This is a genomic window from Lysinibacillus xylanilyticus, assembly GCF_001183605.1.
Classification (GTDB): domain Bacteria; phylum Bacillota; class Bacilli; order Bacillales_A; family Planococcaceae; genus Lysinibacillus; species Lysinibacillus xylanilyticus.
The window spans coordinates 1-57,671 of the sequence record NZ_LFXJ01000013.1; the positions used below are offsets into that span (position 1 = coordinate 1).

53 protein-coding genes, 8 tRNA genes and 1 pseudogene (1 of these 62 running past the window's edge) are annotated in these 57,671 nt (G+C 37.4%); 43 read left to right on the forward strand and 19 right to left on the reverse strand.

Annotated elements, in window-relative coordinates; all coding sequences use genetic code 11:
- Positions 1-48: 48 nt before the first annotated feature.
- The 8 genes from ACZ11_RS22985 (at position 49) to ACZ11_RS23020 (ending at position 902) form a co-directional block, all read left to right on the forward strand.
- Positions 49-132: transfer RNA gene (locus ACZ11_RS22985), tRNA-Tyr, on the forward strand.
- Between the two features lie 13 nt (positions 133-145).
- Positions 146-219, forward strand: a tRNA-Trp gene (locus tag ACZ11_RS22990).
- Positions 220-333: 114 nt separating this feature from the next.
- Positions 334-409: transfer RNA gene (locus ACZ11_RS22995), tRNA-His, on the forward strand.
- A gap of 34 nt (positions 410-443) precedes the next feature.
- Positions 444-519, forward strand: a tRNA-His gene (locus ACZ11_RS23000).
- Between the two features lie 17 nt (positions 520-536).
- Positions 537-611, forward strand: a tRNA-Gln gene (locus ACZ11_RS23005).
- A 6-nt stretch (positions 612-617) separates the two neighbouring features.
- Positions 618-692: transfer RNA gene (locus tag ACZ11_RS23010), tRNA-Gly, on the forward strand.
- Between the two features lie 8 nt (positions 693-700).
- Positions 701-774 (forward strand) — tRNA-Cys (locus ACZ11_RS23015).
- Between the two features lie 47 nt (positions 775-821).
- Positions 822-902 (forward strand) — tRNA-Leu (locus ACZ11_RS23020).
- A 385-nt stretch (positions 903-1,287) separates the two neighbouring features.
- On the opposite strand, the gene ACZ11_RS23025 is transcribed toward ACZ11_RS23020, so the two are convergent.
- Positions 1,288-1,608, reverse strand: a complete 321-nt coding sequence (locus ACZ11_RS23025) for a hypothetical protein (RefSeq protein ID WP_049668877.1) — start codon at positions 1,606-1,608, stop codon at positions 1,288-1,290.
- A gap of 231 nt (positions 1,609-1,839) precedes the next feature.
- Here ACZ11_RS23025 and thpR point away from each other — a divergent pair, with 231 nt between their 5' ends.
- From thpR to ACZ11_RS23045, 4 genes are all read left to right on the forward strand, one after another.
- Positions 1,840-2,400, forward strand: coding sequence for an RNA 2',3'-cyclic phosphodiesterase (gene thpR / locus ACZ11_RS23030; RefSeq protein ID WP_049668878.1), 561 nt, complete (start codon positions 1,840-1,842; stop codon positions 2,398-2,400).
- 217 nt (positions 2,401-2,617) lie between these two features.
- A complete protein-coding gene (locus ACZ11_RS23035) occupies positions 2,618-3,652 on the forward strand; it encodes an ABC transporter permease (protein ID WP_049668879.1) in 1,035 nt (344 codons plus the stop codon).
- A 1-nt stretch (position 3,653) separates the two neighbouring features.
- Complete coding sequence (locus tag ACZ11_RS23040; protein WP_049668881.1) at positions 3,654-4,349, forward strand: ABC transporter ATP-binding protein; 696 nt, start codon at positions 3,654-3,656, stop codon at positions 4,347-4,349.
- Between the two features lie 240 nt (positions 4,350-4,589).
- Positions 4,590-4,874 carry a hypothetical protein gene (locus ACZ11_RS23045; RefSeq protein WP_049668882.1) on the forward strand — a complete coding sequence of 95 codons (285 nt, stop codon included), beginning with the start codon at positions 4,590-4,592 and terminating at the stop codon, positions 4,872-4,874.
- A 251-nt stretch (positions 4,875-5,125) separates the two neighbouring features.
- Here the strand turns inward: ACZ11_RS23045 and ACZ11_RS23050 are convergent.
- The 3 genes and pseudogenes from ACZ11_RS23050 to ACZ11_RS23060 all read right to left on the reverse strand — a co-directional run bounded on the left by ACZ11_RS23050 (position 5,126) and on the right by ACZ11_RS23060 (position 7,252).
- A pseudogene (locus tag ACZ11_RS23050) lies at positions 5,126-5,941 on the reverse strand (SDR family NAD(P)-dependent oxidoreductase).
- 18 nt (positions 5,942-5,959) lie between these two features.
- Positions 5,960-6,655, reverse strand: a complete 696-nt coding sequence (locus tag ACZ11_RS23055; RefSeq protein ID WP_049668883.1) for an SGNH/GDSL hydrolase family protein — start codon at positions 6,653-6,655, stop codon at positions 5,960-5,962.
- Positions 6,656-7,252 (reverse strand): TetR/AcrR family transcriptional regulator, encoded by a 597-nt coding sequence (locus tag ACZ11_RS23060; RefSeq protein ID WP_049668884.1) that lies wholly within the window; start codon positions 7,250-7,252, stop codon positions 6,656-6,658.
- 261 nt (positions 7,253-7,513) lie between these two features.
- On the opposite strand from ACZ11_RS23060, the gene ACZ11_RS23065 reads away from it, so the two are divergent.
- Entirely contained in the window at positions 7,514-7,864 is a 351-nt protein-coding gene (locus ACZ11_RS23065) for a VOC family protein (RefSeq protein ID WP_049668885.1), read from the forward strand.
- Between the two features lie 87 nt (positions 7,865-7,951).
- Here ACZ11_RS23065 and ACZ11_RS23070 read toward each other — a convergent pair whose 3' ends face one another.
- Positions 7,952-8,695, reverse strand: coding sequence for an arylamine N-acetyltransferase family protein (locus tag ACZ11_RS23070; protein WP_049668886.1), 744 nt, complete (start codon positions 8,693-8,695; stop codon positions 7,952-7,954).
- 195 nt (positions 8,696-8,890) lie between these two features.
- Here ACZ11_RS23070 and nagB point away from each other — a divergent pair, with 195 nt between their 5' ends.
- The 3 genes from nagB to ACZ11_RS23085 all read left to right on the forward strand — a co-directional run bounded on the left by nagB (position 8,891) and on the right by ACZ11_RS23085 (position 10,925).
- Complete coding sequence (gene nagB, locus ACZ11_RS23075) at positions 8,891-9,604, forward strand: glucosamine-6-phosphate deaminase (protein ID WP_049669172.1); 714 nt, start codon at positions 8,891-8,893, stop codon at positions 9,602-9,604.
- 185 nt (positions 9,605-9,789) lie between these two features.
- On the forward strand, positions 9,790-9,999 hold the full coding sequence (locus ACZ11_RS26745; RefSeq protein ID WP_049668887.1) for a hypothetical protein: 210 nt from the start codon (positions 9,790-9,792) through the stop codon (positions 9,997-9,999).
- A 23-nt stretch (positions 10,000-10,022) separates the two neighbouring features.
- Positions 10,023-10,925: a S66 peptidase family protein gene (locus ACZ11_RS23085; RefSeq protein ID WP_082172874.1), complete on the forward strand. Its 903-nt coding sequence runs from the start codon at positions 10,023-10,025 to the stop codon at positions 10,923-10,925.
- Between the two features lie 61 nt (positions 10,926-10,986).
- Here ACZ11_RS23085 and ACZ11_RS23090 read toward each other — a convergent pair whose 3' ends face one another.
- Positions 10,987-12,573 (reverse strand): catalase, encoded by a 1,587-nt coding sequence (locus ACZ11_RS23090; protein ID WP_049668889.1) that lies wholly within the window; start codon positions 12,571-12,573, stop codon positions 10,987-10,989.
- Positions 12,574-13,299: 726 nt separating this feature from the next.
- Here ACZ11_RS23090 and ACZ11_RS23095 point away from each other — a divergent pair.
- From ACZ11_RS23095 to ACZ11_RS23110, 4 genes are all read left to right on the forward strand, one after another.
- The gene (locus ACZ11_RS23095; protein WP_049668890.1) at positions 13,300-14,307 is read left to right on the forward strand and encodes a medium chain dehydrogenase/reductase family protein; all 1,008 of its coding nucleotides are present in this window, start codon (positions 13,300-13,302) and stop codon (positions 14,305-14,307) included.
- Positions 14,308-14,324: 17 nt separating this feature from the next.
- Complete coding sequence (locus tag ACZ11_RS23100) at positions 14,325-14,753, forward strand: MerR family transcriptional regulator (protein ID WP_049668891.1); 429 nt, start codon at positions 14,325-14,327, stop codon at positions 14,751-14,753.
- Positions 14,754-15,097: 344 nt separating this feature from the next.
- Positions 15,098-15,694 carry a hypothetical protein gene (locus ACZ11_RS23105; protein WP_134008471.1) on the forward strand — a complete coding sequence of 199 codons (597 nt, stop codon included), beginning with the start codon at positions 15,098-15,100 and terminating at the stop codon, positions 15,692-15,694.
- Positions 15,695-16,251: 557 nt separating this feature from the next.
- Complete coding sequence (locus ACZ11_RS23110; RefSeq protein ID WP_049668893.1) at positions 16,252-16,893, forward strand: hypothetical protein; 642 nt, start codon at positions 16,252-16,254, stop codon at positions 16,891-16,893.
- Positions 16,894-16,998: 105 nt separating this feature from the next.
- Here the strand turns inward: ACZ11_RS23110 and ACZ11_RS23115 are convergent, their stop codons facing one another.
- The gene (locus ACZ11_RS23115; RefSeq protein ID WP_049668894.1) at positions 16,999-17,508 is read right to left on the reverse strand and encodes a hypothetical protein; all 510 of its coding nucleotides are present in this window, start codon (positions 17,506-17,508) and stop codon (positions 16,999-17,001) included.
- A gap of 14 nt (positions 17,509-17,522) precedes the next feature.
- On the reverse strand, positions 17,523-18,212 hold the full coding sequence (locus ACZ11_RS23120; RefSeq protein ID WP_049668895.1) for a B3/B4 domain-containing protein: 690 nt from the start codon (positions 18,210-18,212) through the stop codon (positions 17,523-17,525).
- Between the two features lie 59 nt (positions 18,213-18,271).
- Between ACZ11_RS23120 and queG the strand changes: the two genes are divergently transcribed.
- Entirely contained in the window at positions 18,272-19,402 is a 1,131-nt protein-coding gene (gene queG, locus ACZ11_RS23125; RefSeq protein ID WP_049668896.1) for a tRNA epoxyqueuosine(34) reductase QueG, read from the forward strand.
- 14 nt (positions 19,403-19,416) lie between these two features.
- Positions 19,417-19,890 carry a tRNA (uridine(34)/cytosine(34)/5-carboxymethylaminomethyluridine(34)-2'-O)-methyltransferase TrmL gene (gene trmL, locus ACZ11_RS23130; protein ID WP_049668897.1) on the forward strand — a complete coding sequence of 158 codons (474 nt, stop codon included), beginning with the start codon at positions 19,417-19,419 and terminating at the stop codon, positions 19,888-19,890.
- Between the two features lie 169 nt (positions 19,891-20,059).
- Here trmL and ACZ11_RS23135 read toward each other — a convergent pair whose 3' ends face one another.
- Entirely contained in the window at positions 20,060-20,905 is an 846-nt protein-coding gene (locus tag ACZ11_RS23135; protein WP_049668898.1) for a VOC family protein, read from the reverse strand.
- Positions 20,906-21,585: 680 nt separating this feature from the next.
- Between ACZ11_RS23135 and ACZ11_RS26750 the strand changes: the two genes are divergently transcribed.
- Together ACZ11_RS26750 and ACZ11_RS23140 are read left to right on the forward strand one after the other, a co-directional pair.
- A complete protein-coding gene (locus ACZ11_RS26750; RefSeq protein WP_169776096.1) occupies positions 21,586-21,759 on the forward strand; it encodes a hypothetical protein in 174 nt (57 codons plus the stop codon).
- Between the two features lie 86 nt (positions 21,760-21,845).
- Positions 21,846-22,676, forward strand: a complete 831-nt coding sequence (locus ACZ11_RS23140) for an aldo/keto reductase (RefSeq protein WP_049668899.1) — start codon at positions 21,846-21,848, stop codon at positions 22,674-22,676.
- A gap of 51 nt (positions 22,677-22,727) precedes the next feature.
- Here ACZ11_RS23140 and ACZ11_RS23145 read toward each other — a convergent pair whose 3' ends face one another.
- The 3 genes from ACZ11_RS23145 to ACZ11_RS23155 all read right to left on the reverse strand — a co-directional run bounded on the left by ACZ11_RS23145 (position 22,728) and on the right by ACZ11_RS23155 (position 26,807).
- On the reverse strand, positions 22,728-24,911 hold the full coding sequence (locus ACZ11_RS23145) for a 5'-nucleotidase C-terminal domain-containing protein (RefSeq protein ID WP_236690934.1): 2,184 nt from the start codon (positions 24,909-24,911) through the stop codon (positions 22,728-22,730).
- Positions 24,912-25,487: 576 nt separating this feature from the next.
- The gene (locus ACZ11_RS23150; RefSeq protein ID WP_049668901.1) at positions 25,488-26,327 is read right to left on the reverse strand and encodes an RluA family pseudouridine synthase; all 840 of its coding nucleotides are present in this window, start codon (positions 26,325-26,327) and stop codon (positions 25,488-25,490) included.
- 54 nt (positions 26,328-26,381) lie between these two features.
- Entirely contained in the window at positions 26,382-26,807 is a 426-nt protein-coding gene (locus ACZ11_RS23155) for a disulfide oxidoreductase (RefSeq protein WP_049668902.1), read from the reverse strand.
- Positions 26,808-27,157: 350 nt separating this feature from the next.
- Between ACZ11_RS23155 and ACZ11_RS23160 the strand changes: the two genes are divergently transcribed.
- From ACZ11_RS23160 to ACZ11_RS23180, 5 genes are all read left to right on the forward strand, one after another.
- Positions 27,158-28,273 (forward strand): GAF domain-containing sensor histidine kinase, encoded by a 1,116-nt coding sequence (locus ACZ11_RS23160; RefSeq protein ID WP_049668903.1) that lies wholly within the window; start codon positions 27,158-27,160, stop codon positions 28,271-28,273.
- Positions 28,274-28,284: 11 nt separating this feature from the next.
- Positions 28,285-28,932, forward strand: coding sequence for a response regulator (locus tag ACZ11_RS23165; protein WP_049668904.1), 648 nt, complete (start codon positions 28,285-28,287; stop codon positions 28,930-28,932).
- A gap of 402 nt (positions 28,933-29,334) precedes the next feature.
- Positions 29,335-30,255 (forward strand): helix-turn-helix transcriptional regulator, encoded by a 921-nt coding sequence (locus tag ACZ11_RS23170; RefSeq protein WP_049668905.1) that lies wholly within the window; start codon positions 29,335-29,337, stop codon positions 30,253-30,255.
- 81 nt (positions 30,256-30,336) lie between these two features.
- The gene (locus tag ACZ11_RS23175) at positions 30,337-31,077 is read left to right on the forward strand and encodes an effector binding domain-containing protein (RefSeq protein ID WP_049668906.1); all 741 of its coding nucleotides are present in this window, start codon (positions 30,337-30,339) and stop codon (positions 31,075-31,077) included.
- Positions 31,078-31,293: 216 nt separating this feature from the next.
- A complete protein-coding gene (locus tag ACZ11_RS23180; RefSeq protein ID WP_049668907.1) occupies positions 31,294-31,572 on the forward strand; it encodes a hypothetical protein in 279 nt (92 codons plus the stop codon).
- Positions 31,573-32,105: 533 nt separating this feature from the next.
- Here ACZ11_RS23180 and ACZ11_RS23185 read toward each other — a convergent pair.
- A complete protein-coding gene (locus tag ACZ11_RS23185; RefSeq protein ID WP_049668908.1) occupies positions 32,106-33,014 on the reverse strand; it encodes a cation diffusion facilitator family transporter in 909 nt (302 codons plus the stop codon).
- A gap of 257 nt (positions 33,015-33,271) precedes the next feature.
- The gene (locus tag ACZ11_RS23190; RefSeq protein ID WP_082172875.1) at positions 33,272-34,597 is read right to left on the reverse strand and encodes a hemolysin family protein; all 1,326 of its coding nucleotides are present in this window, start codon (positions 34,595-34,597) and stop codon (positions 33,272-33,274) included.
- 978 nt (positions 34,598-35,575) lie between these two features.
- Between ACZ11_RS23190 and ACZ11_RS26470 the strand changes: the two genes are divergently transcribed.
- Positions 35,576-35,725, forward strand: a complete 150-nt coding sequence (locus ACZ11_RS26470; protein ID WP_161804489.1) for a hypothetical protein — start codon at positions 35,576-35,578, stop codon at positions 35,723-35,725.
- A gap of 94 nt (positions 35,726-35,819) precedes the next feature.
- Here the strand turns inward: ACZ11_RS26470 and ACZ11_RS23195 are convergent, their stop codons facing one another.
- Together ACZ11_RS23195 and ACZ11_RS23200 are read right to left on the reverse strand one after the other, a co-directional pair.
- Complete coding sequence (locus ACZ11_RS23195) at positions 35,820-36,236, reverse strand: hypothetical protein (RefSeq protein ID WP_049668910.1); 417 nt, start codon at positions 36,234-36,236, stop codon at positions 35,820-35,822.
- Between the two features lie 231 nt (positions 36,237-36,467).
- Positions 36,468-36,671 carry a YheE family protein gene (locus ACZ11_RS23200; RefSeq protein ID WP_049668911.1) on the reverse strand — a complete coding sequence of 68 codons (204 nt, stop codon included), beginning with the start codon at positions 36,669-36,671 and terminating at the stop codon, positions 36,468-36,470.
- A 387-nt stretch (positions 36,672-37,058) separates the two neighbouring features.
- On the opposite strand from ACZ11_RS23200, the gene ACZ11_RS23205 reads away from it, so the two are divergent.
- The 9 genes from ACZ11_RS23205 to ACZ11_RS23245 all read left to right on the forward strand — a co-directional run bounded on the left by ACZ11_RS23205 (position 37,059) and on the right by ACZ11_RS23245 (position 46,369).
- On the forward strand, positions 37,059-38,201 hold the full coding sequence (locus ACZ11_RS23205; RefSeq protein ID WP_049668912.1) for a DUF445 domain-containing protein: 1,143 nt from the start codon (positions 37,059-37,061) through the stop codon (positions 38,199-38,201).
- 17 nt (positions 38,202-38,218) lie between these two features.
- Positions 38,219-38,563, forward strand: a complete 345-nt coding sequence (locus tag ACZ11_RS23210; RefSeq protein ID WP_049668913.1) for a YlbF family regulator — start codon at positions 38,219-38,221, stop codon at positions 38,561-38,563.
- Between the two features lie 217 nt (positions 38,564-38,780).
- Positions 38,781-39,443: a ribonuclease H family protein gene (locus ACZ11_RS23215; protein WP_049668914.1), complete on the forward strand. Its 663-nt coding sequence runs from the start codon at positions 38,781-38,783 to the stop codon at positions 39,441-39,443.
- Positions 39,444-39,769: 326 nt separating this feature from the next.
- Positions 39,770-40,690, forward strand: a complete 921-nt coding sequence (locus ACZ11_RS23220; RefSeq protein ID WP_049668915.1) for a copper amine oxidase N-terminal domain-containing protein — start codon at positions 39,770-39,772, stop codon at positions 40,688-40,690.
- A gap of 294 nt (positions 40,691-40,984) precedes the next feature.
- Positions 40,985-42,490, forward strand: a complete 1,506-nt coding sequence (locus ACZ11_RS23225; protein WP_049668916.1) for a coproporphyrinogen III oxidase — start codon at positions 40,985-40,987, stop codon at positions 42,488-42,490.
- Between the two features lie 189 nt (positions 42,491-42,679).
- Positions 42,680-43,819 carry a glycerate kinase gene (locus ACZ11_RS23230; RefSeq protein ID WP_049668917.1) on the forward strand — a complete coding sequence of 380 codons (1,140 nt, stop codon included), beginning with the start codon at positions 42,680-42,682 and terminating at the stop codon, positions 43,817-43,819.
- 87 nt (positions 43,820-43,906) lie between these two features.
- Positions 43,907-45,085: an MBL fold metallo-hydrolase gene (locus tag ACZ11_RS23235; protein ID WP_049668918.1), complete on the forward strand. Its 1,179-nt coding sequence runs from the start codon at positions 43,907-43,909 to the stop codon at positions 45,083-45,085.
- The gene (locus tag ACZ11_RS23240; RefSeq protein WP_049668919.1) at positions 45,072-45,326 is read left to right on the forward strand and encodes a DUF3006 domain-containing protein; all 255 of its coding nucleotides are present in this window, start codon (positions 45,072-45,074) and stop codon (positions 45,324-45,326) included. The genes ACZ11_RS23235 and ACZ11_RS23240 overlap by 14 nt, the downstream gene beginning before the upstream one ends.
- 254 nt (positions 45,327-45,580) lie before the next feature.
- Positions 45,581-46,369, forward strand: coding sequence for an HAD family hydrolase (locus tag ACZ11_RS23245; RefSeq protein WP_049668920.1), 789 nt, complete (start codon positions 45,581-45,583; stop codon positions 46,367-46,369).
- 318 nt (positions 46,370-46,687) lie between these two features.
- Here the strand turns inward: ACZ11_RS23245 and serA are convergent, their stop codons facing one another.
- Entirely contained in the window at positions 46,688-48,295 is a 1,608-nt protein-coding gene (serA, locus tag ACZ11_RS23250; protein ID WP_049669173.1) for a phosphoglycerate dehydrogenase, read from the reverse strand.
- A 958-nt stretch (positions 48,296-49,253) separates the two neighbouring features.
- Between serA and ACZ11_RS23255 the strand changes: the two genes are divergently transcribed.
- On the forward strand, positions 49,254-51,002 hold the full coding sequence (locus ACZ11_RS23255) for an FAD-binding dehydrogenase (RefSeq protein ID WP_082172876.1): 1,749 nt from the start codon (positions 49,254-49,256) through the stop codon (positions 51,000-51,002).
- 513 nt (positions 51,003-51,515) lie between these two features.
- Here the strand turns inward: ACZ11_RS23255 and trhO are convergent.
- Complete coding sequence (gene trhO / locus ACZ11_RS23260) at positions 51,516-52,487, reverse strand: oxygen-dependent tRNA uridine(34) hydroxylase TrhO (protein ID WP_049668921.1); 972 nt, start codon at positions 52,485-52,487, stop codon at positions 51,516-51,518.
- 138 nt (positions 52,488-52,625) lie between these two features.
- On the opposite strand from trhO, the gene ACZ11_RS23265 reads away from it, so the two are divergent.
- The gene (locus ACZ11_RS23265) at positions 52,626-53,408 is read left to right on the forward strand and encodes an enoyl-CoA hydratase (RefSeq protein ID WP_049668922.1); all 783 of its coding nucleotides are present in this window, start codon (positions 52,626-52,628) and stop codon (positions 53,406-53,408) included.
- A gap of 60 nt (positions 53,409-53,468) precedes the next feature.
- Here ACZ11_RS23265 and ACZ11_RS23270 read toward each other — a convergent pair whose 3' ends face one another.
- Positions 53,469-53,654 (reverse strand): YhzD family protein, encoded by a 186-nt coding sequence (locus tag ACZ11_RS23270; RefSeq protein ID WP_049668923.1) that lies wholly within the window; start codon positions 53,652-53,654, stop codon positions 53,469-53,471.
- Positions 53,655-53,999: 345 nt separating this feature from the next.
- Between ACZ11_RS23270 and ACZ11_RS23275 the strand changes: the two genes are divergently transcribed.
- The gene (locus ACZ11_RS23275) at positions 54,000-55,214 is read left to right on the forward strand and encodes a metallophosphoesterase family protein (protein ID WP_049668924.1); all 1,215 of its coding nucleotides are present in this window, start codon (positions 54,000-54,002) and stop codon (positions 55,212-55,214) included.
- A 4-nt stretch (positions 55,215-55,218) separates the two neighbouring features.
- Positions 55,219-57,671, forward strand: partial view of an ATP-binding protein gene (locus ACZ11_RS23280; RefSeq protein ID WP_049668925.1) — the 5' portion only. It continues 439 nt past the right edge of the window; only the first 2,453 of its 2,892 coding nucleotides appear in the window; its start codon is at positions 55,219-55,221; its stop codon lies beyond the right edge, outside the window.

A 57,671-nucleotide genomic window follows, 5' to 3' on the forward strand; every position in this document is an offset into this window, starting at 1 on the left:
TCAGTAGGTCGTGGGTTCGACTCCTATCGCCGGCACCATGGCTTTTCCGGAGGGGTAGCGAAGTGGCTAAACGCGGCGGACTGTAAATCCGCTCCTTAGGGTTCGGCGGTTCGAATCCGTCCCCCTCCACCAGTTTTTTATTCATAGGGGCATAGTTTAACGGTAGAATAGAGGTCTCCAAAACCTTTGATGTGGGTTCGATTCCTACTGCCCCTGCCAATTTTCGAGGTACTCGTTATCAAACACTGCTATGATTACATATAGTGGCGATTGTGGCGAAGTGGTTAACGCACCGGATTGTGGTTCCGGCATTCGTNATTAATTAATTTCATGGCGGTTGTGGCGAAGTGGTTAACGCACCTGATTGTGGTTCAGGCATTCGTGGGTTCGATTCCCATCAGTCGCCCCATTTAATTTAAAACAATAAAATATATAGTAATATGGCGGTTGTGGCGAAGTGGTTAACGCACCTGATTGTGGGTCAGGCATTCGTGGGTTCGATTCCCATCAGCCGCCCCATTTATATATTTAACTTATGGGGTATAGCCAAGCGGTAAGGCAACGGATTTTGATTCCGTCACGCCCTGGTTCTAATCCAGGTACCCGAGCCATTTATTGCGGAAGTAGTTCAGTGGTAGAACACCACCTTGCCAAGGTGGGGGTCGCGAGTTCGAACCTCGTCTTCCGCTCCAATTATTATGGCGGCATAGCCAAGTGGTAAGGCACAGGTCTGCAACACCTTTATCACCGGTTCAAATCCGGTTGCCGCCTCCATAATTTATTTCTTAATCGGATTTTCCGATTTTTTTTATCTCCATTATGCCGGTGTGGCGGAATTGGCAGACGCGCACGACTCAAAATCGTGTTCCTTTGGAGTGTCGGTTCGACCCCGACCACCGGTATCATATTTAGTAAAGAATCCTTGATTACAAGGGTTCTTTTTTTGTTTGTAGAAAACATTTAAGATCCTCTCAAAATGTATTTTTTGAGAGGATTTTTTTATACGAACCATAGATTGCTTATACATAGTACAGAATTTTAAATAATATTAGTCTAAAACTCTTTTATATCATATGTGAATTTAAAATTTCAAAAAAAGCATTTCTCAAAATATGATCGAAAGCCAACAAAGATTGATTTGTATGCTTTTTTAATGAGTGATATGGTAGAAATCAATAATAACAAGGGGGTGACGAGATGAAAAAGTAATGGCGAGTTTGTTGCGTTCAATTTTATTTGTTGCTGGTCCATTTAGGATTATTAATAAAAGGTAGCATTAAGCTACCCTTAATTTATTTCACCACTTTCTAATTTTTTGTTTAAAGCTATATAATCCTTTTTGGAAAAGGTTACTGTTACTCTATCCAATCTATTTCCACCCGGATATAAAAGTAATTGCTGATTAAATTTTATACCTAAAGGTCCAACCGTTTGATAAATAAGATTTAGAATTTTAAAACATTCCAAATCTACTCCTTCTTTCAAATGATTTTTAATATTAATAGTAACCACATCTTCAACTTCAATAAATCTAGGTTTTCGAGGAGAAATATTGTGTGCTTTACAAAGTCTTTTTAGAAAATTTTGATAATAATCTTGTTGTTCCATTTAGACCACCTCTCTTTACATGTTATCATTATAAAGTGAGAAAGAATATAGAAATGAAGGTTATGGCTAACTCAGCTAAAAAGCAAAGTGGGTTATTTAAATGGAAAGAATGTTTTCCTTTTACCTGGGTAGTCTTCGCGGCTTTAGCATGAGTAGTAATGGTTAAATTATTGTAGGAAAAGACATAATGCCTGATAAGTAGCATTTACGATGAATAGAGAGGATATGATTATGAACAGACACTTTTTTATTGCAGTTCCACTTCCTTCATACATTAAAGCAGCTCTTAAAGTGAGATGTGAAGGAATGAAGACAGATTTTCATTTTAAACGATGGGTTCATCAGGAAGATTATCATATCACATTGGCTTTTTTAGGTCATGCGGATGAAGAGCAATTACAGGATGTGATGGTTGAAATGGAAAAAAATCTTCAGAATGTTCCTCCATTCGAATTAATAATTCAAGGATTCAATACTTTTGGAAGAAGAGAATATCCAAGAATTTTATGGGTGGATCTGCTCGAATCTGAGCAATTAAATTTTGTGAGAGACATAGTATACCGTGATTGTATTAAAGCTGGATTTGAATTAGATATGAAGCCTTTTACACCACATATAACTGTTGCGAGAAAATGGGATGAGGCATTCGGTAAATTTCTATTCGAAGAATTGCTAAAAGAAGAGTTTCAGCTTCCTGAATTTCCAGTGAAAGAAGTGATTTTGTACGAATCAAGGGTAGAGGAAAACCCGAAATATTATAAAAAGGCAGTTATTCACTTAGATGACCAATAAATCTGTAAATGTATGAAGTGGTTGGTTGCATAATGTACAGACAAAGGGAAAAAGCCTACTACTATAATAATGATGAATATTAGATCAGCTCGTAAACCAAAAAGAAAAGGTTTACGAGCTTTTTTGTTAAAAACATCTCACTTTTAATAATTAGTTCATCTTCCGTTCATTTAAGGATTTTATGATAAGGATGTAAAAAGGAATGGAGGAGTTAACTATGAATCTTGCATGGAAAGAAATTAAGAAGAATAAAGTAAGATTTTTAATATTAGGTTCGATTGTTTTTCTAGTTAGTTTTTTAACTTTTATTATTTCTGGTTTGGCGAATGGATTGTCACAAGATAATGCCGCTCTAATCAAGGATTTACCACAAGGTCAATTTTATATGAATAAGGATGCAGATCAAACTTATAATCTGTCAAAAATAGATAGCAGTACACAAAATGAAATATTGAGCAAAGAAAAAGATGCAGTAGCTTTTTCATTACAAATGGGCTTTTTAAATGATAAGGACAATAAGCAACAAAGCGTTGCCTTTGTTACATCTACCGAGTCAGATTTATTTGAAAATGTGAAACATAATGAAGTCGTATTAGATAGTTCAATGAAAGATAAAGGAATTAAAGTAGGAGATACATTAACGAATAATCAATTTAGTGGCAAGTTTGTAGTAAAAGGATTTGTCGACCAAAAGAAATATAGTCATGCACCTGTTGCCTATATTAATGAACAAGATTATAAAGAAATTTACCGTGTTGATGAAATGCAGATGATTTTCGCGCCAGACGGAGATTCTTCAAAAGAATTTGCTGGATTAGAATCATTTTCGAATAAAGAGTTTCTTAATACAATTCCAAGTTATAATGCAGAACAAATGTCTTTAAATATGATTGTTTGGTTTTTAATAGTCATTAGTGGGATGCTGTTTGCTATCTTCTTCTATATGATGAACGTTCAAAAAATTGGTTTATACGGAATTTTGAAAGCCATTGGTGTGAAAACGAGTAAATTATTCAAAATGATATGGACACAGATGGCTATCATTACAGTTATTTCACTTATTTTGTCGGTAGCCTTTAGCCAAGCATTTAATCTGATAGCGCCAAAAGGAATGCCTTTCACTTTAACAATTGCGACAACAACGCAATTATCGATTGTATTCTTAATTATTGGATTTATTGGTGCTACAATTTCAGGTATCCAAATTAAAAAAATTCAACCATTACAAGCGATACAGCAAGGAGAGGCTTAATATGACTTTATTTAAAATCGATGAAGTTAGAAAAACGTTTAAGAATGGCGAGATAGAGGAAGAAATACTTAAAGGCATAGATCTTTCTCTAAATGAAGGGGAAATAACTGCATTGGTCGGTGCATCTGGATCTGGTAAGAGTACACTTCTGACAATAGCTGCTGGACTTCAGCCTGCATCAGATGGGCACGTAATATTTGAAGGGAAAAATATGTCTATCATGAACTCTGAAGAGGTTCGAAAAGTACGAGCAAGTGAGTTTGGGTTTGTCTTTCAGTTTGCACACCTTGTACCTTTTCTTACAGTTGAGGAGCAACTACTGCTAATGCTAGATGTTTCGGAATCAAAATTAAAAAAGCAGGAACAAAAAAATGAAGTTAATCGAATCCTAAAATTAGTAGGGATGGATCATCGAAAAGTGGCTTATCCTTCGTCATTGTCAGGTGGCGAGAAGCAACGTATTGCCATTGCCCGAGCAATCATTCATAAACCGAAAGTTCTTTTCGCAGATGAACCAACAGCAAGCTTAGATTCACAAAGATCAAAAGAGGTTATGTTGCTAATTAGAGATTTGACTAAAACGTTAAACATTACTACTTTAATGGTGACACACGATGAAGAAATGCTTGCTTATACGGATCGTATTATAAAAATGAGCGACGGTGTCATTTTGCAAGATGCCATTTATTTAGATTGAATCGTAAAAAACACAACCACAGTTATTGATGGTTGTGTTTTTTTTGAATCAATTATGCCACGGTATAATTGCGTGACACCCGCTGAAAGAAGTTAAACAGGCTCATCACAATAATGTTAAGCTGATTTTCCGTTTCGTCTGGGCGCAATTTATAGATATTTTTAATAAGCCTAGTGTTATGTTACCAAACCACTAAACTAATGGAGCATATTATAGAAAGAAAGAGGGAGGTGATTTGAAATGGCGTTTGTCATTGCTTTATTGATAGTATTAGTTGGTTTAATAGCGGGATTCCAATTAACCGAAGGAAGGTCAGAGAAAGGGAATTACATCGTTTGGGGTATCATTACAATGATAGCGTTTGCACCGTTCTTATCTTTTGTAATTGGCGTAATGTATGGAATAGTGGTTAAAAATAGTTGGGCAACATCGATTATGATGTATTTATCTCCTATAATTTTTGTTATAGGGTTAATTATATTACTTTTAGGTATTTATAAAAATGATAAAGGAAAGTATAAATAACTAGCTATTTATCTCTGAAAAGGGGTTATTCCGTTCAGTGTGTTTTAATTATCTTAAATATAAAGGTAAAAAGCCGCGAGACTCCTACAAATTGTTTTTGGGATGAGTGTAATGAAATAATGAAAATGTAGCGAAGGAGACTATGCCTTCGTGTCCAACATCCTATTTTTTGCCCTGATGCGGCTCGTGTCTGGCCTGCGGAAAAGCATAGCGGTTTTTTACCATCTGGAAGAAGCTTTTACGATAAATGTTTATGTTAATCGAGCTTTTCGACTTACTTTACAGACCATTCTCATTAATGCCCTATGCAACGAAGGGAAGATCGTAAAGATAACATCCATTGTTTTACGCATTGGCATAGGACAGATAATAGGCTTATTTTTGTGTACGCCTGCAATAGTGATTTTTGCTAGTTGCTGCGGAGACATCATTTTTTGTTTTTTCAATTGTTTGGACATCAATGATTTATCGATATTAATAGCGGTTGCTTTATCAAAAATAGGTGTATCAACAAAAGTCGGACATAGCGTACTTACCTTGATGCCAAATTCCTCAGCCTCATAGTGAAGTGATGTCGTTAAGCCCACAACAGCATGTTTCGTAGTTTAATATGCCGTAGATATAGGAGATGGCCCCAGCCCTGCTGCTGATGATGTATTGATGATATGTCCAAAACCTTGTTCCTTCATGATTTGATAGCCAACTTGAGTACCATATATAACGCCCCATAAATTAAGATCCACAATGTTTTTCCATTCGTCCATCGACATATCATAAATTTCACCATACATAGCTATACCAGCATTATTGAATAAATAATCTAATCTTTGAAATTCCTCATATACATTTGTGATGACATGTTCAACACTTTTGTAATCGGTTACATTTAATTCAATAAATTGAGCATTTGAAGCCTCTTTATTTAGATCTGCCTCTAGCAGACGTCCATCATGTTCGTTGATATCTGCAATAATAACAAATACATTACGACCTACTAATTCTTTGCAGATAGCCCTCCCTATACCGGATACACCACCAGTAACAATCGCAACCTTTCTCATATTCATCACCTTTCGTATGAAATCCTAATGGACAGTAGCTTCCTGTAATTGAAGCTGTTCAATTACAGCTGTGTATTCTTCCACGACAAGTTCTGCTCCGTTACTATTTAAATGAACCCCATCTAACGTTAAATGTAGCCCTCTCTTTTTGGATAATCGGTCAATTCGCAAAGGATTTTTATAAAACAGTACATCTTGCATTACTCGCATAACATTGGTGTTAATATAATTCGAACTATTAACTTGATCCAAGTGATGCTCAAACACTTCTTGCATATTTAAAAAGCTAACATTTGTATACTTAGAAGAGATGGACTGAATAATAGAGGAGAGCTCTTTTAATTCCATATTTGAAGTGTTTTTAATTGTCTCTCCTATTAAAGCTGGTGTTACTAAAACAACATGTTTAGAGGATGCTAAAATCATTTCTAAACAGTTTACATAGTAATCTTTAAATTCATGATGATTTTTTGTTACTGGCTGTGCCTGCACTTTCAAAAGTTTAGCATAGACATCATTGACACCAATCCAAAGAAAGCTGAGGTCATAATAAGTAGCTAGCTTTGATTTCTCCAAACGAGTGTGTAAGCTTTTTACTGTCTCACCCGGTTTACCGAGATTATTAAATTCGATATGTGGATGTTTTGCTGTTAGTAGTTTGAAAAATGAAACTCCTGGTCGACCTTCTGTTAAGCTGTCTCCTATACATGCAATTTTCATTTATATCCCACCTTTTTTTATCTCCTTTAAAAAAATGGTTATTGCCTGGTTAAAGAGTGGCTCTAGTGCTTTAAGCTCCTGAGTATTTGTAAGCTGACATAACCCTCCTAGCCATGTGCCTAGTAGAACTGTCCACTCCTCAATATTTCCATGAACAAATTCTCCTTTATCAATTCCTTCTTGAAGAATCGTACGATAAGCACCCATCGGTACAACCGCTAAATTGTATAATTGTTGCACGGATTCAGGACTCGATTTTGGATTGGAAGCTAGCTCTTGCCCTGATCTTAATAAAGGTGTTTGGTAATGATAGAGAACATGCATAGCCATGCCATATAATTTTTCTGTTGCCGTGGAGTAGATACATTCTTTTTGCAGCCATTTGTTGTGCCAATCTTGCATTGTTTGTTGCGATAAAAGAACAAAAAGCTTTTCTTTGTTTTCAAAATGATAATAAATATGTCCTTTGCTGTAGCCTGAAGCGGTTGAAATATCTCCTACTGATGTTTGATTATAGCCTTTTTGAGAAAACAAACTAACCGCATGGTCCATAATTACAACTTTTGTTTTCTCGCTATCATAACGTCTTTTGTTCAAGGGTTTACCTCTTTTTTAGATTTGAACGGCCGTTCTAATTTAAGTATACAATATTTTACTAATTAATGAATAGTTAAATACCTAAGTTAACATGTTTTTACAATTGCTACGGACAGTGAAGCTACAAATGTTTTATGTATCGAAAGCGTAGCGACAGGTACAGAAGTCTCTTACCATTATGCTAAGACATAATTGGTTGAAGGAAATATTTAACAATTTTTGAACTATAAATTATACTTCAAAAATCAGGAGGGGAACTATGTGGGGAGAGTAAAAGGGTTTGAATTAAATAGTCAGGAGCCTGAAAAAGCAACTGAGTTTTATGCTAAGGTTTTTGGTTGGGAAGCAGCTGCACCTAATTGGGGATTTTGGGCTGTAACAACCGGGGAAGATAAAAAATCTGGGATTAATGGCGGTATTGCTAAGGGGCCACATGACTATCCGTTTGGGACACGTATTCAAATTGAAGTGGATTCTATCGATGACGCTATTTCCAAAGCTAAACAGAATGGTGCCATCATTGTTCGTGACAAAATGGAATTCGATGAGTTTTATCTTGCCTATATGGTAGATCCAACTGGGCTTGGCTTCGGCTTAATTCAAAACAAATAGTCTAATTAATAAGTCTGTCTCTGCAAACGATTGCGGAGGCTTTTTTGTGAATACGTCGTATCTAAAAAGTTAGCATAGGAAAAGCATTTAATCTATTGAAATATGAAAAAAGCGATGAAGTGCTTGTCGCCATTCTTTTTCGTTATGAGTTGTATAAGTTGTAAGGGAGTAACCCTCGTAAATTCGAAATTCGTTATTTAGCATTGTATGTCGTCCGCGAGGAGTACGAATCATAGCGATTTTATTTTTTTGTTTAGAAAGTCTTGGTGCAAACTGTGCATCGTTAGCGTCATCAAAAAAACTATAAAGTAAACGCCAATTATGCTTTGTTTGTTCATACAGCATCCAGCCATTCGCTTCATCTCGTTCAATTTTATAAAGCTCATTACCTTCACGGTGTTGATGCCCAGCTATTAGTGGAACTGGCTTACAAGGAGCTAGTGCACCTACGCCAACATCCGAAATATATGGTTGGCCACCGAAATTAACCAGCAATAGCTGATGCATAGGTACATCCTCAATAGGAGTTTCGGCTTTATTATTGCGCCAAAACTGTGCATAGCGATTGGTTACAGAAAAGCCAAGTTCACGAAGTAGCCAACTAAATAAAATATTTAGTTCAAAGCAATTACCTCCGCGATGTTGAATAATGATTTTTTGAAAAAGGTCAGGGATAGCGAAGGAGATGCCATATTTCAAGGCAACATCTAGGTTCTCATAAGGAATGGTATGTAGATTTTTTGTTTGGAGCTGACCAAGTAGCTTAATAGATGGCTCTAAAGATCCTTGAAATTGAATAAGCTTTAAATATTGCTGTATTTGTGAATTCATAAAATCTCCTCACTTCCTTACTAAATAACATAACCGAAATGGCTTGAGAATACACGTGAATAATAGAAAGAAAATAATAGAAAAGAAGGTAAATAACTAGTAAAATGAAATTATTAACTACTATAAAGAGAGATATTTCCTATTATTTTAGTTAATAATAATGATTGTAAGGTAGGTATACGAATGACAAGCGAAATGAAATGGTTAGAAGTAAATTCATACGATGAAATGAGCAAAGTGGCAGCGGATATTTTCACTAAACAATTACAAGTAAAGTCAGCGAGTATTTTAGGATTAGCAACTGGTGGTTCTCCTGTAGGAATGTATAAGGAATTAGTGAAACGCCAACAAGCTGGAAATATATCTTTTAGCGATGTGATTACCTTTAACCTTGATGAATATGTAGGTCTCGATCAATCAAGTCCGGCAAGCTATTGGACATTTATGCATGAGAACTTATTCAATCATGTTGATATTAAGGAAGAAAATATACATTTACCAAATGGTAAGGCAGAAGATTTAGATGCTGAGTGTGCGGCCTATGATGCTCGAATTAAGGAAGCGGGAGGAATTGATCTACAGCTTCTAGGCATTGGCGTTAACGGGCATATTGGCTTTAACGAACCAGGCACATCTTTTGATACAATGACTAATATTGTAGAATTAACTGAATCTACACGCACCGAAAATGCAATTTATTTTGATAACTCTAAAGATGTACCGACACATGCTATTACGATGGGCATTCAATCTATTATGAAAGCCAAGGAAATCGTGTTAATTGCATTTGGTGAAAAAAAACTAGAGGCTATAGAAAAATTAAAAAGTGGTATCATCACTGAAGATTTCCCAGCAAGCCAATTATTAAATCATCCAAATGTAACGATTATTTACGGCGGAACAAAATAAAAATTAAGCGTAGACTTTATATTATTTGAAGTCTACGCCTTTTTTTTTGAATTCGAAGGGACGGGGATAGGAATCAGAGCGACGGATAGAATCGGCAAAGCGACGGATAGAACAGGCAAAATCGTGGATAGGACAGGCAAAATCGTGGATAGGACACCAAAATCGCGGATAGGACAGGCAAAATCGTGGATAGGACAGACAAAATCGTGGATAGGACAGACAAAATCGTGGATAGGACAGACAAAATCGTGGATAGAACAGACAAAATCGTGGATAGAGCAGTCAATGTTGTGGATAGCCCGCCAAAGAAGGAGCATTCACCTAGAAATTTAGCTGTCATAGATATTAGCTTCGCCATTAATCAATGCTACAATAGTTTCTATATGCTAGAATGAGAAAAACAATAGGAGGGGTTAGGGTGAAAAGCACCGTACCACATTTACAAAAGGGCGATACAGTTGGTCTTGTGGCTTTATCAAGTCAAGTAGAGTCCGAAAAGCTAGGAATTGCAATAGCCTTTCTTGAAGAGTTAGGTCTTAACTATATAATTGGGGATACCATTCAGGCAAAGCACGATTACCTGGCAGGTAGTGATGAAGAGCGTCTGGCTGACTTTCATGAGATGGTCAGAAATCCAGAGGTGAAGGCAATCTTTTGTGTTAAGGGGGGCTATGGCTCTGCACGCATTGCGGAGAAGATTGACTACGGACTACTTGAGGAAAATCCAAAAGTCTTCTGGGGCTTCTCTGATCTTACATATTTACATTGCGCGATTAACGAATATGCTAGTTTAGTGACGTTTCATGGACCGCTCCTTATGTCTGTAGATAGAATAGATGATTTATCAAAGAAAATGTTTTTACAGTTATTTTCACCGATGGAATTACAGTTTACGGAGGATATTGCCCCGTTAACAACGATTGCAACTGGTGTTGCTCGTGGTCAGATTATTGGTGGCAATTTACGTCGTCTTGTTAACACATTAGGTACAAAATTTGAAGTTCGCACGGAAGATCGAATTTTATTGATTGAGGACCTTGGAGAAACTATTCCAAAAATCGATGAGAATCTACAGCAGTTAAAGCAAGCTAGAAAGCTTGAGCAATTAGCAGGTGTTATTATCGGCTCCTTTACGCAAACAGAAGCGGATGAAGCGGCACTAATGACTTTAATGAAGGACTATTTTGCGGATTTAGACGTTCCGGTTGTAGCAGGCTTTAAAATTGGTCATGATTCAACGAATATTGCTATTCCATTAGGCGTAGATGCTATTTTAGATGCACAGGAAAAGGTACTAAAGATTTTGCCTGGTGTGCATTAAAAGAAGCGCTCAGCACTTTATATTGTGCTGAGCGCTTTATTTTATAGGAACGTTTAGGCTATTAATAAGGCTCTGCGTCATGGCCTTTATCTACAGCCTTTTTAGGCGCTTTATCACCATCAATATTACCAAGTGGCTTTAATGAAGAAGAATCATTCTGAGCTTTTTGCAACCCTTCTTTTAACAAGCGACCATACTCCTCATCTGCTTCCTCCGCTAATGCAATCATCGCTTCTTGAATGGCTATATGACAGACTGCTAAATCACGAATTAAGTTTTCAAGCAGCTCATCTCGCTCCCATTGCTCAAAATTGCGATACGTTTCGCCAGCTTGCTTCGTATTACTTTGACGATCAATGGATTCCCGAACGAGATTACCTTCCACGAGTGGTGTATATTCTTTAGCCGATTGAGTAGCTTCCTTTAAACCATTTAACATCGACGGCTCATAGTTAATATGAGGATTTTGCCCAGGAGCTAAATCTCGCTTGTACATCATTTGACCACCGTTTTGATTGGTTGCCACTCGTTTTTTAGGAGCATTGATAGGAAGTTGTAAATAGTTTGCACCTACACGATGACGCTGTGTATCAGAATAAGAGAAGGTACGACCTTGTAGCATTTTATCGTCCGAGAAATCCAGTCCGTCCACTAGCACACCTGTACCGAAAGCGACCTGTTCAACTTCAGCAAAATAATCTTCTGGATTTTTATTTAACACCATCTTACCAACTGGATACCACGGGAATTGATCATTAGGCCAAAGCTTTGTATCATCTAACGGATCAAAATCAAGCTCTGGATGTGGACCATCCTCCATAATTTGGACGTTTAGCTCCCATTCAGGATAATCCTCATTTTCAATCGCATCGTATAAATCTTGTGTGGCATGATTGAAGTTTTTCTTTTGGATATCTTCTGCTTCTTTTTGTGTTAAGTTTTTAATGCCCTGTAAAGGTTCCCAATGATATTTTACAAGGACAGCTTTGCCTTCACTATTGACCCATTTATACGTATTGACGCCAGAGCCTTGCATCATTCGATAATTAGCAGGAATACCCCATGGTGAATAAATGAATGTCACCATATGGAAGGATTCTGGTGAACTTGCACAAAAATCAAAAAAGCGTTCAACGTCCTGAATATTTGTAATGGGATCAGGCTTAAAGGCGTGAATCATATCAGGGAATTTCATTGCATCGCGGATAAAGAAGATTTTTAAATTATTGCCGACTAAATCCCAGTTACCATCCTCAGTATAGAATTTTACAGCAAAGCCTCGTGGATCACGTAATGTCTCTGGTGAATGACCACCATGAATAACTGTTGAGAAGCGCACAAAAACAGGCGTCTGCTTCCCCTTTTCCTGAAATACTTTTGCCCTTGTATACTTTGAAATAGGATCATCCCCAACAACACCATATGTCTCAAAATAGCCATGCGCCCCTGCACCACGTGCATGAACAACACGCTCAGGAACTCTTTCCCGGTCAAAGTGACTTATTTTTTCTATAAAATCATAGTTTTCAAGGGTTGCAGGACCTCGATTACTGACAGTTCGTATATTTTGATTGTTAGTAATAGGGTGCCCCTGTCGATTTGTCAAAGTCATGTCATGCTCGTTTGTTGAATCATGTTGGTTTGTCATTGTTTAACCCCTTTCTTTTGATGTCTACATTCTGTCCAGGTTAGGGGAGAACTAGTCATGAAAAAACACTTAGCACACGAGATGAGTGAGAGTCAACTAAAGCGAATTATCAAAATATGTTTACCAAGAGTGTTCGTTAATATTGAAACACCTTGGATTTTTTTATTAATTTGAAGAGATAGAAAATGCTACATAATGGATTAAAATATATTGGGTTTTTTTATTATGACTTTTCGATGGAGTCTTATTGCTAAGATGGTTTCTTCATGATGAAATATGATTAGATCAATTAATTGCCTTTGCAATAGGGTTTATTTTCTACATTACTTCTTTATTCGTTAATGCAAGGTGAGGTAATTATATGCACATAAAAAGCTCTCCTACACACAAGTTGTATGAGAGCTATTGGATGGCGTTTTCAAATAATAGTCAAGTTGTTTGAGTATGGCCATTGCTTATAGTTGGTTATTAGTCATTGGTCATACAGTAACAGGTAACTTGTCATAGGTTTCGTTTGAGTTAGCTCCAAAAAGCTAGTTTTGAAAACAGCACATCCAATTCGATATGAAGTCTCAACGACCCCATAAATATATTGTATACAGTTTCAGGGAAATCGTCTATGTAATAGAACTTTAAACCATGGCTAATGCAAAATAGATCCCTTGACTTAGAGTTTACTCTAACAAATATAATACAAACATCTTTATTGAGGGGAGATGTTTTAATTTGAATACACGAGTAATTGTAACTCGATACGGAGGACCTCAGGTTATTGAAGTGATAGAGGAGCCATTACGAAAACCTAAAAGAGGAGAAATTCGCGTTAAGGTCCAAGCTGCTGGTGTTGCACTTGCGGATATTATGAGGAGAGAGGGAAAAGTTCCGCTAACTCCTATACCTCCTTTTACGCCAGGATACGACACTATTGGAATTGTTGATGAGTTGGGAGAAGGCGTACAAAAATATTTGATAGGGGATAAGGTAGCCGTCTTTTTTAACGGTACGGGTGGCTATGCATCTTATGTGTACGCGATGGACGATGAGGTTGTCGGAATTCCTGCTCATATCGATTCCATAACGGCGGTTGCTGTGATCTTAAATTATGTGACAGCCTATCAAATGCTTCACCGGATTGCAAAGGTAGCTGAAGGGGAACGTATCCTTACTCACGGAGCGAGTGGAGGGGTTGGTACTGCATTGCTTGAGCTTGGAAAGTTAGCGAGATTAGAAATGTATGGCACAGCTTCCTTGGCTAAACATTCAATTGTATCCCATTTCGGCGCCATGCCTATTGACTATCGAAACGAAGATTTTGTAGATATTCTTAGTATCCAGGCTCCTGAAGGTATGGATGTTGTATTTGATCCAATAGGAGGTCGGAATTATGAGCGTTCGATGAAAACCTTAAGCAAGAATGGACGATTCATAGGTTACGGCTATACTTCGATTCTTCAGGAAGGAGATTCAGAAGAGTGGACCAAAGAATGGGGCAGGTTGGCTGAAGATCAAACTACAGAGAAAGGTAATCCTGCCTATCTTTACTCTATAACCTCTTTAAAAAAAGAAAGATTAGATTGGTTTCAGGAAGATGTTCGGTTCCTTCTCTCATTGTTAGAGGAAGGGCAAATCAATCCTTTGATTTCTTACAGACTTCCATTAAGGGAAGCGGCACATGCACAAGAATTACTTGAAAATTCATTATCGGTAGGAAAGGTTGTTCTTATATGTGAATGAAAGGGGACAAAAACTTAATGTACTCGATTGGTGAAGTATCGAAATTAACAGGTATTTCTACATATACACTACGTTATTACGAAAAAATGGGTCTCTTACCTAATCCTTATCGTATGGATGGGAAACAAAACGGGATTCGGCAATATAATGATCAGGATCTTCGCTTTATTCAATTTATTTATGGATTAAAGCAAACAGGAATGAAGCTAAAGGATATTGCTTTATTTGTTGAAGATGGATGTCTGTTAACACAAAATGATCAAGAAATAGAAAATATCCAGGATATTTTACACAAACGGATTGAACTATTAAATAAACATGTTAATCTACTAGAGCAGCAATTGGAGCAATTGGGAAACGTGATGACTCTTGCAAATGAGAAAAGAAGTTTTTACTTAGAGATGCTAAATGAACAGACTTCAAAACCAGTAAAGCATTTTAAATGACTTGGCAAGAGATACCCTTGCTCCTAAGTGGATTGCTTGTAGAAGAACAATAAATATACTACCAAAAAGCGTTTAACCACAGCGGTTGAACGCTTTTTTTACGAAAGGTTCAAAAAAGAAGTGATTCTTGCCTTACCCATTTAATTCAATATGCAATACAAATCTTAATTAAAGATGTCGAAAAATGACGAAAATTAATTGTGGTAATATAAACCTTTATTTGTCAGAATTGTAATAAGAGGATGTGGGATTGTAATTTAGGTGTTTTTTGTGCTATAAATTCTATTTCATTAAATCTAAAAAAGTATATTTTTATTGATATGCATTCGGAGGGAATAAAGGTAATGAAGAAAGTTTTATTATTACTACTAGCAGTTATACTAGTTGGATGTTCTGGAGAAGGAACAGAGAAGAAAAAAGAGGCAGAAAAAAAAGAGATCGTTACAGTAAAATTTGAAGAAGTTGATTCTGAATCAAAAGCTACGGTAGAAAAGTTTGCTAAAGATTACAATGCTGCCGTTGATTTATTTAAACAGGTTCAACCGGTAGAATTAGTGAAGATTCCAGAACCGGTAACTAATGAACTTAATGATTTCTCACAAATCTTATTGGATACTGATTTTAAAGAATATAAGGGCCATTACAAACTAGTTGCTAAATATAATAAGGATAAAAAAATAATTGGATATAATGTTTCTGTAGAAGGACTTCCTGAAAAAGAAGTAAATGAAGAGGGAGACGAATGGCAAGAAGGAATAACTTCCGCTGTATTAGTTGCTCAAGTACTAGGATTAGATTTAGATAAATTTAGTGAATCCTTAGGTATAGCTGAGGAGAAGAAAGGCACTCATTCATATACGGATTCTAAATATAAGGTAACTAATCTATTTGCTGATCTAAAATCAGGAAAATTTGAATTTAATTTTGAGTTAACTAAGTAGACCAATAGCATCTCTTATGAACTGCACCTCAATTGTGTTTAACAATTGCAATGCAGTTCAAGGGATGCTTTTTTGCTGTATTTATTTTAATTGTTTTAGAGCTTGAAATTAAAATAACGAAAATTATCGAAGTTAATTGCAATGTCAACAGACTCTCTGTGAAATGTGTGTAGTTGAATGGCGAACTTATTTAAGATTTTAATTCGTTATTCCTATATACATACTCGTCCTACTTTTTATTAGCTTAAATCTTGATATACAAGCCTTTATTTATTAAGAAGCCATGAAAACTCGGTTTGTCTTTTGTAATTGCTTCGGTGCAATTGAGCTTTTAAAATGGGTATTCAATATAGTTTTAATATCCCACAAAATCTTAATTTTTCACAAAATGTCGAAAAATAGCGAATGATAATTGTGGAAATGTAAACCTTATTTTGTCAGAATTGTAATTAGAGTAAGTCGGATAGTAATTTGGTAATTTTTCTATATAATAATTCTATTCCATTGAGTCTAATAACGTATATTTTTATTGATATGCATTCGGAGGGAATAAGGTAATGAAGAAAGCTTTATTATTACTACTAGCAGTTATGCTAGTTGGATGTTCCGGAGAGGGAACTGAGAAGAAAAAAGAGGAAGATGTAAAGAAAGAAGAGGTTATAAAAGAAGAAAAAGTCGTTCCTGTAAAATTTGAAGAAGTTGATCCTGAATCAAAGGCTACGGTAGAAAAGTTTGTTAAAAAATACAATGTCAGAGTTGATTTTATTAAACAGTATCAAGAAAAAGGAATTGAGATAGCGAAAATTCAAGAACCAATAACTAGTGAACTGAATAAAGAGGAAAATACTCTCTCACAAATCTTATTGGAAACTGATTATAAAAAACATAAGGGTCATTATAAGATAGACGCTAAATATAATGAAGATAAAAAAATAATTGGTTATACTATTTCTATAGAAGGAGTCCCCGCAAACGAATTAAGTGAAAATGGAGAAGAATGGGCGGAAGGAATCATATCCACGATGGCAATTGCTGATGCACTAGGGTTGAATATAGATAAATATGACGAAGAAAGTGATATAGCTTTTGACGAGGAGAATTATACATATACTGATCCTAACACTAAGACTAATGTAACTTTTCTTTATGCTGATTGGGATTTAGGGAAATTTGAAATTAAATATGATTTAAGTAAGTAGAACAAAAGCATCCCAAAGCTGCACTCCAATTGTTAAACACAATTGGAGGTGCAGTTCAAAAAGGATGCTTTTTTTGTTGCTAAATAATAGCCTTGGCGCTCGAGATTAGAAATAACGAGAATCATCAAAATTAATTTCAACGCTATAATTCTTTGCATTGATAAGATTCGATAATTTATGGGCATCTTTCTCTAGTTTTATAGCACGTTCACGGTACTCATCTGGCTCATACATAGCGATTTCATAAAGCATTGTAGTTTCACCATAACCCACGCGTACACTTTCTTTTTCATGCATACTAAACTGTTTGCAAAGCTCGACATCTGCGCGAAGCTGTGTTGCGAGTTCAATCGCTTCAACTAATGCTAGTTTTTCACTTTTAAAGTCTACTGTGTTTATTATATTTGCTTCATATACTAAACGATCTAATGTACGAACATCGAGACGTACTTGAGCTAATTCAGCTTCAATTACTTTCATTGCGCGATTACTTGTTTTGGGTGCTTGTCCTTTTTCAACAGTTACAAAAGCGCTACGATGTAATTCACTAACAAGCTCCTGAACTTTTTTTGCTAAAATACTTTTTAGCTTAACGGCTTCTGCAAGATTAATCATAAAAACACGTCCTTTTACAGTGTAGTAGATGGTGCTGCGTTTGTTAATAGGGCCATTTTATAATCGCCGCCATGAATTTGATTAAACATCTTACCAGCAGATGCAAGAAGCTCTTCCGCACGTTCTTCTGACAATGATGGACGGAGGTAGAAGATATGTAAAGCCTCGGTCGTTTCCTCTGAAACAGACGTACGTTTAGAATCGACAAATGGTGACCCAAATGCTCCTTCAGCATCATAGCTATAAAGGATATTTTTTAATGAATTAAAACGACCATTTAAGCCCTCATAGCCTGTTTCCTCGTTACCAAGTGCGATTTCTATATTTTCTTTTAGTCTATCTACATCATATAAGCCTACTGGAATCTCATATTGGAGGGAGAAGAAATTATTTAAATCAACACCTGAGTGAAGTGGTGTTAAATAATTTTCCTTACTAATGCGGCGCATTAAGCTTTCTGCTGAGTGACGATAGCGGTTTGGATCTGCACCAAGCTTTTTCCATAATTGTCGCCATTCTGCGATACCCTCTCGTTGCGTTACAGGACTATCTTGCAGTTCTAAAAAAAGGTTTTCCTGATACAATTGCATGCGGCCTTTAATCATTTGAGGCGATTCTGCAACGACAATTTTGGTATAATGAATAATGCCGATTTTAAGCTCGGGATGTTGTGTCAATAGAGATCGATTAATTGAAATTTCCATAAAACATCACCTACTTTATCTATTTTTATTATTGTACCATGTAAGGAGTTGGGAATAAAATGAACATACATGACCTACAACGTGAATTTGTAGCGTATGCAATGTCCATTGGTGTAGACAAGATTGGCTTTACAACAGCAGCTCCATTTACAGAATTAAAAAATAGACTGCGCCGTCAGCAAGAACTTGGCTATCAGTCTGGCTTTGAAGAAAGCGATATAGAAAAACGTACCGAACCCCTACAATTGTTAGAAGGAGCAGAGAGCATTGTGGCGATAGCAGTAGCATATCCGTCGCGTATGCAAGATGCACCTGTAGGCAAAAAGGGTTCAAGACGGGGAATTTTTTGTCGTGCTTCTTGGGGCGTCGATTATCATACAGCATTACGTGAGCGCTTGAAATTATTATCAGCCTGGCTTGAGGAACGCATAGAAGGTGCACGTATTGAATCAATGGTTGATACGGGTGCACTTGTGGATAGGGCAGTGGCAGAGCGTGCAGGGATAGGCTGGAGCGGGAAAAACTGCTCGGTTATTACTCCTGAGTTCGGCTCTTATGTATATTTAGGAGAGCTTATTACGAATATCCCTTTTGCTCCTGATAAGCCTATGGAGGATGAATGCGGTGATTGCCGTTTATGTTTAGATGTTTGTCCAACAGGCGCGTTAATCGAGGGAGGACAGTTGGACTCTCAGCGTTGTATAGCCTTTTTAACGCAAACTAAGGGAATGCTACCTGATGAGTTTCGTACCCATATTGGAAACCGTTTGTATGGCTGTGATACATGCCAGACCGTATGCCCAAAGAATAAGGGGAAGATTAACTGGATACATGAGGAATTTAAACCTGACCCAGAGCTTGCAAAGCCATTACTTGTACCACTTTTAACGATTTCAAATCGTGACTTTAAAGAAAAATTTGGACATGTTTCTGGTTCATGGCGGGGGAAAAAGCCAATTCAACGCAATGCTATTTCGGCACTTGCGCACTTTAAAGAGGAAGCTGCGGTACCAGATTTAGTAGCACTTCTTGAAAAGGATGAACGACCAGTAATTCGAGGGACAGCGGCATGGGCTTTAGGTAAAATAGGCGGAGAGCAGTCTCAATCTGCATTACTTAAGGCAAAAGGAAAAGAACAAGACGAGGAAGTACTCGTTGAAATTAATAAAGGTTTACAATTTTTTAATTAAGGAAGTGTACCGTTATGCCATTGCATATCGTTTTATATCAACCAGAAATTCCAGCAAATACAGGAAATATTGCACGCACATGTGCTGGCACAAATACCTCATTACATTTAATTCGCCCTCTTGGCTTTTCAACGGACGATAAAATGCTAAAACGTGCCGGCTTAGATTATTGGCATAGTGTCAATGTCGTGTACCACGATTCGCTAGAGGATTTTTTAGAGGCATCCAAAAATGGCGACGTTTATTTAATTGAAACATATAGTGAAGAGCCATTTACGACACATGATTTTAGTGATAAAGATCGTGATATTTACTTTATGTTTGGAAAAGAAACGACTGGCCTGCCAAAGGATTTTGCGTATGAGCGTAAAGATATGTGCTTACGAATTCCACAAAGTGAGCATGTTCGTTCACTCAATCTATCGAATACAGCAGCAATTGTTATTTATGAGGCATTGCGTCAACAAGGATATCCTGGGTTACATTAAAAAGAAACTGATCAAAACATTAAAAAGCGCGAGAAATCAATTTAGAAATGTTGATTTCTCGCGCTTTTCTGATGTGAAAATTATTAATTTTATTTCTGCAAGCGACGGAAAGAACCTGTCAAGCGACGGATACAATCCTCAAACCGCCGGATAGCCCGTCACATCGCTCTTAAAATTTCATTAAAACAACGATACCTGATGGGTCTTCTGTTTGGAAACCTCCATCTATATCATTAACAGGTGCACCAATTGCAAGTAGATTTTCTTTCATTGTTGCTGCTTGCTCTTCATTATCTAGACGCAGTGAAAATGTTTTTAAGCCAACCTGATTTTCACCAAGCTTTGGTGCGTTTTCAGAGTGCCAAGTGTTTAAACCGATATGATGGTGATAGCGGCCAGTTGAGATGAATAAAGCTTGTGCTCCATAGCGAGTGACAATCTCAAATCCTAATCCTTTAGTATAAAATTCCTCTGTGGCAGCTAAATTAGAAACTGATAGATGAATATGCCCCATTAACGTATCAGCTGGTAGGCCAGCCCATCTACCATCGCCTTTCTCTAATATAGAATGGATTTTAAGAGGTTCCGTAACCATATGCACTTGGTCGAAATGCCAAGTCCATTCATTTTCAGGGCGATCCGCATAAACCTCAATACCATTATTATCAGGATCATTTAAATAAAGTGCTTCACTTACATCATGGTCAGATGCTCCGAAGTAGACGCCATTGTTATGGAAATGAGTAATAATATTTGCTAAATCACGACGAGTAGGCAATAAAATTGCAAAGTGATAAAGTCCAGTTGTTAAGCTCGTTTTCTCTGCTACTGTTTCAGGTTGGACGATTGTCAGTAAAGCTGTTTTGCCATCGGCTGTTAGAGTTGCTCTATGAGATTCCTGATGTAAAACTTTAAAGCCAATGACCTCCTGATAATAAGTTAATGAACGTTGTAAATCGCTCACTTTAATTTCAACATTCGTGACATATGTGTTAGGTTTTTCATGAAAATGCATAGTTAATTACCTCCAAATATAAGTTATCATTAATCATCAAGTTACTTTATGTAAGTAAGTTTATTTTATAAAGTACAAAATGTCAAGTAATTATATTGTTCCGAAAAATAAGAAAAGTAACCGAAGCGGATGGGGGAACGAAGGCTTAATGCATCACGTCCTGTGATAACGCCTTCGTGACCAATATCCTGCTGATGCTGTCGCTACGTTTCACTACGCTTTAGCGCAAAAAACATCTGTGGCCCCGACGCCCCCAGGAAGCTTTGCTCTGTGCGAAAGCGAAGCGACAGCAACAATTCGCCCAGTCGGAACGGAAATCAACTCCTCGCTTTGCCAAAGAACCAACTTTATTTAATTATGACACTTATTCTTTACCATATATTTTTTCAACAACAAAAAAATCACTAAGCATCTATTTATGCTTAGTGATTTTCTTGGGGTATTACTTCTCTGATCTGTAGTTGCCTTCGTAACCAGCAGTGAAAATAGCAGTTAAGAACGCAACAGTTACACCAATAATTAAAATTAAACTCATGGAAGAACCCTCCTCATGTTTATAAAGAAATCTCTTTTTAGTATAGCCTATCCACTATAAAAATGAAACGACATAGAGGAATAAAATATGTCAGAAATGGTTCGGAAATAACTATTTCGGGAAAACTATAAGAGAGGTGATAATAATGGAAAAAAAGGTTCCAAATATCGAAAACGGTACAATGGCTAGAAATTTTAAGGAATTACAGGATTTGGGGAAGCAAATGGAGCATTTGCGTGATGGTCTAGAACTTGTTGAAGACGATCGAATTCCAGATCCTATACAAGTAGATGATTATGAAGAGGAAGCGAAAGATTAATAAGAAATTCCCCGCGGATTTTCCTTATGTTTCTTAAAACCAATTTTTTGTATAATGGAACTAGGAAAAGAAAGGGGGTGTTATTCTTGAATTTACAATCAACAAAAACATTAGCAAACGGTGCGGAAATGCCTCTCTTTGGCTTAGGTGTTTACAAAATGACAGAGCGTGATGAGACTTTGCAGGCTATTGATAAAGCTCTTAAATTTGGCTACCGAGCTATTGATACGGCTTCTCTTTATGGTAATGAGGCTGAGGTGGGCGAAGCTATTCGTCATTCAGGCGTAAAACGTGAGGATATTTTTGTGACGACAAAGGTTTGGAATAATGACCAAGGCTATGATGAAACATTGAGAGCTTTTGAAGTGTCATTAAAAAAGTTAAATATGGACTATTTAGATTTATATTTAACACATTGGGCAGTACCAGAAACATTTGAAGAAACGTATAGAGCAATTGAACGCTTATATGATGAAAAATTAATTCGTGCAACAGGGGTCTCAAATCACCATGAGCACCATTTACAAAAGCTATTAACTAAAGCAAATATTGCACCAATGGTCAACCAAGTAGAGGTGCATCCATATTTACAGCAAGACACATTAAGAGCATATTGTAGTGAACATGGAATTGCTGTTACTGCATGGTCTCCATTAGGTCGTGGTGGTGTGCTTGATAATCCAACAATTATGGAAATTGGTCGTGAAGTAGGGAAAACAGCTGCTCAAGTAGTGCTGCGTTGGCATTTACAAAATGATACACTTGTTATTCCGAAGTCTGTAACACCTAGTCGTATTGAAGAAAATGCACAGATCTTTGATTTTGAATTAACACTAGCACAAATGGATAAAATAGCTACATTAAATCGCAATGAACGATTTGGGCAGGACCCAGATAATTTTAAATTTAATTTTTAGTGCAATAGAAATCCCGCTCTCTAATTTGAGAAGCGGGATTTTGTAAATATATTATTTAGATTCTTTAGATTCTTTTACAAAAGGAATATAGTTAGAAAGCATTTTTGCCATATGTGCACGTGTAGCGTTGTCACCAGGCATAAATTTGCCGTTTGCGCCGCTAACAATCTTTAAGTCTTTCATAAGTGCGATAGCATTTTGAGTTTCAGTGTCGTATTTAGAAATATCGCTGAAATCAGCTTTTAAACCAGTTTTTGCATCGTGTTGTAGATTATATGCACGAGTAAACATTAATGCAAGTTCATAACGTTTTACTTTCGCATTTGGATTAAATTTACCATTTGTACCTTGAACAATTCCAGCTTCAGCAAGCGCTGCAATTTCTTTTTGTGTTGCATCATTTAAATTAGCAATATCAGAGAATGAAGCTTGACCTTTTGCTTCAAGCTTTAAGGCACGTGAGATAAATGATGCAGCTTGTGCACGAGTTAAGTTTGCGTTTGGTGAATATGTTGTTGCAGAAGTACCTTTTGCTAAATCACGGTAATAAAGATCACGAACATAGCCTTCAGTTTCTGAGCCTTTTGCAATATCTTTAAATGGAATTGTCGCAATAATACGTCCTTCTACTTTTGGATCAACTTTTTTCAGTGTATCTAAATGTTCGATAAACATTTCATAGTCAATCGTACCAGGTTCACTTACACGGCCATCCTCATAAACTTTTTTCAGTGTATCGTAGCCGTCTCCACCTTTAGCAGTGAATGTATTTGTTGCCGCTTTATAATAGGCTGCTTTATCAAGCTCTTTACCATTTAATTTAATAGAAGTTACACGTTTTCCTGCAGGTGCTTTTCCATCAAATTCTACTTGTAAACCTGAGAAGTGTAGGAAGCCACCGAATTCTTTAGGGAAATCTTTCACACTATGTTCCGCAATTTCGTAGATTTCAGCACCTTTTAATTTTACGATACCAAGAGTATTACCGAATGGCATAACTGTCATAACTTCTCCAACAGTGATATCTCCTGCATCAATACTTGCGCGGATACCACCACCGTTTTGGAATGCAAATTGTACTTCTGGGTCAATTTTCTTAGCACCAGCAAGCATACCATCAGTAATTAAGTTACCAAGGTTTGTTTCACCAGCACGAACGCCCCAAAGATTACGACCGCCATTTAGTAGTGAAACAGCTGTATTACCTGTTGATTGATTTAATATTTTTGAAATTTTCTCTTTATATGGTGCTAAAAGTGCTGTAGCTTCAGGATCTGCTGCTACAGGCTTTTCTTTATCATTTAAAGCATGTAATTGACCGAAGTAGTCAACAACGGCGCCATTATCGTTGAATGTTAAATCTAATTCACCTAAATTTTCGCTATATTGACCTGTTTGAACGATAATTGTAGGATTCTTAAATGGTGTTTCAGCTTTCACAGGCTTGTCTAATTTCGTATGTGTATGACCACCTACGATTACATCAATGCCCTCTACAGTTTTTGCTAGTAATTGGTCATTATCCCAATCTGCAGAGTCATCGTAGCCTATGTGTGTTAATGCGATAATTTTGTTAACACCTTGCTTTTCAAATTCTGCTACTGCTTTTTTCGCAGAGTCGACATAGTTTGCAAACTTGACGTTAGCAACACTTGAAATCGTAGGTGTTTCTTCTGTTGTTAAGCTGAAAATACCTACTTTTTCTCCATTGATCTCTTTAATGATACCGTCATAAATTTGACCGTTTTTAAAGTCTTTTGTGACTGTTTTGAATTGTAAGCCATCGAATAAAGAATCTTTTGAAAAATCTAGATTGGATCCTAGTAATGGGAACTCTGCGCCCTTAACGAATTTGGCAAGTGCAGCATGTCCTTCTGGGCTTGATCCTAAATCGAACTCATGGTTACCAAAAGTCATGGCATCATAACCCATTAAGTTCATTAATTTCATATCAGCTTCTCCAGCAAATTCGTTAAAGTATAAAGTACCAGAGAAAACATCACCAGCATCTAAAAGAAGTGAGTTTGCATTTGCTGCACGAAGTTCTTTTACTTTTGTTGCGCGCTTTGGAGCATCCTCAACGTGTGCATGCGTATCATTTGAGTGTAGAATTGTTAATTTGAAACCATCTTTTGTAGCTGTTGGTGTTGCTTCCGCTGCATGTGCGGCAAAACCTGGTGTAGCTAGTAAACTAGCAGCTAGAGTTGTTGCTGCAATACTTTTAACCCATTTCATCAATGAATTCCTCCTCATAATTAGTCAGATGACTGACAATTTACTCTAATTCTACCATGAAAAAAACGCATCGTCATTACCAATAATAGAAATGCATATTAAAATTACTGTAAAAAATAGATGAAAGAAATGTTAAATAATATATTTATACTTTTTTAGAATTATAAGTAAATATATTGAAATATTGGTGTCGTCACTGTGGAGTGGGGTTCATTTCTGTTAAGAGTGGGCACCTTCCTGGGCAAGTATTGCTCGTTTGCTCAGTTGGCTTTTTCTGGAGCAGTTCTTGAAGCTGGAGAGGTAGTAAAAACAATCAGCTCCGGTATAATGCCACGGGAGTACAAAGGCGCACGATGAGTCGCCCAGTCCACACTACAATCAACTTATATACATGGCATACTTTTTTACAAATATCATTTCAAACCATTGATGATGAGCCTAAGTAAAGGAATATTGCTTTTTCGATGGATGTTTTGTGATACTGCAGAATATGAAGATTTCGACTTAAATAAAGGCATAAAAAAAACTACACTTCCTATTGTTAGCTGTCCAACAATAGAAAATGTAGTACGATAATTACTGCTGATCCTTTACAACGATCGTCTTATTTAAAAATGGATGCTCGAATTCCAATTGAATAGCGTGGAGCTCGTAGTCATCACTTGCAGTTTCTCTTGCTCCATACATTGTATCTCCAATAATCGGATGGCCGATATGTGCTAAATGTACGCGAATTTGATGAGTTCTTCCTGTTTCAAGAATTAGATGGACAACACAAGAGCTTTTATAGCGCGCTACAACTTCATAGTGTGTAACCGCATGCTGTCCAGTTTTTGAAACGACACGTCTTGTTGCATGATGTCGATCTTTTCCGATTCCTTCAGAAATCGTGCCAGATGAAGAGCGTAAATTCCCTTGCACCTCTGCAGCGTATGTTCGAATAATAGATTTTTCCTCAATCATACGGTCAAAGATTGATTTTGCTAAAGGATGTTTTGCTACAAGCAACAAACCTTGTGTCCCTTTATCTAAACGATGGACATGCTCCGCATAAGTGCCGCCTTGCTCTTTAATATGAGCCATAACATGATTCATACAAGTGTGAGTATCGCGTGCATCATTTGGATGTGTCGACATACCTTTTGGTTTAGAAACGATCAAACAATGGTCATCTTCATAGACGACATCAATTGCACAAACCGGTGTAGGTTGATAATTGGATGTCGGAATTGGGAATGTGAATTTTATGATTGTTCCTACCTGTAGTGGATCATTCCATTGAATAGGCTCTCCGTCAATTGTTGTGATAGCCTTCGCCATTCGCAATTCATGGACTATCTTTTTACCGAGTCGCCAATGATTGCGTAATAAATCCTCGACTGTCAAATTATTCGTATTTATTTCATAGTGAAACATAAATCTTCCTCCGTAGAAAAGACCGTATCCCAATTGTAGAACACGGTCTCGTAATTAATTTGCTGTTTTAGCAGCCTTCATTACATAAAAGCTTGCCCCTGCAATTAAAATAAATGCAGTTAGCGCTAAAAATGGGATTGTAATAAAACCTAACCAGTTAATATATTGACCAGTACATGAAACAAGACCACAAGAAGGTGCAGTTTCAGCTAAAAAACTAAGCTTTTGAATACCATAATGGTAAAGTGATATACTGCCTCCCATAATGGCAAAAACAGCTGTTGTTACAGCAATACGTGCATTTTTTTGAATAAAGGCAATTGTTGTCATTATGACTATTGGATACATGAAAATTCGTTGGTACCAACACATTTTACAAGGTTCATAATGACGAATTTCAGAAAAGTATAAGGAACCCAGTGTTGCAACTACAGAGACAATCCAAATAAATAATAAGCCATTTTCCACTTTTTTAGACATATAAATTCTCCCCTTAGTATAACCATGTACTTGTTTGATTATAGTTGTTCTAGTTTTATATGTAAATTAACTTACCTAAAATAAGGAATATTTTTATCAATTATGCCTTGCCATAATTCCGTGATATCCACCGGAGGCTTTGTTGCCACAGGACGTGGGGTTCTTAGACTGAGTTCCTCTATTTCAGCGGATGTCTTTTGTACCGAAAGCGTAGCGTCAGCAGCAGATGTTTGGACACCTGCTGAACGAAGCAAAAAAATTTCAGTCTAAAGTATGAATGGCTGAGGCAGACGTTCCAGACTTTGAAATGTTATCATTAAAATTAGTAATGCCAAAGAAGAGGTGTTTTCGTGAGGGACAATGATCATTCCAATATTGGTATTTTAAAAGAGATTGCAGAGTTATTAAACGAAGAAACTGAAATTGTGTCGATGTTAAAGGGAGCACTTGTGAAATTTTTAAATGGCACAAATTTTGAAACAGGCTGGATTTTTTTTATCGATGAAAAAGGGCGGTCAGAGCTTGTTGTCCATGTCAATTTACCAGAGGCACTGGAGTATAAAAATTGCCATTATTTAAAAAAGGGAGGCTGTTGGTGTGTTTCCCGCTATCGTAATGAGGAATTAAAAAAAGCCTCTAATATTATTGAATGTCAACGTATTGAAAGTGCAATTGCAGCAAATGTTGGCGATCACGAGGGCATTACACATCATGCAACAGTGCCGCTTCAATCTGGACAAGAGCGTTTTGGTGTCTTAAATGTTGCATCGAAGGATACCGTGCGTTTTTCAGAGGAAGAGCTAGCATTACTTGAATCGGTTGCATTTCAGATGGGATCAGCCATTAAGCGTATTTTACTGACTAAGCAGGAGCAGGAAATGGCACTTGTGAAGGAGCGCAATCGTCTAGCTCGAGATTTACATGATTCCGTGAATCAGCTACTTTTTTCGGTTACATTAACGGCGAGAGCTGGTATTGAAATGACAAACGATAGTGATGTGAAGGAAACGTTTAAGGAGATTCAGCACTTAACACAGGATGCCTTAACAGAAATGCGTGCTCTTATTTGGCAGCTCCGTCCAAAAGGATTAGAAAATGGTTTACTTGAAGCGATAAAAGTGTATGCTGAAATGCTTGGCTTGAAGCTTCATGTAACGGTTTCAGGTGTACTGCAATTCCCATCACGTATTGAAGAAACATTATTTCGGGTAGCCCAAGAAGCACTTAATAATGTTCGTCGTCATGCTGGTGTGCTAGAGGCAGCACTTTATATTACGGTTACTTCTACAGATATTTTACTTGTTATTCGTGATGAGGGACGAGGCTTCGTCATCGATAATAACACGAAGCTACTTTCGATAGGCTTGCAATCCATAAAGGATCGTGCAAAATCAGTTGGTGGCAAAGCTGACTGGGTTAGTGAAATTGGCAAAGGAACAGAGCTGTTAATCCGCTTGCCATATTAGGGGGGAAGAGTATGATACGTGTTTTAATCGCAGATGACCATCATGTAGTGCGTCGGGGATTATTATTTTTCTTAAAAACACAGAAAGATATTGAAGTTGTAGGAGAAGCGAAAAATGGACTTGAGGCAGTAGCTTTAGCGGAAAGTATACAGCCAGATATTATACTCATGGACTTGGTAATGCCTGAGATGGATGGGATTCAGGCAACAAAGCGCATTAAAGCTAAGTTTCCACAAATAGAAATTCTAATGCTGACTAGCTTTTCAGACCGTGATCATGTAGTGCCAGCAATGGAGGCAGGAGCTGCAGGCTATCAGTTGAAAGATATTGAACCTGATGAGTTGGTATTGTCCATTCGTCGTATTATGAGAGGCGAAAATACATTACATCCAGAAGCAACGACAACCCTTGAAATGGACCGTCAAGAATCAATAAATGCACCTCATGTTTTAAGCCCACTAACACCTCGTGAACAGGATGTGCTTGCGGAGCTTACAAAAGGAAAAAGTAATCGAGAAATTGCTTCCTCTTTATTCGTTACAGAAAAAACTGTGAAAACTCATATATCTAATATTTTCACAAAGCTACAAGTACAAGATCGTACGCAGGCTGCTCTTTATGCAGTGAAGCATGGGCTGACTGAGGGTAGTGGTGTTTAAGAGTTAAAAAAGTTATTAGTCACGGCCGAAAAACAGGGGATAATAAACCATATCACATGCATATAAGTTGATTGGAGTGAAGGTTGGGCGACTCTAGGAAATCGCCCACACCGGAACGGAAAACCAACCTAGGTGATAAGCTTGATGATTAAAAAATGACGAGTTCATAGGAGCTCGTCATTTTTTAATGAATTATTTTAAATCAAAAAATATTGATGGTATAAAAGTATATGAAGAAGAGGTCACGCCCCTTTGGAACATGTAGGTAAGTACATAATTAAGTGAAGAGTCTTTATTTTTGAATATAAACTTTGTTAGAAATATCAATTAATATAGAGCTAGATATGGAATTAGTAGGTATTAGCAAAGAACAAATAGAATTTATCGTAAAGGGGTACAAATATGAAATTAGAGCGTCTATTAACGATGACAATGATTTTAATAAATCGTAAAAAAGTGACAGCGCAGGAACTTGCCGATTTATTTAATGTGTCAGTTCGCACTATTTATCGAGATATTGAAACGTTGAGCTGTGCTGGGGTTCCTGTTATTAGCCAGCAGGGGGTTAATGGTGGGATTAGTTTAATTGATGGCTACCGTGTTGATAAGCAGGTGCTGACGAAGGAGGAGCTTACTTCACTTTCTATTGCCATTAAAAGTGCGCTAACAACATACGAGGATTCACATGCTGAAGCGGTGCTTGAAAAATTGACAGGTGTTGCGGATGAGAAAGTTAAACAATCTATCGATCAACTATTTATTGACCTTAGTCCTTGGGGGCCGAATGTTATATTTAAGGAACAGATTACGTTATTAAAAAATGCGATTGAACACGAGCATCATATAAGCTTTACTTATTCTACTACACATGGTCGTATAACAAGACGATTATTAGAGCCACACACTTTAGTACAGAAGGGAAAAGTTTGGTATGTTTATGGCTATTGCACATTGAGAGAGGATTTTCGCTTATTTAAAATTTCTAGAATGAAGGATATAAAAGAAGAGAAGACGACATTCCAGCGCAAAGAAGTCAACTTGTCTGAACTCCCATGGGATAAGAAGTGGCACCGCCCTCAAAATATAGTAAACCTTACGTTATCTTTCGATTCTGCAATAACAACATTAGTAGAAGAATCATTTGGTGCTGAACATGTAGATAATGAAAGTTCAACTATTAATATTTCATTGCCTGAGGATGAATGGTTATATGGCTTTCTTCTTAGCTTTGGCCATCGCCTAAAAGTTTTAGAACCATCTCATATAAGTGAGATTGTGCTAAAACGAGCGCAGGAAATTGTTGAGTTATATAAAAAAAATTAACTTCTGCGTAATTGATGACATACAGATGTCAGGTTTCCTTTGTTATAGTCATAACAAATAGAACGAAGGGTGGATTTAAAAATGCAAAGTTATTGTCAAAGCTGTGGAATGCCATTAGTGGATGAGGCTTTACTTGGTACAGAAAAAGAAGGACACAAAAGTCAGGATTATTGCACATATTGTTATGAATTAGGAGAGTTTAAGCAGCCGAATATAACGGTTAAAGAAATGATTGAAATTTGTGTACCGCATTTAAAGGAAGACGGAATGGTGGAAGAGGAAGCACGTCAAATGTTGACTTCTTTTTTACCAAGCTTAAAGAGATGGAGAAAGCATGACATTAAAGAACCGGTTGGGATGAATAAAGAATCATTTCAAATCGTAGGAATTTCAGCGCGAACAAGTAATGCGAATGAAATTACTTCCCAAGCAAAAATCCCACAATTATGGACGAACTTTTATCAACAAGGTGTAACGGGACAAATAGCTAATGCAGTAAATCAAGTAACTTATGGTCTGTATTCTGACTATGAAACAGATGTTAATGGAGAGTATTCAATTACACTTGGAGTGGAAGTTTTAGCAGCCGACGAAATTCCTGAAGGGATGGTCGTAAAAACAGTTCCAGCTGCTAAATATTTAGTGTTTACTTCTGACAAAGGTCCATTTGAAGAAGTTGTCGTAAAAGCTTGGCAGGATGTATGGGCTTGGTTCGCAAGCTCAAGAGTAGAGCGTACATACACAGGTGACTTTGAAATGTACGATGAACGATGTTCCAACCCACAAGAAGCTCAGGTCGATATTTATATTGCAATCAAATAATTAAACAAATTAAGCTTCCTATCTATGATGGATAGGAGGTTTTTGTTTGTGTTAGGAGTTTTCATATTTGAAATATTGTAGAAGTATACATTTCTAGAATTATGTTTTGTATAATAAATTAATAATATTCTGACATCTGTTAGATAAGGAGTCACAAAGGAATTAAACTGAATGATGGTGACGAGTCATTAATTTCTGTAAGAAGGGAGAAGTTATTTGGCTAAGAGAAGAGTAGGAGACATTTTAAGTGTTACATCGTTATTACCAGCGATAATAAGTGTTATTTTTTTCTTTATAAAAAGAGGGCCCGATTTTGATATTTATTTTGGTATCACCTTGTTTAGCATTTTATCAATTATCGGTATTATATTTGCAGTAGTCTCTTTAGTATTGTCTAAAAAACGTATTTTCGGTTGGATCGGTCTATTCACAAATGTATTAATTTTGGTTTATGCTTTTTTCTTACAATTAGCAATGGGAATTGGTGAACCATAAGCCTTTTTGGTGTTGAAGTTAAAACCTAAACAATCAATTATGCCTCGGCATAATTGCGTCCGGAATCGGCTTTGTGCTTAGGCCTACAGATGTCTTTTGCGCGAAAGCGTAGCGGCAGCAACGTGTCTTAGTCTGTGCGAAAGCGAAGCGACAGCAACACAGCACCGATGCAGGTCAGTTAGCCGTTATCGCATGGATGCGATGATCTTAGGCTAACATCCCCTAAGAACTCCTTTCCGATTTCCGTGACATCCGCCGGAGGCTTTAGGCCAACAAATGTTTTTTTGCGCGAAAGCGTAGTGCTAACGCAGCGGCAGCAGCATGATGTTGGTCACTCAGTCGTTGCCACAGGACGTGGCGTTCTTAGACTGAGTTCCTCTATTTCAGCGGATGTTTGTACACCCGTTGAAAAGTAAATTAAAACCCACATTTATCTCGCCACCAATAGAGGTGGGAGACTTATGTACCTGACGCTTAGCTTTCGCTACAAAAGATATTTTCTGGAAGAAGTTAAAAAACAAGTCTCCTACCAATCAATTGGTAGAAGACTTGTCGACATTTGCTGGAGGAATTATTGCTATTTCTGGCTCAATATGCACGAGTACCTGGCAGAAGGAATTTTCATGAGTAACGGTTTTTTCAATTTCCTCTGTGATTCGATGACTTTCAAAGACATTTAAGTTAGGGTCGACGGTTACTGTTACGTCTATAAAATGCATATTGCCATGAGCACGGCCTTTAAAGTCGATGAGCTCGATCACTCCTTCAACATTGCGAATTAATACGGATAATGTTTCGACCTCTTCAACATCAAAGGCATCTGTAAGGCTTTGAACTGCTTCCCAAAAGATTTCTACAGCTGTTTTAATAATAAGAAGTGCGACGAAAAGAGCTGTTATGGTATCGATAATGGGGAAGCCGAAAATTGCTCCAAAAATCCCGATGGCTGTACCGATACTGACAAGCGCATCTGAGCGATTATCATAGGCTGCAGCCTTAACAGCAGCGCTTTTTATTTTTTGGGACAGTGCCAAATTATAGCGATAAACAATATACATCACTACTGCACTGCCGATTGCCACATAGGCTGTTAATAGCGAGGGCGCTGTGCCAGTTGGCTCCCATAGACTTTTGATCGAATTGATGAGTACCTGTAAGCCAACAATTAGCATGATGAACGATGCAACAAGTGAAGCAACAGTTTCAGCACGTAAATGTCCGTATTGGTGATTGGAGTCAGGTGGTATTTGGGCAATACGTAATCCAATTAATACTGCAATGGATGCGATAATATCAGTAGTATTGTTAAGTCCATCTGCTTTTAATGCTTCTGATGTTCCGATATAGCCGATTGTCAGTTTTATTGAGCTCAGTATTATATATGTGCCGATGGATAACCAGGCACCTTTTTCCCCTTGACGTAAATTTGTATAGAGCTCCATTTTGTTTCCTCCTAGCAAAACTTTCGGGCATTATAAAACGACCCCCTTCTCGAGTAAGGGAGTCGTTTTTTGCGTTTATATTTTATTTCAGTAGAAGCTCTTATAGGTTGTGAGCAAAATGCTAATTTTATTTATCGCTCAAATCAAACAAGCTCGATTTTTATCTTACCAAGGCAAATAGGATAAGGCAATTTATCTTATATCAGCGCTTGTCCAAACGCAATTATGCCGAGGTATAATAGATTATTAGTCAGTTATTAATCGTTGTCATTTGATAAATCACGTTCAGGTAATTTCAGAACCTCTAAGTATAAAATATGGTGACCATCTAATTCTTTTGCGATAAATTCATAACCTTGTTCTTCAATACTATCTCCTTCGACCGCATCAAAGCGCATTGTCATGAACCAACCACCGATTGTATCAATATCATCATCTTCTATGTCAGTACCTAGCATATCATTCACGTTTTCTACTAGCATCTTCGCATCTAAAATAAAGTGATCTTCTGCAATTTCCTGAACCTCTGGAATTTCATCTTCATCGAACTCATCTTGAATGTCGCCGACAATTTCCTCAATAATATCTTCAATCGTAACTAGTCCAGATGTTCCGCCATATTCATCCATTAAAATGGCCATATGAATGCGTTCACGCTGTATTTTTAGTAATAAATCGTTAATTTGCGTTGTCTCCATTACGCGAATAATTGGCTGCATATAGTCAATCACTAGCTTATCACCATTTGCTGGGTCTTTAATGTAAGCAGTTAATAAGTGCTTCATATTGACTAAGCCGATAATATGGTCTTTGTCACCATCGATAATTGGGTAACGGGTATATTGCTCAACGCCCATTAAATCGAAAACTTCTCTAATCGTTAGTTCTTTTTCAATACCGACGATTTCAGTACGTGGGACCATGATTTCTTTCGCAAGACGATCAGAGAACTCAAAAATACTGTTCACATATTCATATTCTGAAGTATTAATTTCTCCACCCTTTAAACTATCCGACAAAATCATACGTAACTCTTCTTCAGTATGGGCTACTTCTGATTCTGACATCATTTTTAAGCCGAAAAGGCCTGTTAAGCCACGTGCAGATCCGTTTAACAGCTTAATGATTGGATACGTAATGTTGTGGAATAAAATTAATGGACCAGAAAGGTTTAATGTTACAAATTCTGCTTTTTGGATGGCAAGTGTTTTTGGCGCCAATTCCCCTATAACTACATGCATAAACGTTACAATTGAGAATGCAAGTATAAATGAAAGGACAGTAGTAAAATTTTCACTCAAATTTAGAAATTCAAACACTGGATTCAAAATAATCTTAAATGTAGGTTCACCAAGCCAACCTAGACCTAAAGCAGTGATCGTAATACCTAATTGACATGCAGATAAGTATTCATCTAAATCTGAAAGTACACGTTTTGCATTTTTTGCTTTTTTATTGCCCTCTGCAAGCAATTGATCAATACGTGTAGATCTTACTTTAACGATTGCAAATTCAGTTGCAACGAAAAATCCTGTCATTATTATTAGTAGGGCAAATGCCGCCAACCTTATGGTTATTTCCATTATGTCTCCGTCCAAATAATTCCTTTGTCCCCGCCCGAATGAGGGAGGTAAACAAAGTGTACACCTCCTATGATATTAAAAAATTGTTGAATGATTTAATCATAAAATATTTACATGAAAAACACAAATATTGACAACGATTTTTTTTCTTCTTTTAGCGGGTGTCCAAACATCCGCTGAAAGAAGTATAAGAACGCCAAGTCCTGTGGCAATTAATCTGTAGCGACAGCTACATTTTTTTTCTGCGCGAAAGCGAAGCGACAGCTACAATTATGCCGAGGCATAATAGATTTGATTTTCACACCGTAAATTGAAAAAAATTAAATAATTTCAAACACCAAAAGATTGAAAATAGAAATTTTGTATGCTAACTTTAATTGTAGCAAAGAAGATAGTTTGTTTAGAGAAAGAAGCATTTACATCTCATATAAAACGACACGTCAAAAATCTCAAGAGAGCTAAACTTGCGGATTTTTTTAAATGAATTATTTTTAATAGCAACACAAAGGAGCCACCTCATTCATATGAGGTGGCTCCTTTGTACTGTTGAAAATAAAATGGTCAAAGAAATTTATGTAAATGTTGTAGAAAGTCGCTTCGCTTTCGCAAACAATTGTAGCTGAAGTTACGTTTTATCATTATAAATTAGAGTGATATGTCAAAAATATACCTTAAGTAAAGAAGTTGATTGGAGTGGAGACTGGGCGACTCCTTGGGGATTAGCAATAGAGGAACGAAGGCTAAAATCATCACGTCCTGTGATAACGCCTTCGTGACCAACATCCTGCTGCTGCCGCTAAGTTAGCACTTCGCTTTCGCGCAAAAAAAATACCTGTTGGGCCAAGTGGCTCATCGGACGCCCCCAGGAAGCTCTGCTCTGCGCGAAAGCGAAGCGTCAGCGGCAAATGTTTTCTGTAGCGAAAGCAAAGCGACAGCTACAAATGTTTTATCTGCGCGAAAGCGAAGCGTCAGCGGCAAATGTTTTCTGTAGCGAAAGCAAAGCGACAGCTACAAATGTTTTATCTGTGCGAAAGCGAAGCGTCAGCAACAAATGTTATCTGTAGCGAAAGCAAAGCGACAGCTACAAAGCGCCCAGTCGGAACGGAAATCAACCCCTTGTTTTGCTGAAGAGCGATAATATGACTCTTTAATTTCAGAATAATTTTTCATAAAAAAGGGGCCATTTTCATTTATATGAGATGGCTCCTTCTACTTTAATTATTTATTGTTGTTGAAAACGTAATTTTAAGCACGCTTTTTCTACATCGTGAAGCGTTTCTTTAAATGGTATTTCACCTGAGTAAAGTGCAATTGTAACAGGTGCTTTTTCTGTTATACCTTGCTGCGTAAAAATGTAATTTTTGCCCTTATACGTTAAATATATAATTTTTACAGATCTTTTTCCGAAAGCACTAGTAGATGAATTGAAAAATCCTTTTAATTGACTGCAATATTCATTGTAGAAATCACTTTTAAAGCCAGAAAGAGTCTCGAATTTTTTACTATCAATAGCTTCAGCCTCATTCGCTAACTCGAAAATTTTAGCGGAAAATTCGGAAAAAACTTCTTTTACTTTTGCACGAATTAATGCTTTTGAATTATAACTGTTTAAGTCATCAGAAAGAGTGACTTTACTCATTGAAATAGCCTCCTGCATAAAAAACCTTTAATACTTGATAACATAAATGTATAAGAAAAATAAGGGAATTTCAATATACATAAACAATATTAAGATAATAGCAGTGCTAAAATTAGTAAAAAATAGGTGTTTTTAAGCAATATTAGTTCAGGAAAATACTACTTTTATCTTTATTCAGAAATGATTTGTGAAAGTGAAGCGACAGCTACGATTACGCCAAGGCGAAATTGATCAGTCGTAAACATGGTACAACATAAGCTCGTGAATCATTTTTTTTACATCCTCTTCGTTTAGAGGGATAGGTCCATTCCATTGTATAACGCCATCTTTTAAGTACTCCGCTGAATAACGTTCACGTTGATAAAAAAACGAAATAGACCAACCTGGAAGCTGAGAATTTTCAAATAATGGCTTAAAGCTAAAATGCTGAATCATAACCAAACCCCATTTCTTATATGTGTAGTTAATATTATTCAAGGATAGTGGTAATTTTGCAACTATTCACTTTACGAATGCTTTGTGAGTAGCGATGTATATGCTTAGACATAATATTAACGTGTGGTTTTTTTCGTTCCGACTAAGCACCTTCCTGGAGTCGCCAAGTTTTTAACTTAATACATGGCATAATTAGCAATGGACTATCTGTCTCCTTGGAAAATGAGTAGCCCGGAGCTGAAATTAGTATTTTAAAATTAATAAAGATGGATAAAAATAGTTAATCTAAGGGAATTTCTTTCGTAGAAAATCATTGCTCTGCTATAATTAGTGCAGCAGGCGACAAAATACGCCAATAGTGAATACAATTGAAATGAGAGGATACTAATGGATAATTTTCTAGTTACATTAATATTTATGGCCGTTATCGGTGCTGCAATCGGTGGTGTAACGAATCACCTAGCTATAAAAATGCTTTTCCGACCACATAAAGCTATTTATATTAAAAATTGGCGCGTGCCATTTACACCAGGTCTTATTCCGAAACGACGTGACGAATTAGCAAAGCAACTTGGGCTAACGGTTGTGAATTATTTATTAACACCTGAAACTTTTAGAAAGAAATTTTTCTCAAAGGATATTCAGGAAAAGGTAGAACAGTTTGTACAAACAAAGGTAGAAGAAACGATTTTTACAAATGATAAAACAATTCAAGATTGGCTATCATTAGCTGGGTTTTCCAATATGCCAGCAACAATTGAACAGAAGGCAGAAGCAATTGTTGAGGGACAATTTGAATCAGTTAAGAATACACTATCAACGAAATCAATTCGTACACTATTATCAGCAGATATTCAAAATACAATTGATGCAAAGATACCAGTAGCGGTTGATCATATTTTAGAAAAGGGTGAGGATTATTTTTTATCACCTGAGGGAGAACTGATAATTAAGGCGATGATTGATGACTTCTTATCGTCAAAAGGATCACTTGGTGGAATGATTAATATGTTTTTAGGTGATTCTTCGTCGCTCATGTCGAAGGTTCAGCGTGAACTTATAAAATTTTTACAGAAACCAGGAACATCAGCATTATTAACGAAAATTTTTACTCAGGAATTTGAGAAATTAAAAGATCGCCCAGCAATGGATTTCTTACAGGATATTCGTTTTGAACAAATATTATCGAAATTGCAAACTTACGTAAAAGAACAATTAGCAGTTGAAGAGCGCTTAAATTATCCTATTTCACATTACTGGCCAGAAGGTAATTCATGGATGAAGGAAACAGTGATTCCACAAGCCATTGAAAAAGCTTTTGTAAAAGCTGAAGAGAAATTAGAAGATGTGTTGGAACGCTTAAATTTACAAGAAATAGTACGTGAGCAGGTTGATTCTTTCCCTGTAGAGAAATTAGAGGAACTTGTACTAGGTATTTCAAAGCGAGAGTTTAAAATGATTACAGTACTTGGTGCAGTTCTAGGTGGATTGATTGGGATTGTGCAAGGGTTAATTGTTTACTTTATTTAAAAAGGAGAATTATGTTTATGATTAATATTTACAATGAAATTAATACGTTAGAGGCAACTTTTCGTAAAACACCTGAATTTGAAGCGTTGAAAGAAGCAGTGGCAGCTGTTAAGCAAGATGAAGAGGCATTAAATTTATTCAAAAGTTTCCGTAAGGTTCAAATTGACCTACAGAAGAAGCAATTAACTGGCGAAGATATTTTGGAAGATGAGCTTGTCTATGCGCAAAAAACTGCACAGCTTGCACAACAAAATGCGAAAATTTCAGCAATGCTTGAGGCAGAAATGCAGCTAAGTAAGATCATTGAAGAGGTAAACCGCATTTTAATAAAGCCTATTCAAGCATTGTATGAAGAATTTTAATTCTAAGTAGAACATCCAAGCGGCGGTAAATGGCGAAGTCCAACAACTTAGCAACAAAACAACATTTTCTAGCGTCGAAACGAGAGTCCTGATCAAACAGCTTTCTTAGGCATAAAAATACTAATAGTTGCACATATAACAAGTAAGAAGAAAAACGTGTTTCCGCAAGCCGGAGCACGTTTTCAATTTATGGCTCAATATCATTGGAGGTTATACTATGCATGTAATTATTGAATGGACCTATAAAGCGCAAAAGGGTGCAGAAACTGTTTTGCGTTCAGAAGAAATGCCTGCAGCTCAAGCATTACTACTTGCAGAGGACATGGAGCGAACAGGGAGAGTAAAATCACTGCATTGTGTCGATCGACAGGATACAAATTGGTCTTTAAAGGAACTCAAGGCATATTTAAAGGAAATTGACACTGAGCCACACAATATTACGGTCTATTTTGATGGGGGCTTTGATCGAGGTACAAATCAATCGGGGTTAGGCTGTGTGATTTATTATGAGCAAAATGGCAAGCCATATCGATTAAGACAAAATTCCTTTTCATCAGAGCTTAAATCCAACAATGAGGCAGAATACGCAGCGCTTTATTTGGGGTTAGTCGAGCTTGAGCTATTGAATGTTCACCATTTGCCCGTTTGTTTCACTGGTGATTCCCAAGTTGTTATCAATCAATTGAGTGGGGAATGGCCAGCACTTGAAAAGAATTTATCTAGCTGGGCTGATAAAATTGATGCAAAGCTAGAGGAACTCAGTATCCAGCCAGAGTACAAGCTAATATCACGTAAAGAAAATTCAGAAGCAGATCGCCTTGCAACTCAAGCATTAAACGGTATTGATATTACAGGATTAAGGGAAATGGTAAAGGAGTAAGTATAAGACACTTCAAAAAACAAATCACCAGTATTTATGAACTGCGCTCCACTTGTTAGACACACCATCTAACAAGTGGAGGTGCAGTTTTTTTTGGCTAAATTTACTACAGAAGAAAAATTACATGGGTGTAAACAAGAACTCAACCCTACGCACTGGTGATAGTCTGATTATTAACTTATTGTTGAAATAAAATCCTATTGTTCCATTTGTTATATAGATATTTACTGATAAATGGTTTTTATCGCAAATTTACCAGTTTTAAATGAAACTTTTACCATTCTAAAACTACTACTACTATGAACCTAATAATAAGGAGAGATATTATGAACATGAAAAAATTAGCACCTGCGGCAATGACAGCATTATTATTTGGAAGTGTAGTAATACCAGTCGCTTCGGCAAAAGAAAATTCGACAGAGACAGAACAACAACTACCACAAATTCAAATTGATCCTGTTCACATTTTTAATACTACTTATGGAACAGTTGAAAAGGTCAATTCTGGTGAGAAAATTACATATTTCACAGTAAAAGATGGCGAGCAAACAAACATTTTAGAGATAACAAAAGATACACTGGTTTTCGATAATACAGGTAAAAAAGTTGAACTTAAAGAAGGGGATAAAATTGTAGCTTATACATTTGCAAACAAGCCACAGAAATTAATTTATCCACCACAATTCAATCCCGATGTTGTCATTGTTGAAACTAAGGAAGCTGGATTTGTTGAAGTTGATTACTTCTTTGAGAACTTAACCAATACGTATGAAATGTTAAAATTAAACATTGGTGAAAACACAGAGCTTTTAAATACGAAGGGAGAGAAAGTTTCGACTAAAGATTTAAAAGAGAAGAACTTAGTTGTTTTCTATACAGTTTCAACGAAGAGTATCCCAGCTCAAACAACACCTTCGAAAGTAATTGTCCTTGATGAAGAATCAGGAAATACAACAGAAAATACTGTAGATGCAGAGATAGCAGAAATAATCGCTACAGATTATTATGAAGTCGATGGCACAAAGATGGTTCCATTGCGTTTGATTGCCGAAAAACTTGGCTATAAAGTAGAGTCAACAGGTAAAGGTGCAATTGTATCGAAAGGTAATTTATCTTACACAATTACTCGTGGAGAAAAAATGTTTGGTTATAACAAAGCATTACGCCCACTTCATACAGCCCCAGCTTTGTTAGAAGGTAATAAAACATATGTACCAGTTGAATTTGTAGAGGAATACTTAAAATAATTCAAAAAATCCCTGTAAAGGTAGGATTACCTTTATGGGGATTTTTTAATTTTATTACAAGTATTACTGTCACGGGAAACTTGGGAGAACGAACAGCGTCTTAATCAGAATCGGCTTGTGCTTAGGCTAGTATATGGGCAGACACGATGTCGGCATTTCGGTAATGCGGATGTTTGGATACACGCTGAAAGAAGTTAAACAGAATGTTCTGTAATTATTAGTGGCTTTGCTTAACGTTATAAAAATTTGTTAAACTATTGGTACTGTAATTTTTGAGAGAAAAGAGCGAAGAAAATGAAAATTATTCATATAGATCAAAAATATCCTGAGGATTGGATTCGCGTATTAAATCATATTGCGAATCTATTTTTCGAGGATTCAAAGTTAAAAGTAGAGTCTGAAGGAACAGATATGACAGTGTCATTCGAATATAACGTTGGGGATGATTTCTCAATATCTACAAGAGCTGTTCTAGAGGTAGACGGTAAGCGTTATACGAATGATTACCGTATTCAAAACGAATCTGGGGCTGAAGGACGTGAATTAAATATTCGTATTAAGCGTGCTTTGTCTCACGTTTTTTTAGATGTGCTAGAGCAACATACTGGAATGCATCAGCAGTGGGGAATTTTAACGGGGGTGCGTCCAACTAAGCTTTACCATAAATTCCGAAAGGCTGGGAAGAGCGAGGAAGAAATTGCAGATATTCTTATTCGTGATTTCCGTTTGTCAGAAGAAAAGGTAGTGCTACTAAAAGAAATAGTGGCTCGCCAGTTAGTGACGATTCCTGATATAGATGGAATCGGTAAAGAAATAAGTATTTATATCGGCATTCCTTTTTGCCCGACTAAATGTGCCTATTGCACGTTCCCAGCCTATGCGATTGGCAGCAATCGAAAACAAGGGCGTGTTGCTACATTTTTAGATGGGCTGCATATTGAATTGCGTGAAATGGGTAAATGGCTGAAGGAAAACAATATGAAAATCACGTCCATTTACTGGGGTGGAGGTACACCGACGTCTATCGAGGCGAATGAAATGGATGCACTCTACCAGACGATGCATGAATCCTTCCCTCATCCTGAAACAATCCGTGAAGTAACTGTCGAAGCGGGCAGACCTGATACGATTTCGCCTGAAAAACTAGAAGTGTTAAAAAAATGGGGCATTGACCGAATAAGTGTTAATCCACAATCATATACAGATGAAACACTTAAGGCAATTGGTCGTCATCATACGGTACAAGAAACAATTGATAAGTTTTGGTTAGCGCGTGAATCAGGCATGAATAATATTAATATGGATTTAATTATTGGTTTACCGAATGAAGGAATTGAGGAGTTCCACCATTCATTAGATGAATCTGGGAAAATGCAGCCTGAATCGCTAACGGTACACACATTATCATTTAAGCGTGCATCGGAAATGACGCGTAATAAGGATAAGTACAAGGTGGCAGACCGTGATACTGTTGCACAAATGATGCATATGGCACAAGTATGGACGAAGGAAAATGATTATGTACCATACTATTTATACCGTCAAAAAAATATTTTAGGCAATTTAGAAAATGTCGGCTACAGTAAAGCTGGCGAAGAAAGCATCTATAATATTGTTATCATGGAAGAAGTACAGACAATTTTAGGGATTGGCTGTGGAGCATCCTCTAAATTTGTTCATCCTGAAACAGGGAAGATTACACAGTTCCATAATCCAAAGGATCCGGCTGCTTACATCATGACGTTTGAAGAGGCAATCGGTAAAAAAATCGAGTTTTTAGACGAATTATATAAGGTATAAAAATGATGGCAATCTGACGTGATGTTCAGATTGCCTCTTTTATTCCGATAAATCGCGATAATGTTCCGATAAACCTGGAAAACATTCCGATAAAATTAAAAAACATTCCGATAAAAATTCTAAGGAAATATTTTAAGCAGAATTTTATAATGATTGTAAGCGCCTAACTTAAATGAGTGGAGGTATAACATGAAAGTCGTTATTAGTCCAGATTCCTATAAGGGGACTTTGTCGGCCATCGAGGTGGCTAATGCAATGCAAGCAGGAATCTTAGATGTTGATCAATCGATTGAAACCGTCATTTTACCAGTAGCAGACGGTGGAGAAGGTACACTAGAATCACTCGTTGTCTCAACAAATGGTCGGTATATTTCACAATATGTGTTTGACCCATTAGGGAGAGTAATTGAAGCAAAATATGGTGTTCTCGGTGATAATGAAACATGTGTAATTGAAATGGCCCAGACATCCGGGATTATGCTGCTACGGGATAAAGAAAAAAATCCTGAGCTTGCATCAACGTATGGAACGGGACAGCTTATAAAGGCTGCTCTTGATGAAGGATTTAGGAAGTTTATTATCGGAATTGGTGGCAGTGCTACAAATGATGCTGGTGTAGGTATGTTAAAGGCACTTGGACTGCAATTTAAAAAAGAAGACGGTACTTTAATTTCTGACGGGGTGTCATCACTATTAGATTTAGCTTCAATTGATGTCAGTCAGCTAGATCCCCGAATCGCTGAAGCAACATTTATTATTGCCTGTGATGTTGATAATCCATTGATTGGAGAGAGCGGGGCAACAGCTATTTTTGGTCCTCAAAAAGGTGTGAAAAAGCATCAAATTGCCTATTTTGATAGCTGCATAAAACAGTTTGCAGACATTGTAGAAAAGCAATTTAACATCCGACTGCACGACTACAAAGGAGCGGGTGCTGCAGGGGGATTGGGAGGAGCGTTAATAGTTTTTCTAAACGGCAGTTTTCATGCAGGTATTGAGATTGTTATTGAAGCAGTACAGTTAAAAAAGCATTTAGAAGGTGCCGAGTTTGTTATTACAGGTGAAGGAAAATCGGATCGTCAAACATTACATGGGAAAGCTCCATTAGGGGTGGCAAAGGCTGCAACATTAGCGAATGTACAGGCTGTCTTATTGTCAGGGGCAATAGATGAAAATGATAAACCTGCGTTGCTCGAACATTTTACCGTTGTTGAATCATTAGTAGATGAAAATATTAGTGTTCAGCAGGCAATGCAAGAACCTTATTATTTTATTCGGGTGAAAACAAAAAGGATTTTTGAGTCTTACCTGCAAATGGGAAAGGATTAATACCAGAACAATGACAGGTACGATAGAGAGCAGCCCGTGGTTAGCTCTCTTTTTTGTATAATAGAAAAAGAGAAAGGAAGTAAGTAGATGAAAAAATTAATAATAGTGCTCCTTTGTATTTTTTTGTTAGCAGGCTGTACGGAGACATTAAATGAGGAGAAAGTATCTGTCACTGCGGGACATGAAATGCGCGTACATTTTATTGATGTAGGACAAGGAGATTCGATTTTTATTGAATCGCCAAACGGCAAGACAATGCTTGTTGATGGAGGCGTTAAAGGAGCTGGTCAAAATGTTGTTTCTTATTTGAAGGAGCTTGGCGTGAAGAAGCTTGATATAGTGGTCGCTACCCATCCTGATGCAGACCATATTGGCGGTTTAATTCCTGTGTTAAATTCGATAGATATCGGACAATTTTATGATTCAGGGAAGGTACATACATCTCAAACCTTTGAAGAGATGCTGACACTTATTGATACGAAGAATATTCCTTATAATGTTCCAAAAACAGGCGATAGTATAGCGTTTGATGATGAGATTAATGTGAAGGTGTTAAACGCCAATGAAAATGCTACAGATAATAATGATGCTTCCATTGTCTTAAAAATTGCATATGGTAATGTTTCATTTTTATTAACAGCTGACGCGGGAGTAGCGTTAGAAAAAGAGATGATGCAGGACGATGTGAAAGCAACAATCTTAAAGGCAGGTCATCATGGTTCTAACACGAGTAGCTCTGCGGAATTCATTCAGGCAGTGCATCCTGAGGTAACAATTTTAAGCTATGGAGAGGGAAATAAGTATGGTCATCCTCATGCTGAAGTAGTTGAGCGTTTACAAGCAATTGGCAGTAAAATTTATGCAACTGCAGAAGCAGGGACTGTTATCGTATCAACAGATGGGGTAAACTATGACGTGAATTCGAAAGAATGGTCTGGAACAATTGCCTCAGCACCACAAACAACCAGTGCAAGTGTTGAGATTGTTAGTAAGGACTTAATCGAAGAAATTGTAGGCATTAAAAATAATAGTAATGAAGCAGTGTCCTTAAAAGATTGGCAGCTTATATCAATAGAAGGTAATCAAGTTTTTAACTTTCCAAATGTAACATTGCAGCCAGGAAAAACGATTTATGTCACAAGTGGCTCAAATGCACGAGACGGTCAAAATTATTTAAAGTGGACAAAGAAACAAATTTGGCTGAATGATGGGGATGCTGCACAATTACGTAATGCGAAAGGGGCTATTGTTAGTGAGCTTGACTAAATACACCTTAGACCGTATTGAAGATGGATATGCAGTTTTTTTGAAGTACCCAGAGGAAGAGGAACAGGAACAGCTAATCATTTTACAGTCCGCCATAAATAAACCAGTACAGGTTGGCGATCGCGTGCTAATTGAAGAAATTGACGACTTCTATCAAATTGAAATTTTAAAAGAAGAGACTGAGCAGAAAAAGACTGAAATACAAAGCTTAATGGATAGATTGCGTAAGAAAAATCAATAGTCACAGAATGAAGAAGAGGCTGGGAATAGGCTCATCACTAGAAGTTGGGGATGGCATTTGATAAAGCGTATGCCATGATATTCGTTGCGGCTGGGACGCCCTCAGGAAAGCGTCCGGCCGGAACGGAAATCACCCCCACGTTATGGTGATGAGCCTATATTTAACCGGCCAAATTAAATACCTAAAACGCTATGCTAAATATTTTGAATATATGCTAAAATAATTATATTAATAGGAAGCTAGGAGCTGACACAATGTCAATTAACACAATTATTTTTGATTTAGATGATACGCTATTATGGGATAAAAAATCCGTCAAAACAGCATTTGAGAAAACATGTGAATATGCAGCAACAATACATAATGTAAATCCGGCTGAGCTAGAGGAAGCTGTTCGTAAAGAAGCGCGTGCACTTTACGAAGGCTATGAAACATATGATTATACGGTGTTAATTGGCATTAACCCATTCGAAGGCCTTTGGGGAACATTCGACGATCCAACAGATTCTTTCCAAAAAATGAAAAATATCGTGCCGGGCTATCGTACAGAAGCATGGACAAAAGGCTTAGCAGCTCTTGGTATTGATGATGCACAACTAGGGGCGGAGCTAGGGGAGCGCTTTGTGGCAGAGCGTAAAGTATCTCCATTCTTATATGAAGATACTTTTGAGGTGCTAGATAAGCTGAAAGGAAAGTATCAACTCGTATTACTGACAAATGGAGCACCAAGTTTACAAAATTTGAAGCTAGAAATAACACCAGAAATCGCACCGTATTTTGACCATATAATTATCTCTGGGGACTTTGGAAAAGGAAAACCAGATGCCTCTATTTTCGAGCATGTAATGGAGAAAGCGGGTATTACAGCAGACGATGCGATCATGGTTGGAGATAATCTAAATACGGATATTTTAGGCTCATCTCGTGTTGGTATGCGCAACGTTTGGATTAATCGTGAAAACAATGTACCAAATGGTGTTGTTACTCCAACATATGAGGTTGATTCTTTAACTGCATTATTAGAACTTGTAAATAAGCTGTAAGTAAAAAAGTACTGATTCTTGAAAGGATCAGTACTTTTTTTGTTTTTTGAAGTATATCGAAACAAATTTAGGTCTGTGGAAACTTTACAATCATGTTATTGAAAAAAAGCTCATCACCGTAAAGTAGAGTTGATTTCCGTTCCAACTGGGCGCTATCCTCGCGAGGCTCGCTCCAGGGTCTCATCTGTGATGATGAGACCAAATTGTTTTTAGTTCGAATCGTAAAAGTAAAACCGCATGAAATCAAAGTTTTTAATTTGATTTCATGCGGTTTATTAATTTTTATAGAATTTTACCCAGCCTATATAAATCAATATATTATAGGTTAATAGCTTTTACTTCATCAATATTTTCAAGCTTTGCAACGAATGTTAAATCTTCTTCTGTTACAGCATTGTCGATTGTTAGCATCATGACAGCTGTACCGCCAACTTGTGCACGACCAACTTGCATTGTTGCGATGTTTACATCTTTTTCTGCTAGCTTTGTAGCTACGCGGCCGATTGCACCTGGTTTGTCAGTATTTTTAATATAAAGAAGGTGACCTTGTGGAATAACGTCAACAACATAGTCTTCTACTTTAACGATACGTGCACCTAAACCATTTAATAATGTACCAGCAACTGTGTGTGTTTCGTTTACTGTTTTAATTTCAATCGTAATTAAGCTAGTGAAGCCTTTAGCAGTTGTTGTTTTATGCTCATTAATTTTCATGCCGATTCGTTCAGATAGGTAGCGAGCATTTACGTCATTAACATGATTACCGTGGTTTTTAGCTAATAAGCCTTTTAACGCGTTTGACGTTAATGGACGTACATCATAATTTGCTACTTCACCAGCATAAGATAAGTTGATTTCTTTTACAGGCTCAGTTGTAAGTTGAGATAAGAATGAACCTAGTTTTTCAGCTAATTCAAAGAAAGGCTCAACTTGTGCAAGTAACTCTTTTGGAATAGATGGCATGTTTACTGGGTTAGTTACAGTACCTGTTTTATAGAATTTAATGATGTCGTTTGAAACGTCAACAGCTACTGACTCTTGTGCTTCAATTGTAGATGCACCTAAGTGAGGTGTTGCGATTACTTGTGGTAAAGTAAGTAGCTTGTGATCTGTTGCTGGCTCAGATACGAATACGTCAAGAGCAGCACCCGCTACTTTACCTTCTACGATTGCATCGTATAAATCGTCCTCATTGATAATACCGCCACGTGCACAGTTAATGATACGCACGCCATCTTTCATCATAGCGAATTTTTCTTTGTTAATAAGATTGCGTGTTTCAGGAAGAAGTGGCGTGTGTACTGTAATGAAATCTGCAGTTGCACAAATTTCTTCAACTGTTGATTTTGTTACTCCTAACTCTTTAGCGCGTTCATCTGTTAGGAATGGATCGTATGCCATAACGTTCATGCGTTGACCTTTTGCACGATAAGCAACTTCAACACCGATACGACCGAAGCCTAGAACACCTAGAGTTTTATTTTTAAGCTCAACGCCAACATAAGATTTACGATCCCATTTACCGTTTTTAAGTGTATTGAATGCTTGTGGGATGTGACGAGCAAGTGAAGTCATCATTGCAATAGTGTGCTCAGCAGCAGAGTTAGTGTTGCCATCTGGTGCATTTACTACGATAATGCCATGTTCAGTTGCAGCAGTTAGATCAATGTTGTCTACACCTACTCCAGCACGTCCGATAAGTTTTAAGCTTTTAGCCGCTTCAATTACTTCGCGTGTTACCGTTGTTTGAGAACGTACTAGTAAAACATCTACATCCGCAATTTTTGCGATTAATTCTTCTGGTGCAAGACCAGTATCAACGATGATATTTAAGTCTAAATCTTGTTCTTGTCGTAATGGGAAAATACCATCTTCACTTAGTGGATCAGCTATAAATACGTTAATTGTTTTAGTTGCAGTTGTCATTTGAGTAGTCATTTGTAATTAGCTCCTTTTAATTAAAAAATGTTAGTGTTCTTTATATACGAAACAGTCTGATTTTTGTGGAGATAGTACATCTTACAGCATATACAAATCTCCTTTCTAGAAATGAGAACAATATCAATTTCGCCTTGGCGAAATTGCGTCCGGATTTTGAGAGGAATAAATTGTGCACGCACAATTTATTCCTCTCAAAATCCGTGACATCCGCCAGAGGCTTTATCTTCATTTTGTAAGTATTACAAAATGAAGATAAAAAAAGCCCTCCACGCCTTACAAACACAGATATTGTGTTGTAAGGGGCGAAAGGCTGAAAAAACATTGGTTCGCGGTACCACCCTTAATCACTGCTTGAAAGATTTCTAGCAGTCTTAGCTATATGCGTAACGTGCATGTGACGGATAAGCTTACTTTGGAGATGTTCGGCTTATCTATTCAGGAGTGGAACTATTATCGTAGAAATCACTGATTTACACCAACCATCAGCTCTCTTTGGATTTTCTTGCGACTAGCGTGTCTCCGTCGTTATATTTCCGTGTGATTAAATTTGTTAACATCATAATCCTTATTGTTCACCTTTGTCAACAATATTTCTAAAAAAGATTAAAAATATAGACTTGGGAAGTCTGTAAAGTATCTAAAAACGAACATTAAGTTGTTTAGTTTTAAATATCGTTCGTATTACTGGAAAGGACAATGAAAGCGCTATCGATAGATGTTAAGTCAGAATACATGGGCGTTTAACAAATATTTGAGGTCGAAAATTATATGGGGAAATACTGGTATTAAATGGATTGTGAGAATAGGAACTTTCTTTGTTTAGTGGAGGAAAGCGAACGTTTTTTTCTTGTCACATTTTTGTCAAATTTACAATGTGTAGAAGGTAAACGATCCATTAGAGAAGAATGTAAGTAATGAAAGATTGATTTTTAGGGGGTATAGAATGATGTATGATGTAGCAATTGTCGGTGCAGGACTGGCAGGATTAGTAGCTGCCTGTGAGTTAGCGGATGCAAAGAAAAAAATTGTTTTAGTAGATCAAGAACCTGAAAATTCAATGGGAGGACAGGCATTCTGGTCCTTTGGCGGTATTTTTTTAGTGAATTCACCCGAACAAAGAAGGCTTGGTATTAAGGATAGTAAAGAGCTTGCATGGCAAGATTGGCAAGGAACGGCCGGCTTTGATCGCTTGGAGGATGAAGATTCATGGGCGTATAAATGGGCCAAGGCTTATGTAGATTTTGCAGCTGGTGAAAAATATAGTTGGTTAAAGTCTAAGGGTATTAAGTTTTTCCCTGTCGTCGGTTGGGCAGAACGTGGGGGATCATTAGCAGGCGGCCACGGAAATTCGGTGCCTAGATTTCATATTGTTTGGGGAACTGGACCAGGTATTGTAAAGCCGTTTGCTGAAAAAGTGAAAAAGGCCATAAAGGATGGATATATAGATTTTAAACCAAGACATCGGGTAGATGAGTTTATTCAACAAGATGGAAGGATTACAGGGATTAGTGGAACAGTTTTGGCTCAAAGTTATGCAATTCGCGGTGAAAAAAGCTCTAGGCTAGGCATTGGAGAATTTTCTTATGAAGCGGGAGCGGTTATCGTGGCGAGCGGTGGGATAGGTGCAAATTTTGATTTAATCAGAAAAAATTGGCCTGCTCGACTTGGTACACCACCTAAAAATATGGTCAGTGGCGTACCTGCTTATGTAGATGGCAGAATGTTAGAAATTACTGAGCATGCGGGAGGACGTATCGTTAATCGAGACCGCATGTGGCATTATACAGAAGGCTTAAAAAATTGGGACCCTATTTGGCCAAATCACGGTATTCGAATTTTGCCTGGCCCTTCATCATTATGGTTTGATGCAGAAGGAAATCGATTTGGAGCACCAAATTTTCCAGGTTTTGATACGTTAAGCACATTAGAGGCAATTCAAAAAACAGGTTACGATTACTCGTGGTTTATTTTAACTGAAAAAATTATTGAAAAAGAATTTGCATTATCAGGCTCTGAACAAAATCCTGATTTAACAAATAAAAGTATTAGCGATGTTCTGAAACGTGTTTTGCCAGGAGCACCGGGTCCAATTCAGGCATTTAAAAATCATGGTGAGGATTTTGTTATTGCTAATGATTTAAAGGAGTTAGTTGAAGGAATGAATAAGTTGGCTGGCAATGATCTTCTTGATTTTATCAAAATAAAAGAGCAGATTTTAGCAAGAGATCGTGAAATGGACAATAAATTTACAAAGGACTTACAGGTTAATGCTATCCATGGTGCAAGAAACTATGTTGGTGATAAATTTGTGCGTGTTGCGAAGCCCCATAAAATATTAGATCCCAAAAATTGGCCACTAATTGCGGTACGTTTAAATATTTTAACGCGTAAAACATTAGGAGGCTTACAGACAAATTTGAATGGTGCTGTGTTAGGGATAGATGGTCAGCCTATACCGGGTTTATTTGCAGCTGGGGAAGTTAGTGGTTTTGGTGGTGGCGGTGTACACGGTTATCGTGCTTTAGAAGGGACTTTTGTTGGTGGTTGTTTATTTAGTGGACGGCAAGTAGGGCGTTACTTGACGAAAGAAAATTTAGAAAGCTCTGGTGAGAGAAGAAGCCGCTCTAATACAAGGGGGAATTACTCGGATGAAAGGAGTAACCCTCACATACATGGAAGTGAAAAGCTGTAAAAGTGATACGAATTTTAGAAATATCGACAACATATGGGCTCATTACAGAAATTTGGGGATGCGTATATTGAAACGTATGCCCTGTAAATAAGTTGATTGGAGTGGAGGCTGGGCGACTCCTTGGGAATCAGCGATAGAGGAACGAAGGCTAAAACCATCACGGCCTGTGATAACGCCCTCGTGACCAACATCGTGTTGGCCCGAGACCCTGGAGCGAGCACATAGATGAACGAAGGCTAAGAGCATCACGTCCTGTGATAACGCCTTCGTGACCAACATCCTGCTGCTGCCGCTACGTTAACACTTCGCTTTCGCGCAAAAAAACACCTGTTGCCCCAAGGGGCTCATCGGACGCCCCCAGGAAGCTCTGCTCTGCGCGAAAGCGAAGCGTCAGCGGCAAAGCGCCCAGTCGGAACGGAAATCAACCCACGTTACGGTGATAAGAAAATATACTAAATGAGGAGTTTTAGAATATGAAAGAGCATCACCACAAATGGATGATGCTCTTTTTTCTTATAAAAAGGAATTTTGAACTACAGCGATTTTAGCGATTTGTTCCTCAATCTGCTCTTTTGTCCAACCATTCTTTTCAACAAAGAAGTTGCGTTCTGCGCGGCGGCATTCGTCTGAACAGCTACGCATATAGAAGGACTCATGCTTTTCCTCGCAAAGCATTAATTTATGGCACTCAGGATTTGCGCAGTTTGTATAACGTTCTGTCGGTTCACCAGTGAAGAAATCCTTGCCGACAATCGCATGCTCGACCTGATTAATCGGTACACTACGACGTCGATCAAAGACAAACATTTGTCCATCCCATAGTTGACCTTTTACCTCAGAGTCTTTGGCATACGTCGCAATTCCACCGTGTAACTGACCAACACTTTCTCCGTAGCCTTCACGTTTTAACCAGCCAGAGAATTTTTCACAGCGAATACCACCTGTGCAGTAAGTTAAAATTTTCTTATCAGCAAAATCTTCTTTACGAGCTTCCATCCAGGCAGGTAGGTCACGGAAGTTTTCAATATCTGGACGCACGGCACCACGGAAATGACCAAGGTCATATTCATAATCATTACGTGCATCAATAATTACCGTATTATCCTCCTGCATACGTTCCATAAATTCTTTTGGAGATAAATAATCTCCTGTTATTTCTAAAGGATTAATATCATCGTTCAAACCAAGGTGTACAATCTCTCTACGAGGGCGCACATGCATTTTTTTAAAGGCATGCCCTTCAGCTTCATCAATTTTCCACATAATATCGCTAAAACGAGGGTCTGCCTCCATATGATTCATGTATGCATCAGTTTGCTCGACTGTACCTGAAACCGTTCCATTAATCCCTTCATATCCAACTAAAATACGACCAAGAAGTCCAATTTCTTGACAAACTGCTAAATGTTCCTCTGCGAATGCTACAGGGTCTTCAATAGCTATATATTTATAATAAAGTAATATACGATAGTCTTTCTGTGTCACAATTATTAACCACCTTTAAATCAATGTTCGTTCTTAAATATAGCATATCAAGTGCTATTTTGCGTAGGATAGAAGGAGTTTTCTAAAAAAACACGAATAGTACATAGTGAATGACTATTCATATTTGGGGGTGTTGGGATGGAATTTTCAACGATTACATTAGAAAAATTAGAACGACGAGCAACATTAACATTAAATCGACCACATGCAATGAATGCCATGGACGATGTGATGATGCGTGAACTAGCAGAATGCTTTGAAGCACTACAGCAAGAGCAAGAAATACAAGTTCTCGTTATTCGCGGGGAAGGAAAAGTCTTTTCTGCAGGTGGCGATATTAAAGCGATGCTAGATCCAAATAAGCCACTAAATATTGATGAGGCAATGGTTTATTTAACACGTATTGTCAAAGCGTATTACCAGCTACCGATGATCGTCATTGCGGCAGTCCATGGAGCATCAGCTGGATTAGGCTTTAGTCTAGCGTTAGGGGCTGACATAGTTGTGGCATGTGAAAATAGTAAGCTAGCTATGAATTTCATAGGTATAGGGCTCATCCCTGATGGCGGCGGCCATTTCTTTATGAAGGAACGTGTGGGTACTGTCAAAGCTAAACAAATGATTTGGGAAGGCAAGGTATTAACTGCATCTGAAGCACATGATGAAGGATTAATTGACTACGTTGCGCCAGATGGGACTGTTTTTGCGATTACTGACCAACTAGTTGGAAAAATGCTTGCTTCTCCAATTGCATCGATGATTACGACTAAAAAAATTCTACATGCTCAAAATTTACCTCAATTAGAGAGTATTTTATCGATGGAAGCAGCAGGGCAAGCAGCAATGCGTAAAACGGCCGATCATTTAGAGGGAATCCATGCGTTTGTAGAAAAAAGAGCACCTGCCTTTGCAGGAAAATAAAAGATAGAATGAATAAAAGGCGCGTAGAAAAGTTTACTACGTGCCTTTTATTAGTCATTTTTAGACATGGAATAAAATTAATTTACCTGAGGAGTTCACAAGGCGATGAGTTTTGTTGGCAACACCTTTTTCTTCGATTTGTTGTAAACCGTTGATTTTTGCAGCCTCATCGCTTTCGAATGTCCATGTTTCATCAAACAATGTTTCCCCAGTTTTTTCAAAAGCTGTAAAACGATAATTCTCCATACAAACCCCATCCTTTACTTATATATATATCTATTATACATAGAAGATTTATAAACTTCACGGTAAAAATAGCGGATATTTCGATAAATTATGAAAGTTATGTAAAATTCGAGGCAATACTATAAATAAACATTCTTTGAATACATTTCTCATCTAGCGTGAAGTATGATAAAATAGAACAAATATTCGGTTTCGGTATGTTTCACGAATGTCTCACTATAGAAATGAGATAAATTGCAGGTAGTAAATTATTGAAGTAGCAATCCTAATGTACTGAATAAAGTACTACATTGCGAGTGATGAAAGAATGATTACGAAGTATAGATTATTTATTGAGGTGATTGGATGTCAGCAATTCGTTTTTTCCATATGGCGGATTTACATTTAGATAGTCCATTTAAGGGCTTATTTGGTTTACCTGAGCAAAGCTTCAAAAAGATTCGAACAAGTACTTTTGAAGCTTTTGATAAAATTATTCAAAAAGCTATTCAGGAGAAACCCGATTTTTTATTGATTGTCGGTGATATATATGATGGTGAAAATCGTAGCTTGCAGGCACAAAGACGATTTCAAGAGGCTATGGAGAAACTCTTTCAGCATAATATCCCGGTCATTTTAAGCTATGGTAATCACGATCACTTAAATGGTGCTTGGACACGCTTTTCTTTACCGAGCAACGTTTATGAATTACCAGCTGAAACAAGTGTTGTGCAATTAAAAATACGTGGTCAGCAAGTTAATATATACGGCTTCAGCTATGGTGACCGTCATATAACGAAATCAATGATCGATAGTTATCCTGTTGCACAGGACCAGCATGCTATTCATATTGGTATGCTTCATGGAAGTGAGGCTAGCGATACCTCACATGCTGTTTATGCCCCGTTCACAAAAGATCAACTTCTTGAAAAAAACTATCATTACTGGGCTCTAGGTCATATTCATAAACGACAACTTTTACATCAAAATCCACCGATTGTTTATCCAGGCAATATTCAAAGTCGACATCGGAAAGAGCAGGGGATCAAAGGCTTCTATGACGTAACCTTGACACAAACCTCTACTGATTTGGAATTTGTGCCGACATCTGCTGTTGTTTATAACGCGGTAGAGGTGGATTGTACAAGTGTGTTTCATGCAAATGAACTACTAAAAAAATGTGAAGAAGCATTGATGTTTAATCGTCAAGAGTATGGGGCATCTGTTGTTGAGCTCCATTTAAAAAATATAGATGAACAATCACAATCGTTATTTGAACATGCTACAGTTGATGCATGGCTAGAAACTATTAGAGAAGCTGAAGATGGGATGGAACCGATGTGCTGGGTTCAAAAGCTCGTGTTACATCAATCGACAGTATTGTATGAGCATACTGCTGCAACTGAATCGGTGATGAATTTAATGGAGCAATGGGATATTTCTGAATGGAAGGATATTTTAAAGGAATTATACCAACATGCTGGTGGTGCAAGACTAATTGAGCCTCTAACAGAACAGGACGTTAAAAATTTAATGCACAACGCGCAAGAATTATTAGCAGAAGAAATTCAAAGGGTGTGAATACATGCTAAAGATACAAAAAATCCAAATTTATGGCTTTGGCAAGCATGAAAACATCACCATTACTTTACTTGAAGGTGTTACCATTTTTTACGGTGTGAATGAAGCGGGTAAAACAACCATTCAACAGTTTATTTTACAAATGCTTTTCGGATTTCCCACGAGACAGCAGACACAACGTAAATATGAGCCGAAAGTATCGACTAAATTCGGTGGTCAGCTTACGATTTGGCACCCTACGTATGGGCAATGCACGATAGAACGTATTAAAGGAAAGGCGGCTGGAGATGTCACTGTTTATCTAGAAGACGGAACAATTGGGCATGAGGAGCTGTTGGCAAAACTATTATATGGTTATTCAAAAGCCTCCTTTGAGTCCATTTTCTCCTTTTCATTACATGAGCTTCAGGGCATTGAAAAAATGTCAGAGGAAGAGCTAACACATTTGTTGCTTGCCTCTGGGACAACAGGGATTCAACATCTATCGTCTCTAGAAAAGAAATTGGACAAAGATGCTGGTGAGCTTTTTAAAAAAACAGGCAAAGTGCCACTTATTAATCAAAAATTGGAGCATTTAAAAAAGCTAGAACGCACCATTAAACAAGAGCAAGGTAATATTCAGACCTTTGAGGATAAATTATTACAATTACAACAACTCGAACAAAGGCTAGAAGGGCTATATAGCCAACAAAAAACTCAGCAGCAAAATTGGCAGCAGCTCACAATTCTTCAGCAGGCTATGCCACTTATAAAACAGCAAAAAGCCTTCGAACAGACCCGGAAAAGCTATGAACATGTGCAGTTTCCTCCAGAAGGGATCCGACGATATGAGCAATTAAAGGATCGGCTTATGCATGAAACACTACAAATGCAGCAGCTAAAGGAGCAGTATCAGGAACTACAAAAAAAGCTACAATTAACGGTGGACGAGCAGGCTATTACTGAAATGTCTCGACTTTTGAATAAGGAAGCGACGTGGAATCAGTTAGTAGTAAAGGAACAAAACTTAATGGATGAGCTGTATTTAATCGAGCAAGACATAGAAGCGCAGTTTCGTTTATTAGGTGTTCAGGAAAAAACAGCGCAGGATATTCTGCTTGAGGAAACAGTATCATTACAGCAAGAGGAACAGTTTCAACAACAGTTAAGCCTATTAGAAGAAGCAGAAGAAGAGCTGAAATTTCATTTGCGTTCGATAGAGCAAATACATGCAGAATTAGATACAATTGCTCAACTGAAACAGCAGCTTCAACAGGAGTCATTATCTACGGAGGAAGAACATATTTTAGCACAGTGGCCTCAGCGTAAGCGAATGCTTGAACAATTACGTTACGGAAGGTCACAACGCTCGAAACAACAACAACCAAGTGTTTTTATATTTATTGTGTTAGCCATAAGTATGCTTGCGTTTATCTATGGTGTTATGGAAAAAAATACGGCTGTAATCGTTGTAGGCGCGGTAATGGCGCTGATCATTATTTTATATTTAAAATTTGCTAGACAAGCACATGAAGCGCCGAGTAAACAACAAAGTCAGCAAATACGTGAGTTAGAGCAGGAGGAAAATATTGCTCAAGCCATCCTGCAGAAAAAACAAAAACTTGAAGATCGCTGGTTACATGTAAATGCGCAGCAGCAAGAAAAAGAACGTCAATATGTGAAACTTGAATATAAAATTCAGCAGGCTGAGCAGGTGAGTGAAGAGGCTACTCAGTCGCTTCAACATTTTTTAGGGCGCTATCGGTTAGAGGGGAATATACCGAAAACATTATTACCCGAGCTGTTTATGCGCATTCGTGGTGCTCAAGAGCTGGCAGCAAAGAAGAAGAGTACATTTACTCTTCTACAAACGGTACAAGCGGAGAAAATCGAGCTTCTAGATCAAGTACAGCAAGTCTTACATGTAGAGTATAGTGAGCAAGAAATCTTTATGCATTTACGTAATACATTCCTTACTTTACAGCAGGAGCAACAGATATCCCATCAAGCAAAAGAGCAGTTGACTAACCTTCAGACCAAAATTCAAGCAGTTCAATCACATATAGATAGCTATGAGTCTGAAATTACTCAGTTATTTGATGCTGCGAATGTCCAAACAGAGAAGGTTTATTATGAAACTCATGAACAATTTGAGCAACAACAAAAAATAGCAACAGAACTTCAAGCCATTCAGAGTCAGCTAGTCTCACTGAAGGTAGACAGCGAGCAGTCATTAATAGACGAGGAACAGCTTAGAGAAAAACTCCTTGCTTTAGAAGAAGAGCGTAGCGCAATGCAGGGAGCCATAGATCATTGCTTAGAACAACGAGCGACACTACAAATCCAAAAGGAAAATCTTCTAAATGACGAGAAATATGGTCAATTGCTTCAGCAGTTTGAAGAGGAGAAATCAGTGTTGCAACAGCTAATAGGGCAATGGGCTACAAAAAAGGCATTGGCTACTGCGATTCATGAAAC

What these genes read in the sequence shown, in the direction of transcription:
- ACZ11_RS23025 (WP_049668877.1), bottom strand. Translation starts at nt 1,608, where the DNA reads ATGGAACAACAAGATTATTATCAAAATTTTCTAAAAAGACTTTGTAAA.
- thpR (WP_049668878.1), top strand. Translation starts at nt 1,840, where the DNA reads ATGAACAGACACTTTTTTATTGCAGTTCCACTTCCTTCATACATTAAA.
- ACZ11_RS23035 (WP_049668879.1), top strand. Translation starts at nt 2,618, where the DNA reads ATGAATCTTGCATGGAAAGAAATTAAGAAGAATAAAGTAAGATTTTTA.
- ACZ11_RS23040 (WP_049668881.1), top strand. Translation starts at nt 3,654, where the DNA reads ATGACTTTATTTAAAATCGATGAAGTTAGAAAAACGTTTAAGAATGGC.
- ACZ11_RS23045 (WP_049668882.1), top strand. Translation starts at nt 4,590, where the DNA reads ATGGCGTTTGTCATTGCTTTATTGATAGTATTAGTTGGTTTAATAGCG.
- ACZ11_RS23055 (WP_049668883.1), bottom strand. Translation starts at nt 6,655, where the DNA reads ATGAAAATTGCATGTATAGGAGACAGCTTAACAGAAGGTCGACCAGGA.
- ACZ11_RS23070 (WP_049668886.1), bottom strand. Translation starts at nt 8,695, where the DNA reads ATGAATTCACAAATACAGCAATATTTAAAGCTTATTCAATTTCAAGGA.
- nagB (WP_049669172.1), top strand. Translation starts at nt 8,891, where the DNA reads ATGAAATGGTTAGAAGTAAATTCATACGATGAAATGAGCAAAGTGGCA.
- ACZ11_RS23090 (WP_049668889.1), bottom strand. Translation starts at nt 12,573, where the DNA reads ATGACAAACCAACATGATTCAACAAACGAGCATGACATGACTTTGACA.
- ACZ11_RS23100 (WP_049668891.1), top strand. Translation starts at nt 14,325, where the DNA reads ATGTACTCGATTGGTGAAGTATCGAAATTAACAGGTATTTCTACATAT.
- ACZ11_RS23105 (WP_134008471.1), top strand. Translation starts at nt 15,098, where the DNA reads ATGAAGAAAGTTTTATTATTACTACTAGCAGTTATACTAGTTGGATGT.
- ACZ11_RS23110 (WP_049668893.1), top strand. Translation starts at nt 16,252, where the DNA reads ATGAAGAAAGCTTTATTATTACTACTAGCAGTTATGCTAGTTGGATGT.
- ACZ11_RS23115 (WP_049668894.1), bottom strand. Translation starts at nt 17,508, where the DNA reads ATGATTAATCTTGCAGAAGCCGTTAAGCTAAAAAGTATTTTAGCAAAA.
- ACZ11_RS23120 (WP_049668895.1), bottom strand. Translation starts at nt 18,212, where the DNA reads ATGGAAATTTCAATTAATCGATCTCTATTGACACAACATCCCGAGCTT.
- queG (WP_049668896.1), top strand. Translation starts at nt 18,272, where the DNA reads ATGAACATACATGACCTACAACGTGAATTTGTAGCGTATGCAATGTCC.
- trmL (WP_049668897.1), top strand. Translation starts at nt 19,417, where the DNA reads ATGCCATTGCATATCGTTTTATATCAACCAGAAATTCCAGCAAATACA.
- ACZ11_RS23135 (WP_049668898.1), bottom strand. Translation starts at nt 20,905, where the DNA reads ATGCATTTTCATGAAAAACCTAACACATATGTCACGAATGTTGAAATT.
- ACZ11_RS26750 (WP_169776096.1), top strand. Translation starts at nt 21,586, where the DNA reads ATGGAAAAAAAGGTTCCAAATATCGAAAACGGTACAATGGCTAGAAAT.
- ACZ11_RS23145 (WP_236690934.1), bottom strand. Translation starts at nt 24,911, where the DNA reads ATGAAATGGGTTAAAAGTATTGCAGCAACAACTCTAGCTGCTAGTTTA.
- ACZ11_RS23150 (WP_049668901.1), bottom strand. Translation starts at nt 26,327, where the DNA reads ATGTTTCACTATGAAATAAATACGAATAATTTGACAGTCGAGGATTTA.
- ACZ11_RS23155 (WP_049668902.1), bottom strand. Translation starts at nt 26,807, where the DNA reads ATGTCTAAAAAAGTGGAAAATGGCTTATTATTTATTTGGATTGTCTCT.
- ACZ11_RS23165 (WP_049668904.1), top strand. Translation starts at nt 28,285, where the DNA reads ATGATACGTGTTTTAATCGCAGATGACCATCATGTAGTGCGTCGGGGA.
- ACZ11_RS23170 (WP_049668905.1), top strand. Translation starts at nt 29,335, where the DNA reads ATGAAATTAGAGCGTCTATTAACGATGACAATGATTTTAATAAATCGT.
- ACZ11_RS23175 (WP_049668906.1), top strand. Translation starts at nt 30,337, where the DNA reads ATGCAAAGTTATTGTCAAAGCTGTGGAATGCCATTAGTGGATGAGGCT.
- ACZ11_RS23185 (WP_049668908.1), bottom strand. Translation starts at nt 33,014, where the DNA reads ATGGAGCTCTATACAAATTTACGTCAAGGGGAAAAAGGTGCCTGGTTA.
- ACZ11_RS23190 (WP_082172875.1), bottom strand. Translation starts at nt 34,597, where the DNA reads ATGGAAATAACCATAAGGTTGGCGGCATTTGCCCTACTAATAATAATG.
- ACZ11_RS26470 (WP_161804489.1), top strand. Translation starts at nt 35,576, where the DNA reads ATGTTTTCTGTAGCGAAAGCAAAGCGACAGCTACAAATGTTTTATCTG.
- ACZ11_RS23195 (WP_049668910.1), bottom strand. Translation starts at nt 36,236, where the DNA reads ATGAGTAAAGTCACTCTTTCTGATGACTTAAACAGTTATAATTCAAAA.
- ACZ11_RS23200 (WP_049668911.1), bottom strand. Translation starts at nt 36,671, where the DNA reads ATGATTCAGCATTTTAGCTTTAAGCCATTATTTGAAAATTCTCAGCTT.
- ACZ11_RS23205 (WP_049668912.1), top strand. Translation starts at nt 37,059, where the DNA reads ATGGATAATTTTCTAGTTACATTAATATTTATGGCCGTTATCGGTGCT.
- ACZ11_RS23210 (WP_049668913.1), top strand. Translation starts at nt 38,219, where the DNA reads ATGATTAATATTTACAATGAAATTAATACGTTAGAGGCAACTTTTCGT.
- ACZ11_RS23215 (WP_049668914.1), top strand. Translation starts at nt 38,781, where the DNA reads ATGCATGTAATTATTGAATGGACCTATAAAGCGCAAAAGGGTGCAGAA.
- ACZ11_RS23220 (WP_049668915.1), top strand. Translation starts at nt 39,770, where the DNA reads ATGAACATGAAAAAATTAGCACCTGCGGCAATGACAGCATTATTATTT.
- ACZ11_RS23225 (WP_049668916.1), top strand. Translation starts at nt 40,985, where the DNA reads ATGAAAATTATTCATATAGATCAAAAATATCCTGAGGATTGGATTCGC.
- ACZ11_RS23230 (WP_049668917.1), top strand. Translation starts at nt 42,680, where the DNA reads ATGAAAGTCGTTATTAGTCCAGATTCCTATAAGGGGACTTTGTCGGCC.
- ACZ11_RS23235 (WP_049668918.1), top strand. Translation starts at nt 43,907, where the DNA reads ATGAAAAAATTAATAATAGTGCTCCTTTGTATTTTTTTGTTAGCAGGC.
- ACZ11_RS23245 (WP_049668920.1), top strand. Translation starts at nt 45,581, where the DNA reads ATGTCAATTAACACAATTATTTTTGATTTAGATGATACGCTATTATGG.
- serA (WP_049669173.1), bottom strand. Translation starts at nt 48,295, where the DNA reads ATGACAACTGCAACTAAAACAATTAACGTATTTATAGCTGATCCACTA.
- ACZ11_RS23255 (WP_082172876.1), top strand. Translation starts at nt 49,254, where the DNA reads ATGATGTATGATGTAGCAATTGTCGGTGCAGGACTGGCAGGATTAGTA.
- ACZ11_RS23265 (WP_049668922.1), top strand. Translation starts at nt 52,626, where the DNA reads ATGGAATTTTCAACGATTACATTAGAAAAATTAGAACGACGAGCAACA.
- ACZ11_RS23270 (WP_049668923.1), bottom strand. Translation starts at nt 53,654, where the DNA reads ATGGAGAATTATCGTTTTACAGCTTTTGAAAAAACTGGGGAAACATTG.
- ACZ11_RS23275 (WP_049668924.1), top strand. Translation starts at nt 54,000, where the DNA reads ATGTCAGCAATTCGTTTTTTCCATATGGCGGATTTACATTTAGATAGT.